This window comes from Priestia megaterium (genome assembly GCF_046599315.1).
Taxonomy (GTDB): Bacteria; Bacillota; Bacilli; order Bacillales; family Bacillaceae_H; genus Priestia; species Priestia megaterium_F.
In genome coordinates, this window is the sequence record NZ_JBKIKC010000012.1 from 57672 (window position 1) to 115342 (window position 57671).

The window sequence follows — 57671 nt, forward strand, 5'->3', positions numbered from 1 at the left end:
AACACCTGATCGGATACAAGCTTCCCTGTGAGAGACATAACAATTGGTATTGACTTGTTATATCCTACATGAAGCTCGGCAATTCCTTGTGCAAACATATTTTTGATACTCTTAACCGATTTAGCCCCCTTATCACCAAATGCCTCCAAATAAAGAGGACTCGAGTTCTGCCAAAGTTCATCGTCCCATGTGCAAATTGTTCTAATTTTCACAATGTTTTCTCCTATCTAACTTATTGTTCTAATTTTAAACCAGATAAATTGCACCTGATCCTTATACCTTCTATTTTGCCAATGAAGTATCTTTTTATCTCTCGTCTAATTTATGAAAAAGGTAAACAACTGGACAAGCTCCAGCATATAAAAACCATCACTTCTTACGTAACCATCTACCCCTTACCTACTGCAGTAAGGGTTCTTTGTTATTTTGGGAGTGGACAGGCAAGCTTACTGCAGTAGCTACATAGTATCTAAATAAATATAACCCCATTCCTTAATCAGTATCTAGCTCAGTATCACTACCGCGTTAATACAAGCTGTATACGCCTCGTGAAGCCCTTCATGGAATCTGTAAGGGAGCTGAGCCGAAGAGGCGAAGGGGGCGACCGGATGCGTTGAGCTGAAATAACAGGTACATAAAAGACAAAAAAATAAAAAGAATGAAGGCAGGTATTAACATGAGAAAAACACAAAGGTTTCTTTTTCGAAAGATCTTTTCTCCACCTCTCAAACCATGTCTCACGAGACGTCGTCCCTTCAGGGCTTATTCCTTTGTTCCGTTTAGTCCACTCGCCATGCTTGACCCCACTATTTTGACCCTGGGAGGCATTGTCTTAGGAATTGCCATCATCGAACGAATTTTAGATCGATGGGGTGTGATTGATCTTGTGGATCAGTTTGCGAAAGTCATGCGCTTTATCTTACCTGTCACCTTCTATAGCGCCTTACTTTACTTTTTTGCGACCTTTATGTTTTGAGGAGGAATGTTGATGTTTGAAAAATTAAAACTGCGTGGCCAATTGATTAAAGCGTTTCGTACAGCAGAGATTTACCGGGTAGTGAAACGAGGAGACCGTACCTCCTATCTGTTTCCGAAAATCCATCAAATCGATAACCATCATACGTACACTCGGTACGCCTTTTCCTTACTAAATGGGATCGATCCTGAGCTTTTAACGAAAAAAAGGTGGGCCTTACGACAAGTATTAGGCAGCAACATCGAAATAAATGGCAGTTTGAAGAATTTTAGTATCACCGTTCATCATAAAAGCTTACCTAAGATGCTTGAATACAAGTATGAAGCAATTCATCCTTATATTGAGAAAATGGAGCTTCCCGTATGCATTGGTCAAGATATCTATAGAAACCCCGTTTCATGGGATTTTGCAGATTTGGAAACCTTACTGATATCGGGTGAAATTGGAGCCGGAAAAAGCAGTTTAATGCGTGTAATTCTGACTACATGGGTGAAATATGCCTCCCCTGAAGACTTGCGCTTAGTCTTAGTGGACCTTAAACGAGCCGATTTAGGGTTATTTCATGGGATTGAGCATGTAGATGCGCTTTGTTTTGAAGCAAAAGACATGAGAAAACCTTTTGCCTTACTTCGAGCTGAAATGTATCGACGAGGTGATTTACTGTTAGAGCATGGTGTGACTCATATCAGCAGGCTTCCCTTTAAATTACCTCGCATTGTCGTGGTGGTTGATGAAATGAGCATCATCAAGCGAGAAACGGATCTCGTAGAGATGATTCAACAGTTCGCAAGTCAAGGTCGTGCGCTGGGCGTTCATACCATTATTGCCATGCAACGTCCGGATGCGGATTTATTAAACTCTGCGCTAAAAGCCAACTTACGAGTAAGGATATCTGGGAGGCAGGCAGATGCGACAAATGCAAAAGTTGCCGGAGTCATTGGAGCAGAAGAAATTGATGCAGCAGCTAGAGGACGTATGAAAATTAAAATTGATGATGTGAAAGAGTTTCAAGCTTTTTTCTTAGATGAAGAAGCGTGTAAGGAAATGCTTTCACCTTATAAAACGCGCGTAAAAGATCCTGAACCGCACCTAGAGGTTGTGCTCCAGTCAATCTTTGGTTTATTAGAGAAGGAGGAACAGCGATGAGCTTTCGGTTATCTCAGCGTGATAAAGACATCATTGGATTTATCAATCAGTTTCGAGCTGTGGATCGCGACTCATTAGTGGAACTGTTCTTTAAACAGCTGAAATCGCCTGTGAATGCGTGTAATAGTGTCATGGTACGTTTATATCGATTAGGGTTGATTGAACGCACACAGCAGTATTCCCCGACGGTCTATTTGCCTGTAGATGCGAAGATCAAAAAGAACTCTCAAAAAATATTACATTTCCTTTCAATTCTAGATATCTATAAACAAATGTGTACGTATAGTGCGCCTAAACAGGTTATTGTCGAAGATAAGCCCACTGGACAAAAAGGAGGCATTGAACCCGATCTCTTTTGTATCTTTAAAGGATCTCCGTTTTGGATTGAAATGCAACGCAATCAGTATTCTGAGCAGAAGATGCAGGCGAAGGTCAACCTCTATGAGGAGTTTTTCTTTTCGGATGAGTGGAAAGCATTGCAGTGGCAGCCAGAAGATCGAGCAGCCCTCTTCCCTTCGGTTATTCTGATTACGCCTGTTCGGTATGCAGTGTCTTCAGAGCATATACGGATTATTCAAGTAGCAAGTATTCATGAACTTATGGAGAAATATAAGAGTTCTACTAAACAACAGAGGAAAGCAAAACCGATAACACAGTCCTCTTCTGGTGGAATTAGAATCAACTTAACCTAGAGTGCTAAAAATTCAGCCTACAAAAAAAAGATCCTATCTAATTTTGAGCAAATGGAATAAGAAATCAGATAGGAGAAAGAAAAAGACACATATAAAAATATGCGCAAACAAAAGCTAGATTCTAACATCTATGAAAGTAAACCTCTAAGTTATGTTTGCATGTAGATTGGTATGGATAGATAGTGAGTAAATTTGATAAATGTAAAAAGATTTCTCCTTCCTCCTAACAAGGAAAGAAGAATCCTTTTACGAGCTGAAATGCATGATGAAACATGCCATACCGACCTAATGAATCGTAACATACCTTTATAACAATAATGAGGCAGTAGTGTTTCTTTTTATAACGATACTAATTCAGGTAAGTTACAGCATTTATTATAACGTGCACTTTTTATACATCTTCTTTCCACTTGGGTATCGAATAAATGCAGTCATATCAAGGATGTATAAAAAGCTGTATATAATAGAAAAGAGAATTCTTACTCCCAAAGGGTTCTCTTTTTGTATGTGTATCGGAAAGAGACATTATGCTAACTAACTTTGTATATGATATACAGCTTAAAAACAGAAAAAACTCCCCAGGCGGGAGAAGTTTTTTCTAGTCGTAAAATATAGATGTTAGCTGATACCTCGCGGCGTCTTGGGTAGTTTGCTTAATACATGTAAATCTATTCGTTTATATAAAAGAGAAAAAACATCTTCATAGGACTTTTACGTTTTTGCATAGAATATTTTTATGAATTCAAAAGAAAAGGGAGATGATTTAGTGTATCAGCGAATAGAAACCAGAAAAGAAATAAAACTCTTGGATTCCGAAATTGATTTGTGTAATCAGATTAGAAAATTGTTGCACGAAAGAGGTCAGAGATATTTAGAATCCAAACAAGAGTATACGGAATATGAAGTTTTACAAATTGCTTTAAATAGACTAATGAATGAACTAACTTTTAGGTATTAAAAGACTAAAAAAACCACCTGAAAATATATAGAATATTAAGGATATGAATATTGTGTGGAATGTTACATAATAAATTTATCTAAGATAGAAAAAAGAGAAGGTCAGGAATGTGATCTTCTCTTTTAGTTTATAGTTTCCGATAAAATCCATTATGTTAACTAAACATGTATACCATATACAGCTTAAAAACAGAAAAAAACTACCCTGATGTGTGGTGGTATGCTCCCCTTATAGTGGACAAGTAAAGGAAAGCAACCTATTCTGTCTACTAACGTATAAAATAGGATTTTTTTCGCGTTTATTTAGCTAATGGAGGATTCTTGATATGCAAGATAAAATAAAGCTTATTAAAGCCAAAAAGAAGGCTCTAGAAATTCAATTAAAATCAATAAGTAAGAATTATGTAGAAGATCCTTAGCAGGTCGCATAACTTGAACTCGCGATCCGTATTTATCAGGATGTTCTTGATATTCTAAGTATGCCTTTAGAAAAAGGGGGAAATTGGATGGAAGCTTTGGATGCTCCTAGTTTAAAAGAAAACGATATCGCCAATTTAAAGAGGTTTAAAAAGGTAAGAAACGGATTTATTTCCTTTCAATTTGAAATTCGCGGAGAGGTATATGAGGCAACTGCAACGTATGAAGAACATGTACTAAACTTGTGTACTCTTTCAAAGGTTGGTGAAGAAGATGTGATTTTTCTGTCATCTGACATAGGTCCTATTCGTAACATCCTACATACTGAATTAATTCTAAATCGCATCATTGGTACACAGTATACTTTTCCAACCGAAACATAACCCCATGTTATAACTAAACACCATGGGGTTTATATGTCAAAAAAGTCATGAAAATCTTTACGATGATCAATTTTAATGACGGCACGCATAACTTTTCTCAAAACCACAGGTGTTGGAATATATCCCTTTACATTACATAGACGCCATACTGTATTTCTGCTCACACCACTGCGATCCGCAAAATCCATCTGCGTAATACCTTCTTTATCTAAGAATTTACCAAACTTTGTTCTTTTGGGATTCTTCCACCAGGACATTCATCTCACACTCCTCTTTTACTACTAGCCTGTCCATTTTTCACCTTTTTGAACCTAAGAAAAGAAAAAAAGTAGGCATAAGGAGTCAAATTTCGAATAGAATAGAAGAAAATAAGCCAATCCGTGTATCCTGTCGACTTTTTTGGAATAATCATATAGCATACATACAGTTAAGACCGCCTTATAAACTAATAAGTAATGGGCGGTCTTTGCTATAGGTATGAATAGATTTTGAGTATAATGGAAAATAAAAACAGACTGCCTCAGAGAACGTAAGAAAATCTCTAACAACAGCCATTCATAAATTATCAGGGTAAAAAACAATTTAATCAGTGAAAGAAAAAAGAGAACTTCATATATCATTATAGAGTCCTCTCTTTTATGGAATAAAACAATATACAGTATTAAAGTGTAAAAAAGTAATTAGTTTATAACATTTTCAAACATAACATAAATTTCTATGCTTCTATAGAGCTACCTTTCTTATAAAAAAGGCTGTTTCACAAAATTAATGTGCAATGGAAAGGACTAATATGTGAGACCAGTAAAAACGATCACAAAAAGGTAGGATTTATTGAGGTAACTTCTTTTTCCGTAGTCGGCGTAATCTCCGTTGAATTCCATGGGCTGATCTACCGATTAGTTGGCCAATTTCTTGTTGAGTACGACCTTCTTGATAAAACATGTACCATAGACGGGAATCTTCCTCTTCAGTCCACTTTTTATTTTCATATTTAGGTCGATTAAAATAATCATATGTTCTTTGTTCCTTTACCCAGTCGGGTTCTGGAATAAGAGTATTTAGGGATACTTTAGAAAAATTAATAAATTCCTTATTCTGCTGTGCCCATTTCCAAAAGGCTGCTACGTCAATTCCTAAAAATGTTCGTGTGTTTGCTCTCAAGATGTTATAGGGCAATTCTTTTTTCTGAATCCAGTTATAAATGGTATGAACATCAACTTGCAGACACTCTGCTAGTTCATATACTGTAATATTTCCCAGATGAGCTCTTACGCCATCTATACCTAAACGATATAATCTAGACTCTAATGCTTGTATACTTCGCTGTAAGCGTCTAGATATTTGGTCAAGGGACTTGACTCCATACCATTTTAACAAGTATACATCCTCTTTCTTTGTCCATCTACGTAATGACGTTTTTCGTACTAATTTTAACAGTCTAATTCGAGTCGCAACAGAAGAAGGACTCTTGCCTAAATGTTTTCCAATTTCTCGGTTGTTCATCCTATTAATATTTACTTTTAAGAAAGTATCTTGGTCAGGGGTCCATTTTTTGCGTATGCCATTCTGTTCGTCACGAAGGTGTAGTCGTGAGACCCGTTTATTAACCGATTCTTTACTACGATTTAAACATTCACCAATTTTTTGGAGTGTCATCCGCCCATATTGTTCTTTTAGAAATAAATCTTCTTCCTTGGTCCACAGTTTTTGATTTTTAGTCACTATATCTCCCTCCAATTCGCGACTTAGATGTATAGAAAGCTAAGTATAGAGAATAGTAATGAAGATGTTCATCTTACCTCAACAGAGATTAAATCCTGTTTCATTTCCCTTTTTATATATTGGACATAGGTTATCACTTTGTTTAGTCTGTTTTTGTCTAAATTGTCAGTGAAACTATAAACAATAGTTACATTTTCTTTGAGTTCTTACTTTTGAAACTCATATACAACAGGCACCTTATCTAATTTCACAGTTTTTGCCACGATATAACGACGGTAGCCATCTTTTAAAAGCTTGGTTCCTTTTTCAATGGTTAACGGTTCATCTAAGCGACCTGTACGCTTTACAAAATCAATAACTTTTTGTGTTTTCTCAGGATTTGGGCGTGTCTTTAAAAACGCTTCAGGAACGATAATTTCATCAAAGTCCAATAAATCGTGGGTTCCTCTTGGCTGATTTGTTAGTTTCTTCTTTTGTGCATCAGCTTTTTTCTTTTCTATTGGTTGTTGTTGTGGTTCTGACTGCAAAGCCTTTGCTTCTTGCTCCCCTTCTTTTGCGACAGACGGAGAAGTAGATACCGGTTTTTCGCCCGGTTTAGTGAGTGCTACTTTTTCTTGTGCTTTATAAGCCTCAGAAATCTGTGATTTCGTTTCTTTTTTCTCTTTCGATTCACTATCCTTTTTATCATTTTTATTAGGGAGAACGGTAATCTGGAAACAGATGACCCCTACTTCACCAGGACATTCATTAATCGGAATGTCCAACGTCGGTTCCCCTTGAATTAAGATTTTCTCATGCATAATACTTTTCTTGGTGAGACCTGTTTTATTAAAAGCTTTCTTCGCAACAAACACCGTATACGAAATAAAGGTACTCTTCTTTAATCCTTTAGGCGCAGACGGAGACCCTTTTTCACGCATATCAAAGGCAACGTAGCGATCATATTCTCGTAAAGATCCTGTGGCTGATCCGGTTAAGGTAATTTTGTGTGGCATAATAGTCTCCTCCTACGTAGATTTTTAGTTATTGTTTATTTAGAACACAGATCTAAATAAACATATTCTATTAAAACATCAGCTTCTAAGAGATTTCTACTTGTTTTGATTAGGAAGCTGTGTCTTTTAACTGGTTGTGTTGACGTAAACATTTTTGTTCCTCTGGCGTTAAAGCTTGTCCTAAGTCTTGTTTTACCTGAGCTATCTCCAACAAACTATACGTGGAGCTGTGCTCCACCAACAAGTTCTCTTCTTCTGGTGTTAGCTCTTGTCCTAAATCTTGCTTTAATTGAATCATTTCAAGCTGTTGATCCAAAGAAATCTCTGTTTCTTTTGTAGCTTCTTCTTGCTGCTGCTGTTCAGCTTTCAACCAATTTGGAACGAGTTCCTTACGGATAATCCGTTTTGGTGTAGCCAATGTTGTTGTTGGACTTTCGGTATGTATAACTTCTTGTTGATGTGCGTATACTGATGAATAATCCTGCTCTTTAGGGTTTACCAACTCATAGAATTGATTTTTCGCAATTTGATAGATTAATCGACACATATCCCGTAGGGATAAAGGAGTGCCTTGTTGATTGGCTTCATGGACATATTTATCTAATCCCACAATGGTTGAATACGCAATTTCATGTATTTGCTCTTTTTTAATCTCAATCTCTGTATCTCGTTTGACAGCTTTTGCAGCATTTTGAATACGAGCATAGAAGTCTTGTAGTTGATGTCCATACTTACCTGCATAGACTTGATTGACTTTCTTAGGCACACCTTTGATGTACGTGAAGGCCTGTGAAACAGACATTAAATGATTATTTATATGATTTACAGGTAAATCAAGGTTAATAAAGGCATCAGGTGATTTATCGGCCTCTAAGCTTGGTGTATCAACGTTTTCAGTGCTTTCTGGATGCGTCACAGGACGTGTCACAGGAGTGGTCATTTCTTCTTGCTGAAGCGTTTGTACACCTGTTGTATCATGAGCAAAAAAGATTTCGTCGCAAATGTGATGAAAGTTTTTATGGCTTTTAAGGATAAATACATAACTATCAGGATGAGTACCTGTTGCATCTTCTTTAATGTATCGTGCTACAAGTATAAAGGGTGTCGCTTTTAACGAGCGCACAAAACGAGAAACGGTACTTTTCGAGACATTAAATTTCTTCATGAGCGTTTCAGAACGAATCGCTTGAATGCCCGTAGCCACTAGGTTATAGATGACATGATCGAGCATTTCCATTCTTTTTTTAGGAAATTCTTTATGTATGGCTGATTGTTGTTGTTTAAAGTGGGTACGAAGACTTTCTAAAAACTCTTCTTTTCTTTTACGAAGTGTGGACTTGTGGGTCCATAACCATTTGAACCGTCCATTGAAGGTATCTACATCTTTTAAATAGCAGGTCAAAATCTTTGTCATTTGTTCATCGTCTCCTTTAAGGAACACAAAAAAGACACTGTTTCCCTGGAAAAAGGAAAACAATGCCTTGATTTTGATGAACTAAGCCCTTGAAATAGATGTCAATTTCATATAAAATAAAAACATAAGTTTTATCTTATAGAAAAACTAACTCTATTAACAAGAGACTTCGACAAGTGTTTTCCCTACTGTGGTTAGGGTGAACGGTTTAAGAGTGTTGACAGCACTTCTTAAACAGTTGAAGTCTTTTTTCTATTCCGGTCATTTTTGTTAGTTTCATTATAGCGTTAAGTAGTCTCATAATTCAATAAAAAATTAGTAAAATATATCAAAACAAGTATTTTGGGCTAATCTTTTTTATTTAGATAATAAATAATTAAACAAATATTTATTATCTAAATAAAAATCTTTCTCTCCACTCTCAATCAGTATAAAAAAGTGCAATTTTTAGTTTCACTATAAGTGGTCTTCTAAACTAGCATTATTTAAAAGAGGCATTGCCCTTAGTTAATTCAGCTTAACTAAGGACAATGCCTCTTTCGTTTTTTCCATTTTATATTTAATTAAAATAGATTAATCACTAGTTTTATTGAATATCATACTCTCTTTCAAGTCGATCGACTAGATGTTCACTTATATAATCTTCAATGAAAGCTCGCTTTTTGTTATGATTTTCTTCCTTTTTGAAACTAAACAGACCAGTTTTCACAGTTATATTCCGTTCTTCTTCAGGTAACATAACCCATTTTTCAATTGCTTCTTTTTTTAATTTGTTTCTAATTTTCAATTCGTTTAGACGTTGCTCTTTTTCTAAGATTCTTTGGTTGTTTGTAGTTGCAGATGTTTCTGGGAGTGCCTTTAGTACATCTTGAAATTGAGATAAAATCTCTTGATTGGTTTCTCCACTTTGTTTCATAAATGTTGTTAAGACCTGAGCCATAGAATCAATTTTCTCAGTTGCCTCTGCTAATTGTTCCTCTAAATTCACTATTTTCTTCTCAAAAACTGTTTTCATGGGCTCATTCTTTTCTAACATCTCAGATGTTGTTTCTCCATTAAAATGTGAACGAATTTGCTTAATAGAGTAACCGTTTTCTTCTTTTAATCTCTTAGCCTCAAGTAACATATCAATCTCTTCTCTTTTAAAGCGACGATGACCACCTTGAGTACGGATCCCTTGAATATTAAAATCCTCTTGATATCTTCGAATGGTTTGGTCAGAAAGCCCAGTAAGTTTTATTACTTCACTTAACTTAAATTCTTCCTCAGTTCGTTTCAAAATTAACCCCTCCTCTTCTCAAATAATAATAACGACAAATTTGTTTCTATTATAATATAACTGACACTGAATGTTGAGAGATTTATTGATGGATTTTGTGTTAGATTTACAGTATTTTTGCTATTTTCGATAGAATAAACAATCCAAAGTTCTAATTCATAATAACAAAGTTCTTAAATGGACTAAAGGGATAGAATCTAACTGTAAATCTATAATAAGTGACTGTTAAGTTTAGGTTGGAATGGACTAAAGGGATAGAATCTAACTGTAAATCTATAATAAGTGACTGTTAAGTTTAGGTTGGAATGGACTAAAGGGATAGAATCTAACTGTAAATCTATAATAAGTGACTGTTAAGTTTAGGTTGGAATGGACTAAAGGGATAGAATCTAACTGTAAATCTATAATAAGTGACTGTTAAGTTTAGATTGGAATGGACTAAAGGGATAGAATCTAACTGTAAATCTATAATAAGTGACTGTTAAGTTTAGGTTGGAATGGACTAAAGGGACAGAATCTAACTGTAAATCTATAATAAGTGACTGTTAAGTTTAGGTTGGAATGGACTAAAGGGACAGAATCTAACTGTAAATCTATAATAAGTGACTGTTAAGTTTAGGTTGGAATGGACTAAAGGGACAGAATCTAACTGTAAATCTATAATAAGTGACTGTTAAGTTTAGGTTGGAATGGACTAAAGGGACAGAATCTAACTGTAAATCTATAATAAGTGACTGTTAAGTTTAGGTTGGAATGGACTAAAGGGACAGAATCTAACTGTAAATCTATAATAAGTGACTGTTAAGTTTAGGTTGGAATGGACTAAAGGGACAGAATCTAACTGTAAATCTATAATAAGTGACTGTTAAGTTTAGATTGGAATGAACTAAAGGGATAGAATCTAACTGTAAATCTATAATAAGTGACTGTTAAGTTTAGATTGGAATGAACTAAAGGGATAGAATCTAACTGTAAATGGATTTGAGTCAATAATTTGGACACAAAAAAGTTAAGTCTTAAGCTATTTTTCTCATTTGATCCTCAATTGCTTGAGGGGTTTGATAGCCGAGGCTACTATGGATTCTGTTTCGGTTATACCATCCTTCTATAAACTGAAATATGGCTAATTTTGCAGCTGAATAGTCTGTGTATTGCGTATGATACACTTCTTCTTTCTTTAATATGGCATGAAATGACTCTATGCAGGCATTATCATAAGGGCAGCCTTTCTGGCTGAAAGACTGCTTCATCTCGTATTCGTGGACATGCTGAGTAAACTCACTACTGGTGTATTGTGAGCCAAGATCCGTATGAAGAAGTAAGCCCTTTTCGGGCTTTTGAGCAGTGTAAGCGTTCCTAAGTGCTTCTATAACCAGTTCGGATGTCATGGAACGGGAAAAAGAATAGCCAACGATTTTTTTAGAATGCAAATCTAATACAGATGCCAAATAGCACCAACCGTCTCTTACTGTAGGGATATACGTAATATCTGCCACCCATTTCTCGTTAATGGTCTGTGTAGAGAAATCTCGTTTTAACAGATTATCTAGCTGTATAACCTTTTCTTTTGACGGATAAGGAGGGTATTTTTTCTTTGTGATCGAACGAATTCCTGCCTTTTTCATTAAGCGTTGAACGCGTTTTAGGCTTAGGTAACACCCATTATTTACTAAGGTCTGATGAATTTTTGGGGCACCATAACGTGCTCTACTTTTCACATGAATTCGTTGGATTTCTTTCGTCAGCTTCTGGTTTTCCTGTTCGCGGTTTGATACCGTCTTCTTGAACGAGTGGTAGTAGCTACTTCTTGGAATCGTTAACACTTCGCACATTTTCTGAACGCTGTATTGCCCTTTATATTTCTTGATAAAATGGTTGAGCTCTGCTTCTGTCACTTTTTCGCGAATATGGCCATAGCCTTTTTTAGAATATCTAGTTCTTGTTTTAACCGAAGGTTTTCCTTCTGAATTTCAGCTAATTCTTTGGGTGTTAGAGAGCCTTCCTCTGAGTTGATAGGTGTAAAGGCCTTCACCCATTTATAGATTGTTACTTCTGATACGCCATATTCGCTGCTTAAATCTTTAACCGAGTTTCCTGCATGATATAAATCCACAATCGTTTTCTTAAACTCATCATTGTATGTTTTGCCTGCATGTTTACGTTCCATTTCGGACACATCCTCTCAAAAGTCATTGTAAGGACTTAATTAAATGGTGTCCATGAAACTATACTAACTCCAAAATCTATAATAAGTGACTGTTAAGTTTAGGTTGGAATGAACTAAAGGGATAGAATCTAACTGTAAATCTATAATAAGTGACTGTTAAGTTTAGGTTGGAATGAACTAAAGGGATAGAATCTAACTGTAAATCTATAATAAGTGACTGTTAAGTTTAGGTTGGAATAGACTAAAGGGATAGAATCTAACTGTAAATCTATAGTAAGTGACTGTTAAGTTTAGGTTGGAATAGACTAAAGGGATAGAATCTAACTGTAAATCTATAGTAAGTGACTGTTAAGTTTAGGTTGGAATAGACTAAAGGGATAGAATCTAACTGTAAATCTATAGTAAGTGACTGTTAAGTTAGACTTGAGTTGAACCTAACAAATGAAATCTTACTGCAAATCTGCAAATGGCTACTTTAGGTTCAACTTAGGTTGAACTATAAGGGTTCTGTGACTAAAAATCTATAGTTGGGGAACATTTAATTCAATTTAGGCTCAACTAATAGGATAAATCTTAACTGTAAATCTATAGTAGATGATTATTAAATATAAAATTAATTCAGATCATAATATTTTTTAATTATTAGAACGACAACCTTTATTTTTAAATATAAAATATGGCTTTAGAGATTTCTATTTTGTGAAAATAATGAATTATAGCAATCATACGTTAATATTCTATATCTGTTTTTGTTCTTCCAAATATAGAAGTTTTACTAACAAACAGAGGATCTGTTGTACCATCTTGCTTCTCATTCAATCGATATGGTCATTAAATTGGATCAAACAGATGAAGAGAAGGCAAGCTTCCTCGCCCAAGAAAAAGCGAATCTAAATGTGAAATTACTTGTTCACTTATTGTATAAAGATGATGGCTACTATGCGGTAAGGATCAACGATTTATCTCCAAATTGGGAGGCACTAGCCGTTGATCTATACCAAGTAAATGAGGAAAAAGAAACGGTTAACGTGCACGCAATGACAAGTAATTCCGAAACAGATTCAACAGAAGAAATAAATGCTCATTCGTTAATTGCAACACTCTATTCTGACCAACGAAAAATGAGGAAGAAAAAGGAACAAAAAAAAAACAAGAATATGCGCTTTTGGTCAATGAGTTAGAAAAAGATTTTATTAAAAAGAAAATGAAAAACTATAAACAGGCATTCATGGTAGAAGCCAAACATAAACGTCAAACACAACAAGAAATGAACAAGTTACAACGTGACATGAAGTATCAAGTGAATGAGGAAAAAGCTGATACAGAATCAAAAATTGCGATGTAAAAGGATACGATTCAATCGAGTGATGAAAGCATTCAGCTCTATGAAGATGAACAAAAAGGCTTACAAGAAAAGCTCCAAAAATTAAATGAAAAGCAACAAGATTTAGCCATGAAGTGAAAAAACACAGGGGGACATAAAGGGGACATTGGGATTTTAAAAGGGGACGTAAAAGGGACGTACACCAAAAAAAGGGGAGGCAACGGGGACATTTAGCAATTTTCTTTGTACCCACGGTTTTGCTAGGCTTTGCCTAGCCCCACACCTATGGTGGGGGCAAAAACCCCTTATGCTCTTCTCTCTTTTATAGTGGGGAACCACAATTTAAAGGAAAGGAACGAATGTCATGGATCTGTTTTTACAAAATATCGATCCGATTGCCATTAAAAAATAGATGAAATTGCGAAAGAAAAGAATATTTCTTCCCAAGAATTTTTAAAAGTCGGCTTAAAAAGGAGGGATGTACTGAGAGGGATAAAGGATTAGGACAAAGGGAGAAAAGAGAAATCATAAAATGGATTTACGAAACTTTTTGCACGGAATAATGGAGCACAAGAGATAGAACATTAAAAAAAGCAAAGGTTTAAAGGCGAAGTGAAGACTGAAGAGTATTCTTGTTTTACACTGGGAAAGTAGCAAGCAAAACAAGGTGAAGCTCCTTTAGTTATGGAGGATCCATATTTATAAATTTATAGTCAATCAATCGAATCTTATAAAGACTTTTTCTCTTTCCATCTTGCGAGCAATGCACATAATCATTATAGAAACCACAATAGGTTAGAGCATCCTTCCTAATTGGTGGATTAACAATACTCTCACAATAAAGACAAGTTGGTGTAGTCACTATAAATCCCTCTTACGTTTTAAAAAAAGGAGCATTAATGCTCTCTCTTAAAACTCACGATTCATACTCCTTTTCTTCATCAATCCATCTATCTTCGGTCAATAGCCCACACTTAGGGCATTTATATTTTGGATCTATTTGAGTTGTTATTTCCTCAACTTTACAAGTTTCACATAAATGAATTAAAAACAAGTATTATCACACTCCAAATAAATAGAAACCATATCATTGTTATTAATATGGTTTACATAAGTGATAATATCACCTTTTTCATATTTTAAAAGGTTACATAATATTAAATTAGCTTCTTCTTAAAAAAAGAGCAGTATTAGAAAGTATATGAGTCAAGGATGAAGGAGAGTGCTCCTTTTTATTTTGTCTTCTTGCCGTATAATCCTTATCATGGAAGTGGATGAGAATTATGGTAAAGGGGTATGCGATTATGCGAGCAAAAATCGAAAAAGCTAAACATGTGTTACTGTTTAAAGATACAGGGGAGTTTTATACGCATGAGGTCAATCAAGATAAAATAAAAATGGGCTTTTTTATCTGTCCTTCTTGTGAAGTCAGAGTGCATTATAAACACGATCATTTCTTTTCCCGTGAACATAAACGAAATTGCACCTATGTGAAGGAACAATTTAAGAAAAAAGCCTACTAGGTAAATGAAGATTCAACAATCTTATATGAGACTACGGAGAAAAGGGGGAAAGGAGCATGCTTTACAATAAGAAAAGGAGAAATGGAAAATCTATTTCTCCTTTAATATACATTCAATTAGAAGGATCTGATTATCGAATATTTTTGCCACCAAGTTGTTGTTCTGCCATTTGCACAAGACGTTTTGTAATCTCTCCACCTACTGATCCATTTGCACGGGCAGTTGTATCAGGACCAAGATTTACACCAAACTCACTAGCGATCTCATATTTCATTTGGTCAATTGCTTGTTGAGCACCATATACTAACAGTTCATTTGTGTTGCTATTTTTATTGTTTGCCATTGTATGCAACTCCTTTACATTTTATAAAGTTAAAATGTGTAAAAGAAGGATAGTTTATTCATAAGATGAGAAATTAATTTTAAAAAGCAGTTTAGTTCATAAAAATCATGGGTTTTATCCTTTGTACTTATTGACGACAAATGGTTATTTTTCCTTTTCTATCTCCTTACTATTTAAATCATAAATCGTTTTAATGATAAAATCATGTTCGAACATTTTAATGCCCCCTATCCTTTTATAAATACTATAGAAGTTTATTAAAGAAAGTTATTCTTAATGCAAAATGTTATCATTCCATATGAGTAAAAATCCTAGTATTTCCTACAACTATAGGCTGATGAGCTTTTTACGTAATTTCTCAAAGATAAACCTAATGATAAAAACACATAAAACAAACAAATAATGTTTTATTTATTATTTATTTGTTTTATGTGTTTATTATTCTCTTTTTACCTCTGTGCTTAGTACATGGTTACTATCCATCTGATTTAAAGGGTTTTTTCTCTCAAGTGTCGAACGTAGCAAGTTATCGGGAAGGGGCTGTAAATATGAATTTAAAAGATCAATTTGATGAAAATGAAAAAAGAATAGCAATTACTAGAAAATTAATGGAGAATGCTAGGGAAAGGATTAAGTTATCTTCGGAATTAGAGAAAGAATTGGAGAATTTAGAACTTCAAAGAAGAATGAGGCAATTAGAAATGGAAAGTAAGTTACTAAAACAGCAAGAAAAAGAATTAGGGTAATTACTATAGAGTATCCAATGGGGTACTTTTTTTATTGATATATCGGCTGGAAATCGGGGCAAAACAACCATTCATTGCAAATTTGGGCACTTCTAGTAGCTCTATAAAAATCGAGGAGGTATTTTTTATGGATAGTGCTTCTTGGTTTTTTATGATAGGTATTTTAGCAGCTTTCTTGCTTTTTGGTTATCAACTTGTAATCTCTAAAAAAATTGATTTACCTAAAGGATGGCCAGCTTTTAGTACAGTTTTTGGTGGTACGGCTTTGATGCTTCTATTTTACCATGGACAGGGAGGAACAGAATTTTATTCTATGTTTGGTGACAATAGTCAAGCAAATCTTGTTATAGCAGTACTTTGGTTTTTTGTTTTTTATCCAATACTTTCACTTTTTGTATATTTTCTTTCTTATTCAATCATACGATTTTTCTTATTCGTATTTGCTAATGGAAAAACCATAGGGGAATCAAAAATATTAGACTATTTTGTAGGGCCAATTATTTTTATTGTTGTGGATGGAATTTTTTATCTAGATTACTTTATCAGGAGTACACCTTAATGAAAAAAGAACAAAAGGATGTTTAAATGCCAAATTACGTTATTATATCTCTTATCGTAACCCTAGTAATCATTATTGTATTTCGGGGAATTAGTAAGATGAATAAAAAAATAGAAAGGGACTATATTGCCAAGAATCCAGCAAAGGTTAAAGAGTATATAAAGAGAAATGAAGGGCTTCTAGAAAGAACAAATAAATTAAATAAGCAAATGCTTAATTTTTTAACCTTCACTATTATTGCAGTAATTGCTGTATTTATTTTTGTTCCGGTTTTTATACCTATATTTTTCATAGCATTTTTATTCGCATTTACCCTGCTAATTTTAAATACTATCTTAAGAAGTAGCTTAGAGGACAGGTTAAAAACTTTTAAAAATTTATCCTTTGAAATTAAAAATAAAAATAGCAATCTAAACGGTTGAAAGAACAAGAGGTAATTAGAAAATGAAGACTACGGGCATTGTTCGAAAAGTAGATGAATTAGGACGTATTGTTATCCCTTAATGGAAGAACTATAGTAGGCTTATGGTATGTTTATCTAGTTATTATGCTGATAAATCAACGATGTATAAAATTACGTATAAATGATAAATTTTAATATAGCGCAATTCCTTGTCGCCCAAGGGATTGCGCTTTTTGTTTGGGTCCGCGAAGAGGTATTATGTTAACTAAATTTGTATACGGTATACATAAATGTTTGTAGCTTTAATCGCTTTTCTTTTTTTAAACACTTCCACCAATACACCTGTTTAATTCTTTAGCTTAAAAAATCTTTTTTATATCTAATAGCAAGATATATACCTGAAGCTATGAATGCAAGGGAATATTTGAATAAGAAGAAAATTTGCCACATATATTCTTTTGGGAAAATGAAGTCGCACAAAATGACTCCATACAACACAACGAGGGCACTTTTTAAATTTATTTGGTTTGTTCTTTCGTCACCTGCACCCATTTTTTTGTGAAACACGTATATCAGAATCATTCCAACTATAAGCGACAAAATTCCAATACCAATAAGCATATTCCAGTTACTATTTGATTGTTCTGTCCAGGTTTTCAAAGGAGTAAAAATGGCATTTTCTATTTTGTCAGTTATCATTTCAATCACGTCCTCTCACATAATTAAAAATATCGTTAACATCTACATCAAAAAAATCAGCTATTCGAAAAGCTAAAACGAGAGAAGGAGAATAATTATTCTTCTCCATCACATATATGGTTTGTTTGGATACTCCTACAGCGTCAGCCAATTCTTTTTGGGACAACCTTTTTAAAACACGGTGCTCATACACTTTATTTTCAACGTAGTCACCATTTTTTTCTTTCAATGTAATCACCTTCCTTTTTTGACTACAAGTACATCATATAATAAACTTATATAAAGGTAAAGTAAACTTATACAAATGATAATTATTATTATGCAAATTTAATAATAAATAACAAGATATCACCTAGAACATCTGCTATGTTAACTTAAATTCCATATAATTGAAATATGTTATAAATATGGAACTTTTATAAAGGTGGGTCGTATAAGTATTTAGGAGGAGATTGAAATGCTTGGTTTATTTTAGAAAAAGAAAATGTCATTAATTTTGAAGAAAAATACTATAATTTAACCTATTTAAAAGAATTGCAGATACCTAGATATTTCTACATATGGTATTTGTCATTAAATCTATTGGAGGTGTACGTCTTACCTAGGTAAGACAACTAATTGGACATAATTAACTTGTTATTGGTAGCAGTATTAATTGGATTGACTGGTTTCTTTGTAGCCACAGAATTTGCGATTGTAAAAGTACGAAGCTCTAAGATTGATCAACTGGTAGCTGAAGGTAAAAAGGGCGCTGTATCTGCTAAAAAGGTGATTACGCACTTAGACGAATATTTATCTGCATGTCAACTAGGTATTACAGTAACAGCCATGGGATTAGGTGTTCTTGGTGAGCCTACAGTAGAAAGGCTGCTAAGTCCTATTTTTATGAGATTCGATTTAAATGAGTCAATTACTCACCTTTTATCATTTGGTATTGCTTTTATTGTGATGACCTACCTTCATGTTGTGGTAGGTGAATTAGCACCTAAGACGTTTTCCATACAGAAAGCAGAAGCTGTCACATTGTTATTTTCAGCTCCCATCATCTGGTTTTATAAAATAATGTATCCCTTTATATGGATCTTAAATGGTTCTGCTCGAATATTGGTTGGAATGTTTGGATTAAAACCTGCATCAGAGCACGAATTAGCCCATTCAGAAGAAGAACTTCGTCTCCTTCTATCTGAGAGTTATAAGAGTGGTGCTATTAATCAGAGCGAGCTAAAGTACGTAAACAATATCTTTGAATTTGATGAACGTCTGGCGAAAGAAATCATGATTCCACGAACAGAGATTATAACGATCTCTGAGCATGACACGATTGGTGCGTTTCTAGAAATGGCTTCATTAGAGCAATATACTCGTTACCCAATAACAATTGATGGAGATAAAGATCAAATCATAGGAATTGTGAATATAAAAGAAATCTTAAGTGATGTAGCATTTGATGACACATTACGAGATAAATTAATTAGCCCCTACGTTAAACCAGTGATTCAAGTCATCGAATCATACTCTATTAATAAGCTATTAAGAAAAATGCAAAAGGAACGTATACACATGACAATCTTACTTGATGAATACGGAGGAACAGCTGGGTTAGTAACAGTTGAAGATATTTTGGAGGAGATTGTAGGAGAAATTCATGATGAATTTGATTCCGATGAAGTACTCGATAGACAAAAAATTGGTGAAAGTCACTACATTTTTAATGGAAAAGTATTAGTAGAAGACGTAAATACGCTAATGGGAACTAATATTGAGAATGATGGGATTGATACGGTTGGTGGATGGATATTATCTCAGAAGATAGACGTTAAATTAAATGAAGTCCTTGTTTATAATGAATTTGAGTTTACTGTGAAAGAACTTGATGGGCGACACATTCAAACCATTGAGGTAGTGAATAAACCACATTCTTTAAGTCTAGCTAAATAATATTTTCAAAGGCCTTTATAAATTATAAAGGCCTTTTGGTTCCTACAATCCACATTATGGTAACTAAACATGTATAGGGTATTCATCATCAAAATAGAAAAAACCACTAGCGTATGGGGCTTTTTTTAGTTACATAAAGAATTTTATTTTTGTATTCATATATAATTAATTATTAAATGAAGTTTTTAGGAGATTATCTATATTGGAAAGTAAAACAGGCACAGTAAAATATTTTGATGATGAAAAAGGTTTTGGATTTATTGCACCTGATAATGGTGGTGAAGACCTATTTGTTTATTTTAGTTCTATTCATAACACCAACTCTTTAAAAGTAGGACAGAATGTTTCTTATGTAGAATATATGGGTCAAAAAGGGCCGCAAGCAGAATATGTAGTAATACTCTAAAGGTACATTATGGTAACTAATATAATGCTCAGGATAGGGGCAATTACTAGAGAAAAATAATCAATAAAAACACCGTTTCGAATAAACGGTGTAATAAAAATTTGTCCTAAAATAATTTAGCTTGGATCATTTTCATCTAAAGAGAGAGTCGTTACGTTAGTATATTCTCCTTTAGAAATTTCCTCTGGGGTTGCATCTTTTTGCAATTCATCTTCAGTATTCATTCCTTCTGCAATTGTGGGTTTATCAGTTGAGGTTTTTTGTTTTTTCATCTATTACACTCCTTTCAGGTTTATTTTCCCCAACAATAAACCTTTCATCCTCTGGTTATAAATGAAAAAACTTTTAAACGCGCTACTTAGCATATGATTTCCGACAGTCTCTGTTATGTAAATTAGAAACAAACATTCTATACATCATTCTTTTCAACAACCTATTTCCTACATAAAAAAATCGAGATTTACTCTTTATTATACGTAAGAGTGATGTTTGCTTTACGATTGGCCACGAACAATTTTCTCTTCTAGTTTACATATCCATTTATAGTATCCCAATAAAATCATAAGAAGGATAGGATTGATAGCTGCTGAATACCACCACTCCCACCATCCATATCTAAAGTATCCGCAAGGTTCAGGAAGCAATGTAAGAACTTCATAAAGGACTAATGCTATATCCCAATAGATGAAGTATATTATTTTTTTACTGAGTAAATTTCTATAAGGAAACCAATTCAAAAATATTATATTTACAGGGGGAATTAATATAGCATGGGCGGGAAATGCCTTCCAATCCACACCTTTTGTAAAGTACCAATAACCATGATATTTAAAATTCACATAAAGATCAAAAGTTAATTGAAATGCAGTTGTAAATATCCAAATATGGACTATTTGATTTGCTGTTAGTCTTTTATTTACGATAAAAGCAATAAGATTAAAGACAATAATTGCAATAATAAGTCCTATCATCACTAACTTCCTTTTTTTATTAATTTCCCCCATACATATCAGTGTAATACCTCAATGTGAAATTCAGGTTCCTCATTGGGGATGTTTTTTTAGGTAATAAAGAGCTACATAAAACAATAAGATGCTCAAATAATAAAATGGAAATTAAAGTGTTGTATATCATTATAAAGGGGATAAATCCGTGGATAAAAGAATAGAGAATTTCTGGAAAGTCAGGTCCTTACAAGATAAAATAGCAGAATTAGATATAAAGTATTGGTTACACGATGAATTTTTAACGAGAAGCTGGTGGTTGCTTCTTGTTTTTCTTATTCTTCCTTGGATCATTTGGAGTATCTTTTTAAACCGTAAACAAATCCTTGAAACCTTATTGTTTGGTACCTTCATTATCATCATTACATTTCTTCTAGATCTTATTGGAATTACGTTTCGTTTCTGGGGATACATTACGCAATTCCTGCCCATTTATCCTGGCGCTTTACCTTTTGATTTCAGCATGGTTCCAGTTACGTTCATGTTATTGTATCAATATTTTAGAACCTGGAAATCCTTTATTGTTTCACTTATATGTATGGCTAGTGCATTTTCTTTTATAGGTGAACCTTTTTCTATATGGGCGCATCTTGTCATCTATATAAAATGGAAATATATATACTCTTTTATTTATTATATTGTAATTGGAATTATAGTAAGAGCTTGTGTTGAAAAATTAGTTGCTATCTCTAAGTCCCATCTATCATTACAGTAGTGATTACTACCTTTAAAACATTCTTAAAGGTAGTATCTTCATTCCTATTAGTATCGAAATTAGGATATTATCTCTTAAATAAAAAAGATTAGCTGTAAGAAGCTAATCTTTTTTATTTAACTACCTAGAAAGCACATTATGGTGCGACAAGAAGTCGCTTTCTTACAGTGTAGCTAACGCTACTCATCTAGACGCGAAGAGGATCTCCATCCGAAACGGCATTCTTGGTAACGAGTCTGTCGGTTGCATGAGGAAATGTGGAAACAGAGGACAAATGCATGGTCCAGAATACTGCTAGGAGAAGATAGGTATGGTAAACGAAAGTGAAGGTTTGTAAGCTTCGTCAACTTTAGCCCAAGATAATGCAAAGCTTTGCTTGGGTCTTGGCAAGAGGAAAAGTAGAATCATAATGCTGCTCTGATGCGTCCCGCATCTTGCCCGGAGTAAAGAATCTGCCTACCCCTATTGCATCTGTAGAAAGTGGAACTTGGTAAGCCCTATGTCATCTGCATAAGCAGTAGGATGACTGCAAAGTCAAACGATGTGGCAGAGGGTATGGGATATGAGAAAAAGCGAAAGCCGTTACCCTGAAAAGGGACAGGAAAACAGAAAACACTGTATAACTGGACGGATACTGTCGTCTTTATAGACAATGATAGGCTCGAAAGAGCGCCTACTTCTCATGGGTCTTCAACACGAAAATAAATTTGTGGCTATCTTCTAACGAAAAGGAACGTGCTGTTATGAATACCTCTCTACGAGCGTCGGCGCACGTCTCGCATAAAGATTGGTACTCTATTGATTGGAGTATTATACAAAAATATGTAACGAAGTTACGACAAAGAATTTATCGTGCCGAACAACAAAAACAACGAAGGAAAGTAAGGAAACTTCAACGTTTACTCCTCCGGAGTAAAGCAAATCTACTGCTTTCTATTCGCAGAGTAACACAACAAAATAACGGTAAGCGTACACCTGGTGTAGATGGCTACACGGCCTCAAAACCAAACGAACGTATAAAATTTTATCAACAGCTAGTTAAATGCAATGTCTTTCGACATCGTCCAAAGCCAGCCAAAAGAAAGTTTATTCCGAAGAAAAATGGAAAAATGAGACCTCTCGGTATCCCCACGATACGAGATCGAGTCTATCAAAACGTAGTAAAAAACGCACTCGAACCTCAATGGGAGGTTAAGTTTGAGCCTACTTCCTACGGTTTTCGCCCTAAACGAAGCACACATGATGCGATAAGTAATCTTTTTAATAAGCTCAACACGAATAGTAAGAAAAAATGGGTGTTTGAGGGAGACTTTCTAGGATGCTTTGACCATCTTAATCATAAGTGGATAACGAAACAGACGTCTATATTTCCAGGAAACACTCTCATTAAAAGATGGCTTGAAATGGGATACATAGAACATGATATGCTTCGGACGACAACAGAAGGAACTCCTCAAGGTGGTTTGGTGTCTCCCCTTCTAGCTAATATCGCCTTATGCGGTATGGAAGAAGAAATTGGTATTGTCTATAAAAAGACATACAAACCAAATGGAGGATACGCAATCGACCCAAAATGTAAGATAGGACGTGTTCTCTATGCCGATGACTTTGTCATCGTAACGGAAACAAAGGAACAAGCTAAAAACATGTATGGGAAACTCACTCCTTACTTACAAAAGCGAGGAATTAATCTTAGTCAAGAGAAAACTAGAGTTACACACATTGATGACGGGTTTGATTTTCTGGGCTTTTCGCTGCGTCAATACAAGACAGGACAAGGAAAAAAATTATTTATTAAACCTAGCAGAGACAGCATTAAAAAAGCGAAAAGTAAGATAAAAGATACGTTCATAGTGATGAGAGGACGACCAATAAAAGAACTGATACGTGTTTTAAACCCAATTATTCGTGGTTACGGACAATATTGGAAACATGTTGTTTCGAAAAAGACGTTTGGATACATGGATAGTTACTTATTCCTCAAAATTAAAAAACACCTTAAACGACTACATCAAAAGAAGTCGTGGAAGTGGATTACCAAACGTTATTTTAAAAAATCCAACCACGGTGGAAATGACAAATGGACTCTCACATGTCCACTTACTAATATTCAGTTGTTAAAGATGTCCTGGATTAAGATAGAACGACATGTCATGGTAGCCTATAAAAACAGCCCGGATGATCCTAGTCTAAGAGATTATTGGGAAAAGCGAGACCGTAAGGTCTTTAACAGTGAAAATACATTCGATAGGATGAAACTCGCAAGAAAACAAGGATATCGTTGTGCATTGTGTCAGCAGACTCTACAAAATGGAGAGAAAGTTACAGTGCGAAACCTAGAGGTTTCTACAGGTAAATTGGCTAAATTAGTACATGTACCATGTATTAAATAAGTTGTTCGGATAAAAAGAAGGCTTGAGCCGTATGACGGGAAATCTGTCACGTACGGTTCTTAGGGGGGCGGGCGCTTGTGAGGGTGCCTGCCTACCCGACTTAACTGTCTTTACATATTGTATACATCCTAAAAACAGAAAAAGACTACCTCTTCCGAGTCAAAAGAAGTAGTCTTTTTCTGTTACGTAATTAGGTTTCATGAGTGATGCCTCACTGCCTCTTGAAAAGTTTACTCAGGGCATAAAAACTTATTCATACCATCAATTTCCATTCCTCAATAAAAAAATCGAAGAATAACATGGGAAAAGGTATTACAGTGATAAAGCTATTCTAAAGATATTGCACTTATAGCAACATCATTAAGAATGGGGGCATCAATCACTCATGTAGTATCAAAAGATAATCACGCTCAAAAATTTTTAGCAAAAGCAAGAACACACCTACGCTGCTTAAAGGTTCTAATTATATGAAAGATTTACAATAAATCCTTCAGGATATCAATTTGTAAAATAGCATATATAAAACAAAGTAAAGCCCATTCTTTATAAGAGTGGGCTTTACTTTGTTTTAAAAAAGAGTATCGATAATTGATGTTACGCTAAATAGGTAATAAGTAACTATTATAGATTATTTTTACATGGTAATTAATTATAAAGTTGGATACATCATCCATAATTAAGTGTTATCATAACATTTGTACGTATACTACTATAGGAGTGATGAGTTTGAAACGTGTTGTAGGTGTACTTTCTACTGCTCTTTTAGCTGGAACCATGATTTTCGGTGTATCAAATACGGCGGTCCAGGCAGATTCTTCTTCTCAGCCTTATAAAGTTGTAATACCGAGTGAATTGGACAAAAGTCCTAAAACAATTGGATTTAATGACAAAGCAGAATTTAAAGCGTACTTAAAGGCGCATCCAGTGGCTCCAAATCTTTCGAAATCTCTACAATCTTCATCGCAAATTTATTCTACTTTTTATTATGATACGGATTTACAGGGGGCTCGTTTTACTGTGAACTCGAGTAGAGATCCCGTTATTCTTGCTAATTTTGGGGGATCAAGCAATGATGCGGTTTCATCTGTACTTACGCATCCATTTGGAGACTATACAACGATTTATGAACATAGCAATGCACAAGGACGCGCACTTGCTATTGCGAATAATGGGAAGTATCTGAATTTGACAACGGTTAGTATGGGCGATGGAGCAAGAACATGGAATGATCAAGCATCTTCTGCAATTGTAAAAGCAAATTAATCTAATAAACAGGCAGACAATTCATTTGTCTGTCTTTTATATGTAAGTATCAATTATAATTGTTGAAACCCTGCGATTAAAACACATCTATCAACTTAAAAGTACTTTTATACAAGGTACGGTCGTTCCATATAGTTTTTATAGATGGTCTGGTCTATGGAAAAGGAGGGAATTTAGTATGAACAAGCTGTTAACTTTGACAATAGCTTCAGAAATGTTTCTTTTGCTATCCTTTATGTCCATTTACTTAACAACCAGAAAGACGAAAAAAAGTATTCTCTTGATACCCTTGCTCATTATCGGAGGTGCGCCACTTCTCTATCTAGCCATAGATGATATGAACAGCCATTATATGGATGCCAATATCGGATTGGGCTTGGCTTTTATGTTTACCTGGATATATAGTGCAATTGCTTTTGTCATCGCCATCATTCTCATAGTAAAAAGGAAAAGAAATAATAATAATTCAAAAGAACAGTAATCTTGGTTCTGGTGTAAGAAATTCAATATAAATGGAGGAATATAAATGAAACACCTTGTTGTATATGCCCACCCACATCCAGAAAGTTTTAATCATTCTATAATGGAAACCATTGTTCAAGCCTTAGAGAACAATGGTCATGAGGTTGTTGTGAGAGACTTGTATGCATTGGATTTTCAGCCTGTACTGAAACCTGAAGATACGGACGCTATGAAATCTGGCCATATCCCAGATGATATTAAAACGGAACAAGAATTCATTACACAATCAGATGTAATAACATTTATATATCCAATTTGGTGGGCTGGTCTTCCTGCCATTATCAAAGGTTATGTAGATCGTGTATTTTCTTATGGTTATGCGTATGCTTATGGTGAGGAAGGAATTATTCAGTTACTCAAAGGCAAGAAAGGTTTGATAATTAATACTCACGGTGCTCCAAAAGAGATGTATGACAAAATTGGAATGACAGCTGGGTTAAAAATTACGTCAGATGTTGAAATATTTGAGTTTACAGGGATTGAACCTATAGATCATTTATTGTTTGGAAATGTCTCAGAACACCTTGAAGATTCCGAGCTGAAGGAAATGCTAAAACAAATTGAAGAGACGATCAATTCTATTTTTTAGAAGAATAAAAAATGACTACAAATAAAAAGAAAGCCTTGTTTTATTTTAAGGCTCTCTTTTTTATTTACTACTGATAATTTACATTATGTTAACTTTCTGGTATGTACACTTTAGTAATTACTGATAGACGTTTAATTTTAGAAGTTCTTCTAAGTAATTAGATAATGATTTTAAATGGTTTCCAACGTAAGCACCTGTTTTTAATTCAATAATTTCTGTTGCAGGCACCATTGATAATTGCGCTGCTGAAACGATTTTATCAGGATGATTATTTATAAGACTATTCAATCCACTTGATACAGATTCTATATATTCTTCTTTCTTACCTTCCATAACAAGATTGAATGTGTTTTCTAAGAGATAAGATTCAACTTGAATGTTTTTCTTCTGTTTAGTTGCAAAGTTAATTAGTTGATTCATTGTTCCTTCTACGGTGTTTGGATTAGTGAAGACTAAAATTTGGGGTTCACCTTTCTCACAGATTGAATGAAATAAAGGGTCATCAATTTTAATAATAGGAATTGAGTATGCAAGTTTATCTTGTTCGATATTAGCTGTAAAAAAGGTACATGTAACCAAAATAGCGTCTACGTGACAACTTGATATCCATTCTAACGTATCTTTAATTTTCTTTTGTGCTGCTTCTTTTGTAAAGTTAGAATCCATTTTAATACGATCTAAGCCAGGATCTACGAAATGAATTAATTCAATGTTGTAGGGTTTTAGAGCTTTTTCAATATGTTCAATATTAGAGTGATGAGCATGGAAACAACCTAATCTTTTTTTCATTAAATAACCACCTTAAGGATTTTAAATAACACAAATTAAATTTAACACAAAATGGTATTTTTATATTGTTTAATTACAAGAATCTTACCAGTAAATGCTGTGATTTTGGTTCTTATAATCCGTTTTATGTAAACTAGCGATATATATCTTATACATAATATTTAAAAGTAAAATAAGACGTTTTATGTTAAAATATAACTAAATTTACTTTTTTTATTAGTGGTGGTGAAAGAGATGGATAATCGAAGCTTAGGATTACTTCTAGTAAGTACAGGAACAATCTTTTTAACTTTAACTTTAACATTACATATAGATGGATTATTATATGGTGTTATCTTAGGTAGCAGCATATTATTAAATGTATTAGGTTCAGGTATTCTTATGAAATTTATAGCTGACCAAAAGCTTGCTAACTTGTAAAGATCTTATAAATCAAGGTGTTTTTTATTTGTCTCACTATAGGAAAGAAATTCAGTATAAGAAGCCCAATCTCAAAAAGTGAGCTTCTTATACTGGTTACTTAAAAGTAATAATACCGATTTTTACTAATTTCCTTGCATTACTTGGGCTATTTCAGTAAAGATCACGCTTAAACCATGTGCACCGGCGTCTGGATAACCCAAACTTCTTTCTCCAACCGTACCGGCGCGCCCCATACGTGCAACAATCTGTTCCGTTGATTTTGCTCCTTCTACAGCAGCTTCTGCTGCTTTGACAAGAGCATGTTTAAAACTTTCATCTTTAGCAGCACTTGACGTTAACGTATCTGCATAAGGTACTAAGGCATCAATTAAAGTTTTATCTCCCACAACGGCTCCACGTCCAAAAGAACGTTCTCCTGTTACTTGAATTCCTTTTACAGATGCTTGGATCATTTCAGCAAATTCCGTTAAAGTGAGTTCTGTTTTAGATCGGGCGTTCTTTCCAGCTGCGCGGAATGCTGATCCCCAAATAGGACCTGATGCCCCACCACAATGCTCCATGATGACTATGGAACAAGCCTCTAAGAAGTTGCCAATATCATTTGATTTATTTTCTAGAATTTCGTTCCATTCAGCTTTCAACTGTTTGAACCCTTTAGCGACACTCATTCCAAAGTCCCCATCACCGGCATGGGAATCCAATTCACAGAATGGTATTTCATTTCGAATAATACATTCACTCATTTGGTCAACCATGAAAATAATATTATTTAACGTCAATAGATTTCCCTTCACTACGGAATATTCTTTATTAGTTTGCACCTCATAAGAGACTTTGTTGAACTCTGCGGCACCCACGATTTCATCATAAGTGACAGATGGTACTTCACCACTGATTTTTAGCGCAGGAGTATCGCACTCTTCACATAGGAGACTCTTTAAGTGCTCATTTAATTTCATAATTGAAATAGAAGCACCGGCCATATCGATGGCTGTCATGTAGTTTCCGACAAACGTTCTTGCAATCGTTACGTTTCTACGTGACAATTCACGAATGACAGAATGATTTAATAAATATAGTTCTTGAAGAGGTGTGCTTCCAAATCCATTAATTAGAACAGCCACTTCTCTATTTCCATCTTCTATCCCTACTTCTTTTAATAATGACGTTACCGTGCGCTCTGCAAGTTCGTCTGCTGAAATAATTTTTTCACGACGGATACCAGGTTCTCCATGAATGCCAACGCCAAACTCCATCTCATCTTCTGCAATCTCGAAAGTAGGAGTTCCTTTAGCAGGAACTGTGCAGGAAGTTAGTCCAAAGCCAATGCTTTTAACATTCGCAATAGCATTTTCTGCTGCCTCTTTCACTTTTGGTAGATCATATCCGCGTTCTGCTGCAGCACCTGCTATTTTATGGACAAGAACAGTACCAGCCACTCCACGTCTTCCAACGGTATATAAACTGTCCTGTACAGCAATATCATCATCTACTTTTACATAATCCACTTGAATTCCATCTTCTTCTGCTAGATAAGCAGCATTCTTGAAATTCATCATGTCACCACTGTAGTTCTTAATTACTAGTAAAGTTCCCTTATCGCTGGCTGTTTCTTTAATAGCTTGATAAATCTGTATTTGAGAAGGTGAGGCAAATACATCACCACAAACTGCTGCATCTAACATACCCTTCCCAACATATCCAGCGTGAGCAGGTTCATGTCCACTGCCGCCCCCACTAATTATACTTACTTTACTTTTATTAATTTGCTCTTTTTTAATGACTTTATATTTTTCAATTAAATTTAGTTCAGGATGTGCTAGAACCATTCCTTTACACATCTCAAGTACAACATCTTCTGGTTTATTAATAATTTTTTTCATCTTATATTAACCTCTTCTTATAATCATTTCCAATTTGATCTGCTGCAAGGATAGCTGCAGCTACTGACTCTGGAGTAACAGGGAATGGCATAGAATAGATAGATTCCTCTGGAATACAAGCTTTATTGGCTACTTCTATTAACTCTTCTTGTGTAATTTGTTCCACTCCAATATCAGCAAGACAAACTGGGAGTCCTACTGCTAAACAGAAATCTAACACTTCTTCTATTTCCTCAGTTGGCGCATTTTCCAATACCAATTGTGCTAATGTACCAAAAGCTACTTTTTCACCATGGAAGTAGTGGTGTGCACTTTCTAAAAGAGTAAGTCCATCATGAATCGCATGTGCTCCAGCTAATCCACCACTTTCAAATCCTAATCCTGATAATAAGATATTGGCTTCAATAATGTTTTCTAAGGATGGAGTAACAACATTATGATCGCTTGCAGCTTTTGCTTTAACTCCATCCTCTAATAGAGTGTTGTAACAATGTTTTGCTAAAACTAATGCTGCATTTGTACCTTTCGCTGGTGAACATAAGTCCTCACGTACTCCACAAGGTAATCCAGCATTTACATTAGAGAAAGAACGTGCTGTTGCTCTTGCTTCGAAATAAGTGGATAACGCATCCCCCATACCAGATACTAAGAATCTAGTAGGTGCATTAGCAATGACTGTTGTATCAATTAATACAACACTTGGGCTTTGCTTAAAGTATGCGTAATCATCAAAAGCACCCTCTGGTGTATATATAACTGCGGAATGACTTGTAGGTGCGTCTGTAGCAGCGATTGTTGGGACGATAATTAATCCCTCTCCCTCTGCCACACATTTTGCTGTATCAATTGCCTTACCACCACCTAAACCAATTGTACAATCACAGTTGTTTTCTTTTGCTATTTCCTGCAATCTAGAAATTTCTGGTCTTGAACATTCGCCATTGAATCCGCCTTCAAAAAATGTAATACCATATTTTTCTGCTGTTGCATCTAATTTGTCTTGTACACGTTTAATATCTTCAGGATGTGCTATTAAAAGTGCAGAAGTACCAAATGTTTTCACGAAATAACCTAGGTTTAAAATCTCATTTTCACCTTGAATGTATTTTGAAGGACTAATAAATGCTTTTCTCATAAGTAAAACCTCCTAATTGACTTTGTAATCCCTTACAATTGGAATTTTACTATCTTTTGTCCAAGATTACATTAGTCTTAAATGACGAGTTTTCACAACCTTTTATCGTATTTTTTTGCTCTCTTCATTTAATATGGTATTATTATGACATTATTTCAGGTGAAAATACTACCAAGTTCATGTTGAGCAGAGATGACCTTTATCGCTAAAAACTCTTTTATTTCATGAACTAAGGAATAAAGAAAAAGTATTCTCAAATAGTTGATTTAAACTACCACAAGGTAAGTAAGGGAGATAAAAACATCATTGAAAACTACTTACATGAATTTAGATAAAATACTAGATTTAAAAAAGTGGCGAAATCTTCAAGATTCGCTTGCGCTTGTTACAAAATTAGCGATTGTCACAGTTAACTATAAAGGAGTGCCCATTTCTCAACACAGTGGTGTACGTCCATTTTGTGAGGCTATGCGTAAAAATCCTGATACAGCAAAACTTTGTGAAAAATGTGATGCGAGGGGAGGGTTAGAGGCAGTCAGAACCAATGCTCCTTATATCTATTTATGCCACTGGAATATTATTGATATTGCCATTCCCATTATAATTGATGATAAATATGTAGGTGCCATCATGGCGGGAGAAGTGAAAATTAAGGATGGTGAAAAACATCCTCCCTTGGAACAAATGCTTACTGTTCCATCTAAGGGATTTGAACAGAATTTAAATAATGAGGAAATACAGCGTCTATATGATTCTATTCCTACTCTCTCCTATACAGAAATTAACGACGCTGCTCAAATGTTATATAGGCTTTGTAACTACATTGTAGAGGAAGCGATGAATAAAAACTTGATTTTAGAAGTATATGAAAAGATGGCTCCAGTAAAAGAGGACCTCTCTACTGAAGATATTTCTTACGGTTATTCTCTAGATAATATTCAAAGTATAAAAAAGGAACTAGCCAATACGGTTACTAATGCTTATGTAAAAACGTCTATTAACGATCATTTAGTTTGTAAAAACAAAGTATTACAGCCAGCCTTTGACTACATTTATAAACATAAAAGGGAAAAAATATCTCAACAAAAGATGGCTGATTTATGTCACATTAGTACAGGTTATTTCAGCCGTATATTTGTCAAAGAAACGGGTATGAATTTTTCTGTTTTTATTTCGCTCAAAAAAATAGAATGGTCCAAACAATTATTAGAAAAAACGGATTTGTCTATCGCTCAGATTAGCGATGAATTGGGTTTTAACGATCCTGGGTATTACATCAAGATATTTAAAAAATATGAAAATATAACTCCTAACGTCTATCGGAAATACTGTCAAGAAAAGTTATAAAATTTTTGGTTCTGGTGCAAAAACTTCAAGAAAATTGCAAGTAATCTCAAAAACTTGGACATACTGATACTAGTACTCTAAAAAAAGGACAGACTCTTCAAAAGAAGAAGTCCGTCCAAAATCAAAAAGAATTCATCCATCAACTGTTTGGACTAGTTGCTTAAGACCAGGGTCACTAGAAATCTTTTGCTTTTTTATATTTTCTTCAAGTATTTGCATCAGAACCGAAATATTTATATATACAAAAAGAATCCTTTGCCCATATTTAAGCAAAGGATTTTTAAATTTGTTGGAATAGGGGGAATACATTATTAGTGTAGCCAGATTTGTAGATTCATATACATATATCTTTAAAAATAAATGTTGTGATTGACTCTTTTCTTAAAAATAACTTTATTTAAGTGCTGTTGTTAGTTAAGTAAACACTAGAGTATTTATTGTATTATAAATGTTTCATTATTTACTCTAACTGACGACAAATACAACGTCTGTCGTTACTAACTATAAATAGTAAAACTAGTTCAGTAATATAAAATTTATTGCCACACGAACTAATAAAATTGGCTGCCTATAAGGTAACATCACCTATTGTTACTTATTTAATTTAACTTATATAAAAGTAGAAGTATAAACCTTACTTTTTATAAATATAAGATATTTTTTTATCTAGTTTGTAGAAAACTTTCTCCTTTACAACTAAATGTGTTTACTGTATGATTACACAATAGGAACATTCGTTCGATATCGAGAGTTTAGAGATGAATAAAGGAACAACGGAACAAACCAAGAAAGTTAAACACAAAATTTTCTAGCACGGAGCAAAAACATATGGGCCAACTCTTATTATTTATCGAAATACCTTATCGTTTATTGTAAACGTAATAACAATCGGAGGCTTCAAATTATGAATGATAAACAAGCAGCACTAGATATGGCTCTAAAACAAATTGAAAAACAATTCGGTACAGGATCAATTATTAGGATGGGGGAAGGCACACATACAAAAGTTGAGGCCTCTAGCTCAGGATCATTAGCTTTAGATATAGCTCTTGGAATTAATGGTTATCCCAAAGGAAGAATTATGGAAGTGTACGGACCCGAAAGTTCAGGTAAAACAACAGTTTCCTTACACGCAATTGCAGAAGTACAAAAAAATGGAGGTCGAGCTGCCTTTATTGATGCTGAGCACGCACTTGATCCAATTTACGCAAGAAAACTAGGTGTAGATATCGATGAGTTACTGTTATCGCAACCAGATACTGGTGAACAGGCACTTGAAATTGCTGAAGCATTAGTTAGAAGTGGTGCTGTCGATATAATTGTTGTTGACTCAGTAGCAGCATTAGTTCCACAAAAAGAAATTGAAGGTGAAATGGGAGATTCTCACGTAGGTCTACAAGCTCGTTTGATGTCTCAAGCTCTTCGTAAACTATCTGGAGCAATCAATAAGTCTAAAACCATTGCTATCTTCATCAACCAAATCAGGGAGAAGGTAGGCGTTATGTTTGGAAATCCGGAAACGACGCCAGGTGGAAGAGCACTAAAATTCTATTCTTCCGTTCGTCTTGAAGTTCGCCGCGCTGAACAACTTAAACTAGGAAATGACATAGTTGGTAATAAAACAAGAATTAAAGTAGTCAAAAATAAGATGGCACCTCCTTTCCGCATTGCTGAAGTAGATATTATGTATGGAGAAGGTATCTCGAAAGAAGGGGAAATCTTAGATATTGGTTCTGAAGTAGATATTGTTCAAAAGTCCGGATCTTGGTTTTCATATAATGAGGAGCGTTTAGGACAGGGACGAGAAAACGCTAAGGTTTTCTTAAAAGAAAACCCTGAAATCAGAGAAGAAATTAGAAAAAGCATTATTGATTTCAAATATAATAATAATATTAACAATAGCGAAAACGAAAACCAATAAAAGCACAAAACACCTTTCTCACTACTTGAACTGCACCCAATTGTTAGATATAGAAGCTCTAATGATTGGGGTGTTTTTATGTCAAGGCTATTGATTTGGGCCTAAATAAGCGCAACTCATATAGAGAAACAGAATAAATCTTCTTGTAATTCATTGGCATATTTACAACGCATCTTTTTCTATATTTCCTATGATAAATATAGAAATTTATTAATAGACGGATTATAAACAAGTTAATTATTTATAATAAATTGAATCATTGTTATTTAGAATTCCTCTTCTTTCCACATCAATCCAATTTTTTATTTTCACTGCAGAACCTTTTTCGGATATTGCTCGGTTGTTTTCCAGTCACTATGGACAAGCTCTTTTTGAATTAAGAAGATATCTGCTCCCTACTATAAACCACATCAAAATGACGAAAATAATGAGGCGTAATCCTGTCAGTCCGTTTTTTCACAAAAGGTAACTCTGTTCATTCAATAATACGTACTATCTAGCATCAACGAAATGATTTTGTGGAAATCCCCTTTTATCTCCCTTACTTTTGTTCTTATATTCATTAAAGAGAAACTTTGCATAGAACCTCTCTTTTCACGAATTAAGTCTTCTTATTCATACTTCTTTCTGTTATTAAGATAGTTTCTTCTATTCTAAATTTATGTCTATATTCATATGTATATAGACAGCAAAGAGTCTCTAACTACTACTAATGATAGCCATCAAAATTTTAAAATCATAAAAGGTATTAATTAAGCCTCAAATATTTCTATGATTAAGTATGTATTTAACTTTATTCTATATATAGAATACTTTTTTATTTTATATATAAGTAAAAATATAATCTTATTTTCTATAAATATAAAATAGCTTTTATATTACTTATAGAAAAACCCACAATTTGTCGTCAATAAGTGTAAATGGTAAAACTAATGATTTTTATAAAATGTTTTATAATTTACTTATATGATAAAGTTAGTTTTATATAGGTTGCAAATAAATTGAATAAGTTATATTTCTAATCACTACATCAGGTTAAACTAAAAATGCTGAGTGATTTAACAATTTCCATTATAATCCTTCCATGCAGCCTTTCTTCCTAACCGTATGATACTGAAATATCTTCCTCCATCTAAAATGTAATATATTACTAATGAAAACAATAAAAAGCATATTGTACACTTAATGGGTATGTAAGTAATATTTTATGGAGGTTTTAAATTGAAAGCTACTGGCATCGTTAGGAAAATTGACAACTTGGGAAGAGTAGTCTTACCCATTGAACTAAGGAGAACATTAAATATTAAGAATGACGAACCTGTTGAAATTTTTGTAGATAATGAGAACATTGTGTTGAAAAAATATTCACCCAATTTAGCCTGTAAAGTGACAGGTGAAGTTTCCGAAGATAATCTAATCTTGGCAAAAGGAAAAGTAATTCTAAGCCGTGAGGGAGTAAAGCAACTGCTTAGAGAGTTAGAAGTAAAGTTATAACTCAAATATGAAGAATGAGAGCAGACTCTTTTCGACTTTTATACCTTGTCTTTTAATTAAAATGTCTGTCCAATCTGCATAAAGACAGCACCTAATTATTTAGGTGCTGTCTTTATGCAAAAAGGATTTCTAAGTCTTCAATCAACTAACTTTATATTACCGGAAACTGATATAAGCAAGCTATAACTTTGTTATGATGTCTGACACAAATAATCTAATGTTATTTTTCTTTTTTTAGTTAACATAAAACGGATTCTAGGTAGTAAAACTCACTTAAAAAGGTTCTTTATTATACATATCGAGATCTTTAAACTCTTTAAACTTATTTCTAAAATTAGTAGATATTTCTTCATCCTTACTCAAAAGTAATACTAAAGATGAGTCCCACAAAACCAATTCTGTTATTGCTTTTGGATGCTGAATAGTTGGCTTTTCAACCCAGAAATTTGGATTTCCATCAGCATAAGGTTCTTCCTTAAGCATATCTAAATCTATATGTTCGTTCTTATTGAAGGCAGAAAAAACTCCCCATGCAAAATATATTTCCTCTTTATTGGCGAGCTCTGTGAGTTTTTCACCTGTAATCCAATAAGTACTTTCTCTCGTCCCATTAGTGTAAATTCTATAATCAATAAAGTGATCAAGATACTTGTCTGGTAAAGATCCATCTAAATCTGTTAACAACCAATTGTATTTCTTCTGAAGAGTGTTAAAAGAACTTAGTATTTCTTTTAACTCGTAAAAGTCCTCTAAAATAGTATTCATTCATTTCTTCTCCAAGCTTTTTAATTTTATTTTAACATTTCTCTAAACGAATTCTTTGTATACCATATACAAACGTAGTTCACATAATGTGCGTTCTAGGCACAAAGATAAGTAACACCTTGCTATAAGGCGTTACTTATGGTAAGTGACAAAAAAGTCGTTTGGAAAATAATAAAGTTGTTAAAAAACGCGGATTATTCTATTCAACAATCGGGCCATATAAAGAAATAAAGATTATTGAACTAACTGGCAGGGTAATAAAATGCTTTTGGAGAAATATGATTTGGTAAAGTATCACTAAAAAGGAAGGATGATTCTACATGATAGGAATAGAGAGTAAAAAACAGGAAATTTTAAAAGCTTACCAGTTCAGACATGCTTGCAAGGAATTTGATACCAACAAAAAGATTTCGGATGAAGATTTTCGCTTTATTTTGGAGACAGGTAGATTGTCTCCAAGTTCAGTTGGTTTAGAGCCGTGGAAGTTTGTCGTGATCCAGGATGCAGCGCTTCGTGAAAAATTAAAACCTGTATCCGGCGGTGCCCAGGGACAACTTCCTACTGCCAGCCATTTTGTAGCTATATTGGCCAGAGGAAAAGAAGGCTTAAGACATGATTCCGTTCACGTAATCAAAATGATGAAAGACATTCATCATATGCCTGAAGAAGTTGTACAAAATCTTTCCGGTTTCTACAAATCCTTCGTCGAGACAGAACTCGAAGATAATGACCGTCTCATTTTTGAATGGGCAAGCAAACAAACGTATATAGCATTAGGAAACATGATGACAGCTGCGGCTCAGATCGGTATTGATTCCTGTCCAATAGAAGGTTTTGATAAAAAGCAGGTAACCACTATTTTGCAAAATGAGGGTATCATTGAAGGCAACGATTTCGGTGTAGCCTGTATGGTCGCTTTCGGATATCGGAAAGCGAATCCGAAACGTCCAAAAACAAGGCAAAATCTTGATGAAATTGTTGAGTGGCGATAAAACTGTAGATGATGCTTCTCAACATCAGGGGGCATGTTCAGAAGGCATGTCTCTTTTAATGTTATTTTAAAATAAGTTGAAAAATATCCATAAAATAGAAATTAGAACAGAGGGCGAAAATATCCTACGCATTTTAAAGATACGCATCTAAATCGTGTTTAATAAATTGTTCCTTATTATATATATGCCTTAAAGGCTATAAGACCAGGCTTAAGCCTGCTTTTTCTTTTATTCATGAAACAAAATGTTTCAAATTTTAAACATAAACGTTTCATAAGTTATGAAATATTAGAGAACACCATGTTCATTTTTTTGAACCTAATGTTCTCTAAATATAAACATACATGTTCACTTCTACTTAACATAATTCATGTTACAGGAAGTAATTATTTTAAGTATTACTATATTTTAGGGATCAAAAAAACCAGCTATATAAAACAGCTGGTTTTTTCGGTTAATGAAAACCCTCTACAAGGGTACTATCATTATAACATAAAAAATGTAATCATGACCTATTTATTTACCATTATTTTCTCAAGTTCATCTAACATTTGATTAGCTGCAATTACACCGCCAGCAGTATTCCAAACTGCATCACTAACTTTATGCACATTTCCAGCTTTAGAAACTTTTAAATTTTTCCAAAGTGGATCCTTAGTCCATTCTTTTTCCATCGTTACACCTTCATTTTCACCTTTGGGAGCATATGTAAAGTAGAACATAATATCTCCATCCATTTTAGGTATAACTTCTTTTCCAACATCTACAGCAAGATTACCTAGTTTACTATTATCTTTGAACATTTTTTCTTGCTCCGGAGTACGTTTAAATCCTAATTGTTTAAAAATTACACCTGAGAAAGAATCAGTATAATAGATACGAGCTGTTCCTGGCATAAAGCGAACAACAGATACTTCTTGATTCACTTTATCACCAAGCTTTTCTTTAACATCATTAACATGTTGATCAAAGTCAGCTAATACTTCTTTTCCTTTTGCTTCTTTGTTTGTAGCCTTAGCATATAATTCAAAGTTTTCTTTCCAATCTCCTCTTAATGTCTCTGAGAAGACAGTTGGTGCAATTTGACTTAATTGATCGTAAACAGCTTCTTGACGCATTTTATTCCCGATAATTAAATCCGGTTTTAATGCTGCAATCTTTTCAATACTTACTTCACTTTCTGTACCGACAACTTGAACACCCTTCATATCATCTTTAATATGATCATACCAAGGATCACCTAACCAAGATTGCACTGCCCCAACAGGTTTGACACCCATTGCTAGCAAAGCCTCTGTCCCTTCATTTGTTAAAACGACAACACGCTTAGGTGTTTTAGGAATCTCTGTTTTTCCCATTGCATGCTTAACTGTGTAAGCTTTTTCTCCCTTTGAATCTGATCCTGACTCTTCCTTTGAAGCTCCATTACTGCCACAAGCAGCCATGAAAACTAAAAAGAGAGCAGTTACCAAAGCAAGTGCAGCTTTTGAATATGTACGCATATTTTATCCCCCAGTAAATATGATAATGATTTTCATTCTTACTTATAATGCTACATTCCTACACAAACTGTCAATAAGATTATGAAATAATTTATAGTTTTAATAGAATTGCCTATAGCTTAACGAAATTGATCAAGTGGATTCCTCTGTTTTTAAGCTGTATAAGATATACAAAGCTATTTAACATAATGAGTATCATAGGAAATCGTTTCATAAATTTTTTATTTCCTTCATATATTTAACCCATATAAATTCATCTAGAGAGGAGGAAACTAATATGAGAACAAAACAAATGCGGTTACGGAGAATCCAACATCTGGCTCATGAAATTATGGATAAAATGAATAAAGATAATGAATACACAGACTGCTCTACATCAAAAATAGTCATAGATAACCTCTCACGAGCACTAGGTAACTTAGCAGATCCATTCGGCAACTATTCACTTGAATATCTAGAAGAAAAGGTAGAGAAAGCACATTACTTATTATTTAAAAATGAAAAAAAGCTAAAAATAAAATAATTATGAATGAAAACGATTATTATTATCAATACTATTAATAAATAAGGGTAACCATCTTCCTTATGGTTACTCTTATTTATTAAGCTTCTGGTATAAATGTTTTACAATCTGTATCCTCACTATTCGATGCTTGTTTGCCTTTGTGGCTGACAACGTAAATCTCGTCTGCCGTACATTTGTTTCCAGGATGCCAATACTTACAGGTATTTACCTCACACAATACACCAGTTGCCATAATATTTACCTCCCTTCAAATCTCATATAATTTGTTTATTAGAAATTATTTCTACTTACCCAACAAAAAACCTTTTTAATATAAGAGCTTTATTTATATAAATGAATACCCTGTTGTCTTTTGAGCAAACTACTCAAGATGTTGCGAGGCATCAACTCCGGGTTTATTAATGCAAACAGAAAAACTCCTAAACAGGTCACAGGAGTTTTTCTATTTTTAAGCTGTATATCGTATACGTGTTTAGTTAACATAAGGAAGTCTTTCTTATTACCTTTCTTGGAAAATACTATATTTTTTAAGAAGGCTGTCGAAGTTTTTACATATCTTTTAAAAATGATAATGATATTCATTTTCAATTGTGCTATTCTATTTTAGAACTTATATTTTGTATATTGGAGGAAACAACATGTTTATTGAGGTTTTAAGACAAAACAAGAAGGTCTCTATACTTTTAGCTGTATTACGTGTGTATCTTGGATATACATGGTTAATGGCTGGCTGGGGGAAAATAACAGGTGGACAGTTTGATGCTTCTGGTTTCTTGAAAGGAGCATTAGCCCAAGCAGCAGGGGATCATCCAGCAGTTCAAGGATGGTGGGTGGTTTTTTTAGAAAACCTAGCCATTCCTCATGTAGAACTATTTAATACATTAGTACCTTGGGGAGAATTGCTAGTCGGAATAGGTTTATTGATCGGTTGCTTTACTAAAACCGCCGTATTCTTTGGCCTTGTTATGAATTTTTCTTATTTGTTTAGTGGTTCAACAAGTACCAATGTACAACTTGTTTTATTATCTATGTTTATCCTTATTTCGGCTTTAAATGCAGGTAGATATGGAGTGGATGGTCTGTTGATGTCATCTCTTAAAGACAAACTATTTGTTAATAAAACGAAAGCAATGAAAGATGTCGCTTAGTTTCTTAGGCAAATTCAAAAGATCGCTGTATAGGCGATCTTTTTTGTCATTGCTCTGAGATTTTTGGGCATAAGAGATGTACTAGCTGGTTATTTAGTGAGTGTTTTCTGGCTTACAATTATTATTTGGCTTTATCAGCGATACCAGAAAAACGTTATAAAGGAGCTCAATGACCATCAATGATGAAATAGATCGGTTTTTAAGGGATATAAATTACCTTCAGAAGGATATTTAGAAATGAAAAACATATGGATATTGAGTCTTGTAAGCTTCTTTACAGATATGGGCACCTATATGGTGACTCCCTTAATCCCCATTCTACTTGCTTCATCAGGGCCTTTTATTATTGGAGTTATTGATGGATTATCAGAAAGCTTAGCAAGTGTTTTAAAATTTTTCTCCGGTCGACGTTCTGATCTTGTGAAAAATAGAAAAGGTCTTGCAATATTTGGGTATGGTTTATTCGGATTAGGAAGGGTATTTTTAATCATTTCTAGTTCTTGGATCGGTGCCTTTATATGGAAACTTATAGATCGTACTGGAAAAGGTATTCGAACGGCTCCAAGAGATGCACTTATATCTGAGTCTGGAGGGAAGAAAAGCCAAGGAAAAGTTTTTGGGTTCCATCAAATGATGGATATGCTAGGTGCTTCTATTGGAATCGGAATTGCTTATTTAATATTACAAGCAAATGGAAATCAAAGTTTTAATGAGGTTTTTCTCTACTCTTTAATCCCAGTAATTATTGGTTGGATACTACTATGGAGGGTAAAAGAAAATATGAATCGATATCAAAGGAAGTTCCAACAGACCAATACCTAAACTTGATTGGAAACTTTTAAATCCAAAAGTAAAAAAATTAATCCTAATTGTATTTCTTTTCACCATTGTTAATTCATCAAATTCGTTTCTTTTACTAAGAGCAACAGATTTAGGAGTCTCTACTGAGAATGTTTTATTATTATATCTACTCTTTCATCTTACTGTATCTTCTTTTTCATATATTTCTGGAGTGTTTTCAGACCGATTTGGTCGAAGAGGTGTACTGACTGTTGGTTATGTGTTATACGGAGTTGTATATATGGGTTTTGCGGAAGTAAATACAACAATTGGTCTAATTATTCTCTTTATCTTTTATGGGCTGTATTCAGCTTTTACTAAAGGCGTTGAAAAAGCGCTGGTAACTGATTTAGCCAATCCAGAAAATAAAGGAACCGCACTTGGATTCTATGCTATGATTACAGGAATTGGTCTATTTCCGGCCTCATTGCTTACGGGGTGGTTATGGCAAATATTTGGTGCTGAAATTTCATTCTTTATAAACGGGATCATCGCTATTATTGCATCTATTTTGTTATTTGGAATGCTCTCTTCCTAGGTTTTGTTTATTTTGGATATAAATTTACATCGTTTAAATATACAGGGGAGATATAAGTTTTATGAAACCCTACTAAGTCATTTAATAAGGTAATATAAGAAACGTTCAATAAACCTTATAGGTGAAGGTTCATTGAACGTTCTTATATTTCTAGAAATTTCATTATAGTAACTAAATCTGTATATTGTGCCGATAAAAAAAGAGGGATAAAAACAACTCTATTTTTCTTATCTGCAGCACAACATTTAAGAGAACAGAACTTACTTGTCGCTCGTATAGGTTTGTATTTTTTTCTACAGATTTTACACTTTTTAATTGAATGTTTAATATAGGCATGGCCTTTACATGATTGAGAGCAGTATTTTGCATTCTTATTATAGCTTTTAAACTCGGAATTACATATCTGACAAATAAATTGAGCCAAGATTAAATTCACTCCTATCGTGTTATGTACCTAAAAGCTGAACTACATAACTTTTTTAATGGGAATTTATTTATTTTTTCCTTTAAATTTTGTTTGACAAGTTATTATATTCTAACGATAATTAAGAAGTCAATGATAATGATTTTCATTACTATATAGGAGTGTTAGGCATGATAAAACAAATCTTCATTAGTTTAATAGTTGTAGGGCTGATAGTCATTTCCGGAACTACTACTAATTCCTTTGCAAAAGAAAATAATTCCAAAGAAACAGCAAAGGAATCTATTCAATATATAGATAAGGCTATTTCCGATATGAAAAAGGAAGATTTAGACGGAGCTAATCAATCGTTTCAGTTATTTAAACAAGAATGGACGCAAATGAAGGCAGGCATTCAAAAAGATTCTTTATATGCTCATGGTAAAATTGAAAGAGAAATAGCTGCCATATCTATAGCCCTATTAAATGAAGATAAACAAAAGGCTGAAGAATCTCTAGAATCACTTAAGAGTTTCTTAAATCAATATAGCAAGGGCCAATTGACAGCTAAACCACAATCAGATAAAGAAATAAGTCTAGCGTCATATGTAAAACTTTTAGAAAACACTAAAAAAACTTTAGAAATCAAAGATGTAGCAAAAGGAAAGGCTCAAGTACAAGAGTTAACATCCCAATGGCTAAGTGTAGAAGGGAATGTGGTAGGGAAATCTCAGGCTGTCTACAATAATTCAGAAAGAAGATTAGTAGAGTTGGATTCATCTTTAAGTAATCCTAAAGAGGTTAACAAAAGTATTGAAATTATAGATAAAATGATTATCGATTTAAAACCATTAGTTAACACCTCGTATAGCATGTGGGATGCGGCTCTTATTCCAATTAGAGAGGGAGTCGAAGCTTTATTAGTTATTGGAGCGCTTCTGACAATTACCAAAAAAGGGCCTTCAAATAAAGGAAACCGTTGGGTTTGGGGAGGAGCTTCATTAGGTATTCTTTGCAGTCTAGTCATTGGTTTTTTAGTTACTTATGTTTTAAACTCTGCCACTTTCGGACAAAACAATTTCCTAATCAATGGTTTTTCCGGAGTAGTTGCCAGCCTCATGCTTTTATATGTTAGCTATTGGCTACACAGCAACTCAAATGTTGAAAAATGGAACAAGTTTATCAATGGAAAAACAGCCCAAGCCCTTAGCAATGGAAAGATGTTTTCATTCGCAATACTAGCATTTTTAGCAATTTTAAGAGAAGGGATTGAAACAGTTCTCTTTTTAATTGGTATGGCTAGTCAAATGCCTTCCTCACAATTAATTTTGGGAGTAGCAATTGGTTTTGGAGTTCTGATTGCTATTGGAATTTTCATGTTGAAGATTGGTATCAAATTGCCATTAAAACCATTTTTCTTTATTTCTAGTATTATCGTGTTTTATATGTGTCTCAAATTTATGGGGTCAGGTGTACATAGTTTGCAGTTATCAGGAATAGTTCCTTCATTAAGTACAAACGTCATTCCAACCATTGATGTGTTAAGTATATATCCTTCTTGGTATAGTACACTGCCACAACTTCTTATAATTGGATTTGCCTTATCAATACTTATAGTTCAGAAAAAGAAACAAAACAATAAAAACAATACAAATCAAAAAAACCAGGGGGTTATTTGATATGTTCCTATCAAAAAAAATTACTTACACTGCACTTACTCTATCTTTACTAACTGTACCAGCTTTAGGTGCATGCAGTAATTCGACAACTTCTAGTGCTCAGAATGATACGAAACAAACAGCTAGTCAAGAGAAGGAAAGCAAACAAGATACTTTAAAAAATAATGTAAAGAAGATGCAAACTACGCTTAACAACCTGCAGAGTGGTTTAGAAAAACAGGATCAAAAACAAATTAAGAAATATGGGAAAGAGCTCTATAATCAGTGGTTATCCTATGAGAATAACATTCGTGAGAAATACCCACTTTTATACACAGATACAGAAAAATATATCCTTCCATTATCTACTGAAATAGAAAAAAGCTCAATTGACCAGAAAAAGGTGCAAGAACTAAGTGTTCAGCTAGATCGTTCGTTGGAAAATCTAAAAAATGCGAAAGAAACAGCGACAAAAACATCAGAAGCATTGAAAAAAGCTGTTAATAATTACAAAACATATGTAAATGACCAAACAGAACAGTTAGTAAAAACGACTACTACTTTTACAAATGCTGTGAATGCAGGTGATCTAGAGAAGGCGAAAACTTCTTATGCAGAAGCTCGTGTATATTATGAACGTATTGAACCAATTGCTGAAAGTTTTGGTGACCTAGATCCAAAAATTGATGCCCGTGAAGGTGACGTTGATAATTCAGAATGGGGAGGATTCCATCGCATTGAAAAAGCAATTTGGAAAGACTCTTCTTTAGAAGGAATGAACCAATATGCAACTCAACTAAATAAGGATGTACAGGATCTACAGCAAAGAGTAAAAGAAGTTAAATTAGAACCTACACAAGTAGTCGCTGGTTCAATGGAACTATTAAATGAAGCTGCTATTTCCAAAGTGACAGGGGAAGAGGAAAGATATTCTCATATTGATTTAGTAGATTTAGCTTCAAATGTGGAAGGTTCTCTAGCTGTTTATCATGCTGTTTTACCAATTCTAAATGAAAAAAGTCCAGGTCTTTCAGAGCAATTAGATAAAGAATTTACTCAACTAACAGCTACCTTAGGGAAATATCAAAAGGATGGAACGTATCTCCCATATACAGAGTTAACCAAGGGTCAGATTCGAGAATTAAGTCAACAGTTAAATACCTTATCAGAATCCATGGCCCAAACAGCTGAGATATTTCAATAAAAAAGGAGAATGAACGTGAAAGAATCAAAGAGGCCTAAACAATACACGCGTCGTGATATGTTAAAAATGTCAGTATTAACGGGTGTAGGTGTTGCGGTAAGTACAAGTGGCATTGGCGTTCTAGCTAATATGGCTAATGGGTTAGGCAATACAAGCAATCAAGCCTCAAGCAATTCTGTAGAGGATTCTATTATTTCTTTTAATGGAAAAAACCAGTCAGGAATTGTAACACCTCAGCAAACATATGCTTATGTAGCTGCTTTTGATTTACTAACAAATCAAAAGGATAAGGTTATAGATCTTTTCAAAAAATGGACGGTGTTAAGTCAATCTATGACTCAGGGAGAAGTTAGTAAAGATAATAATAATGATTGGCTTCCACCAAAAGATACAGGAGAAGCACAAGATTTAACTCCTTCCAGATTAACCTTAACATTCGGCTTTGGTCCTTCATTCTTTTCTAAGAACGGAGAAGATCGTTTTGGCTTGGCTGATAAGAGGCCCAAACACCTTAAGGATATTCCAGCAATGCCAAGAGATGATTTGCAAGAGCCTTTTATAGGGGGAGACATTTCTGTACAAGTTTGTGCAGATGATCAACAAGTGGCATTTCATGCTGTACGAAATCTTATCAAATCAGCAGTAGGCATAGCAGAGGTAAAATGGATGCAATCTGGTTTTATTAGTGCTCCAGATGAGAAAACGCCACGGAATTTATTTGGTTTCAAAGATGGCACGGCAAATGTTTCTTCTACTGATTCTGAATCTCATAACCGAATTATTTGGGCGAATAATTCAGAACCAGCATGGATGCAGGGTGGAACTTATATGGCTTTCAGAAAAATTCAGATGTTTTTAGAGGTGTGGGATCGATCGTCTCTTAAAGACCAAGAGGATACGTTCGGTCGAAAAAAGGCTAGTGGGGCTCCTTACGGAAAAGTAAAAGAACACGATAAAGTAAGTCTTATGCAAATGCCTCCTACTTCTCATACAGCTTTGGCAAAAGGAACAAAGCAAGAGATTTATAGAAGAGCGTATTCCTATACAGATGGAGTAGATCCCAAAACAGGGAATATAAATGCAGGACTTATGTTCATTAGTTACCAAAAGAATCCTGACACGCAATTTATACCAATGCTTAAGGTGTTATCTCAGCAGGATAAATTAAATGAGTATACAAAACATATAGGTAGTGCAATGTTTGCTTGTGCTCGTGGAATCCGTAAAGGGGAGTACATTGCTCAGTCTTTGTTAGAATAGGCTCATAAGAATTTTATTGGGATAGATGCTAATGTTTAAGTACTAATATAGATGAGAAATGAGGTGAATATAATGGTAGGACCTGGAAGTGCGATTTTAATAGGTGTGACAGCTTTAATTATATTTGGTCCCAAAAGGCTTCCCGAGTTAGGGCGTTCTGCCGGCAAAACACTTCGTGAATTTAAAAATGCAACCCAAGGAATTATGGAGGACCATGATAAAGAAGATAAAAAATTATTAAAAAACGAAGAGAAAGATGATAAAACATCCCTTTAATAAATACAGAAGCCAAGTTCTCTACATGTAGAGAACTTGGCTTTTTACAATATCTAGTTTGATGGCCAAGATTGTATATACACTTCTTTTTTGTTTTAACAGACGTTTATATATGTAATAAGTATCTCTTAAAATAAAAAGCCCTATGGTAACGTACATTCATATTTAGTTACCATAATGTGGTTTATCAGAACCAAAAGCTACGGAAATCAAAGGGTTTATAAGCACTTTGATATAAGACTATGGTGGATATTATTGGAAATAAAAGCACACCCTATGAAAGAAATAGGAGGTGTAAGATGCCATTAAAAAAGCAATGGTTAATTAATATAGCTATGATATTTCTGACATGGTCGTCACTACCTTTTTTAGGGAAACGCAACATAAAAAGATTTCTTTCAGCCTCAATCCTCATTGTTCTTATAGAAGGCATAAATGTTCAATTTCATTGGGAAATCTCTGCTTGAATAAAACATACACCATGAATAATTTTTATTCATATTTGACGGTTAGTTAAGAATACAATTGCATTCTTTTGAAAGAAGGAGTAAACTTTGAATGAAAAATAGATTTTACCGGGAGTCTGTGGAATCAGGCTGAGAGTACGACTAATCTGTCGTAGACCGTTGAACCTGTTGGATCATGCCAGCGTAGGGAAAGTGATAATAGCGATAGTCTAAGCACTTTACTTATGTAGAGTGCTTTTTTATTTTTTTAGGAAAGGGTTGAAAGCAGATGAAACAGCAACAAGAAATTATTGAAAGTACGCTTCAATTTATACAAAATCAACTTTCTTCAGAAGATGATTTCAATGAACAGGCCTTACAATTATTTTCATATCAATATCAACATAATCTTCCATATCGTACATTTTGTATGCAAAAAGGAAAAACACCAAGAATGGTCAAAACATGGAGGGATATTCCGGCAGTTCCCATTAATGCTTTTAAAGAAGTTACATTGAGTTGTGCTGATTCTAATGAAGCAGCAGCCGTTTTTATGACAAGTGGTACCACGAAAGGAATTAAGGGTAAGCACTACCATCCAACCTTACATATATATGATCGATCAATGACTTTAAATTTCAAACAAAGATTTATGAAGGACACAGAGAAAATACGTATGGGAGTTCTTTTTCCCACAGAAAAAGAACTGCCGAATTCTTCATTAGCTCACTATTTAGCTTTAGGAATGAAGGAGTTTGGTACTGAAGATAGTCACTATCTAATAAATGATAACGGGGTTGACATGGATCGTTTGCTAGAAGAATTAAGGCACTCTGAAGAAACTGGGGAGCCGTATGCTCTTGTAGGAGCAAGCTTTAGCTTCGTGCACATGTTAGAAAAACTAGAAAGTATGGGAAAAACATTTTCTCTGCCAAAAGGAAGTAAGATCCTAGATACGGGAGGCTTTAAAAATCAATCAAAGGAATTGGATTTGGATGAGTTCTATCAATTACTCTTCTCCACTTTAGGAGTAGACCGTGCTGAGTGTATTAATATGTACGGAATTACCGAATTAAGCACACAATTTTACGACAATGGAAATGCAAATGTTCCATCTGTTAAATCAGGACCACATTGGATACGAACAAGAGTTATAAATCCATTAACAGGTGAGGAGGTATCCAAGGGTGAGCGTGGAGTATTCGTACATTGTGACCTTGCAAACTTTAACTCAGTAACGACAATTTTGACAGAAGATGTGGGAATTGAGGTCGACTGTGGTTTCCTTTTATTAGGGAGAGTGGAAGGCACTCAAGCTAAAGGATGCTCAATTGCTGTAGAGGAATTTCTAAAGGCAACAAAGGATATTCCAAAATGAGAGAAACTGCAGGATACCTTCCAGATATAGGAGAAGAATTTGAGAAAAAAGTTTTGCTGTTCAGAGACAAAGAAGAGGTATTAGAGGTGGAAGTTCCACTTCTCACAGAAGAACAGATGAACAAGGTTATCCAAAAAGTCAAGAAGGCGAGTGCTGAGACGTTAAAATCCTTCTCGGTTATGGAGCTTGTGAAAATCATAGACCAAGCTATTGATAGATTACTTGATCGAAATACACCTTGTCGTCAAAAGGCGGAAAAACTTTTACCTATTGTAACCGGCTATAGTGAGGAGCTAATTCGACTCGGTCTTACTTCTTACTTAAAAAACTTTCGAAAACACGAACTGCAACGTTTTCTTATTGAAGATTTAGGAAATCTTTCTTTACTCGATGAATTTCAACCTCGAGTAAAAGGAGGTTTTTCAAAAGCAATTGGACCGGATCTTATTACTCATATTTGGTCAGGAAATGTCCCAGGATTACCATTATGGAGTTTCATCTCTGGCTTATTGGTTAAATCGGGAAATATTGGAAAAGTCCCAAGTGCTGAGCCTTTATTTGCTGGCTGGTTTGCTAGATTATTAGTGGAAATAGAACCGCGTTTATCAGACTGTTTTGCGGTGGTTTGGTGGAAAGGTGGCAACGAAGAGCGAGAATGTTCTTTATTTAAACAAACAGACGTTGTAGTTGGTTATGGGGGGAATGAATCATTGCAATCTATTCAAAGTCGTATTCCCATTACTACTCGTTTCTTGCCATTTGGACATAAAATCAGTTTTGGAGTCGTTTCTAGATCTTCCCTCGATTCTCACAAAGCTTGGCGTTCCGCACGTCAAGCAGCTCTAGATTTGATTCGTTATGATCAGCAAGGTTGTTATTCTCCCCATCTCTTTTATGTACAAAACGGGGGAAATATCTCTCCGAGAGAGTTTGCAAGGTATATGGCTCATGAACTAGATAACTTTGAAAAAAGGTTTCCACGCCGTAGTCTTTCAATGGAAGAGTCTGCATCATTAGCATCATGGCGCCAAAGAGAAGAGATGGATATTTATTCTAACCCTTATAAAGAGGTATTAGGGAATGCTACAAATGATTGGACAGTTGTTTATGAAGAGAATGACATAAGTTTTAGTCCCAGCTGTTTAAATCGTATGATAAGAGTGATTGCATTTGAAAGAATAGAAGATATTATTCCTTCTATTGCACCTAATCGGCCTTTTCTACAAACGGTTGGTATAGCAACAAACCCGAAAGAACTTTTTCATTGGGCAGAATTATTAGGAAAAATAGGACTTACACGTATTACAGCATTAGGCCATATGACATCTCCAGAAGCTGGCTGGCATCATGATGGTCGATTTAATTTACTAGATTTGATTCATATGGTAGATATAGAATCTTCTGCCGAAGAGGAAAGTGAGAGATTTGCTCCTTATGTGGATTAGGAGGTAAAACATGAGTTTTTTAACAATCAAAGATGTGACATATAGTTATCAAGGAATAAATTTAGTTATTGATAGGGTGAACTGGAGTATTGAAAAAGGCGAGTTTCATTGTTTGCTGGGCAAAAGTGGTTGTGGGAAAACAACATTACTAAAGCTTGCTGCAGGCTTATTGCAGTCCAATGGTGGGAGTATTCAATTAAATGGGAGAGAAGTTATGAAACCTTCCACGGAATGCGGATTTGTTTTTCAATCACCGACATTATTGGAATGGAAAACAGTGATAGAAAATGTGCTGCTTCCTATTTCTCTTCTACGAAAGATAACCGATGAAGATCGAAAAAATGCAACAAATTTATTGGATCTTGTTGGATTAACTTCCTATGTTAATCAATATCCTATGCAATTATCGGGAGGGCAACAGAGCCGTGTTGCTATTGCCAGAGCCCTTATTCAAAAGCCATCTATGTTGTTTCTAGATGAACCATTTGCAGCATTAGATGCAATTACAAGAGAAGAACTACAGGATGATCTTCTAAAGGTTTGTAAGTTGCATAACACAACTGTTCTTTTTATTACTCACGATATCTCGGAAGCTGTCTATTTATCAGATCGATTAGCTGTCATGGCAGAGGGAAAGATTGCGTATGAATCGGCGGTTGATCTTCCGAGACCCCGAGGCATGAAAATGAGATATGAACCTTATTTTAATGAGTTTTGCCTAAACATACGTCATGTAATGAGTAGGGAACAATTATGAAGAAGATGCCGTTATATTCTTTTCTCTTATTTATTGTCTTGCTTATTGTGTGGGAAATGGCAGCAAAAAATATGTCAGAACTCATATTGCCTGCTCCCTCTATTATTTTTTCTACTCTTTTGGAGGGTATAAAGAGTGGATATTTCATGCCTCATATTATGCGGACTATGGCAGAGGTATTACTCGGCCTATTATTTGGAGGTATATTTGGATTTCTGGCTGCGATTCTTATGGGAGAAATTCAAATCATAAGGAAGCTTTTTTTTCCTTATGTTATTGCAAGTCAAGCTGTTCCAAAACTCGCTTTAGCTCCATTATTCATTCTCTGGTTCGGTTTTGGGATGACATCCAAAGTAGTAATCACAGCATTGATTTGTTTTTTTCCTTTGCTTGAGAATACGGTTACAGCTATCCAGTATACCGATAAACAAAAACAAGAATTGTTTCGTATGTTAGGAGCTAGCCGGTGGAAAACATTACTGCATTTAAAAATACCTGCAGGCATGCCAGGAATAATTGCGGGACTTCGTGTCGCCGTGGTATTAGCAATAGTAGGAGCTGTCGTCGGTGAATTTATTGGTGGTAGTGAAGGATTGGGATCCGTAATTGTAGCCTCTCAGGGGATGATGGATACACCTTTAATGTTTGCGTCTTTAATTTTGCTAACTATCATAGGGATGCTTCTCTATCAACTCGTTAACGTAATGGAAAAGAAATGGATAAGACGATATACGAAGGAGATAAAAAAATGAGAACAAAAACATTATTAACAGCAATTGTCTTGTTATGTATTACAGTGTTTTCTGCAGCATGCGGGACACAAGAAAAAGCAAGTACGACATCAGAAAAAAAAGAAATAGAAAAAATTCGAGTTGCAAATTGGAGTAAGCCAATTACAGAACAAACAAATCTATTAGTGGATGAGAAAAAAGAATTTTTCAAAGATAATGGATTAGATGTAACCGTCCTTCCTGGTGCTGGAGGAGGAGATGCTGTAAAAAATATTCTTTCTGGAAAAGCTGATATTGCCTTTACAGATCCTGGATCAGTTTTCTTTGCATTAGATAAGGGAGAAAAGTTGAAAGTAATTTATAATATTTATCCGCAAAATGTATTCAATATCGTTTCATTAAAAGAAAAAAATATTACGAAACCCGAAGATTTAAAAGGAAAAACGATTGGTGTTTATAGTTTAACGAGTGGAACTCGTCAAAACCTTTTAGTACTTTTACACGAAGCTGGTCTTACTGAAAAAGATGTAAAAATTGTGGAGACAGGTATTTCGAACTTTGCCCCTTTAATGCAGGGACAAGTAGACGCCACGGCCGCAACAGACACAGGATTAGCTGCAGGTAAACAAAAAGGTTTAGGTGCAGTAAATGTAATGGAAGTAAAAGACTTTTTAAATGTGCCGAGTGATGTATTTGTTGTAACAGAAAAAACGTATCAAGAGAAGAAGGAAGAACTTAAACAGTTTTTAGCAGCTTATCAAGACAGTGCTGAGTGGATGATTGGAAGCCCAGAAGAGGCAGCTTCTTTAGCGAAGAAATATGCAATTGATGGAACCGACGAGGAACAAAATTTAGAGATTATCAAATTAAGAAACACTTCCAGTGTTTCCTCCTTAACAGATGAAAAGGGATTAGGAGCTCTTGATACCAATGTTTTGCAACAAGCTGCTGACACGTATCAAAAATTAGGTTTAATTAAGAATAAATTAAATATGGAAGAGGTTGTAAATCAGGAACTTCTTCCTAAGAGGTAACGGAGGAAGGATAATGGGGAAATTTTCAGGGAAAGTAGTACTTGTTACAGGGGCGAGCCGGGGAATAGGTGCTGCGATTGCTCGTGCATTTGGCGAAGAAAAAGCCTTTGTTATTGTAAATTACCTCCAAAATGAGAAAGCTGCTGAAAAAGTTGTATCATCTTGTATTGAACTCGGGGGTGATGGATGGGCTATTCAAGCAGACGTAACTTCCGAATCAGATATTAACCGAATGGTAGAGCAGATTTTAATGGAAGTAGGAAAAATTGATATTGTAATAAACAATGCCTTTAAATCATATAAATTTGATCCGGAACAACGTAAAATGGCTTGGGATTTGAAGTGGGAGGACTATCAAGCACAAATTGATGGAGCAGTACGCTCTGCGCATTATATGTGTCAAGCAGTTCTTCCTATTATGAAAAAACAAAGCCAAGGAAGTATCGTAAATATTATTAGTAATTTAGTTGAAAGGGCAATTGTTCCTTATCATGATTACAATACAGCTAAAACAGCTCTAATGGGCTATAGCCGTAATTTAGCCGCAGAGTTAGGGTCTTTTGGTATAAGAGTTAATTGTGTTGCCCCGGGGCTTGTATACCCTACAGATGCTAGTAAGAATACAAAGGAAGAAGTAAAGGAAATGATTATTGCCCAAACACCTCTCCGTAGAATTGCTACTCCTGAAGATATAGCTGGGCCAGTACTATTTCTGGCTTCAGACTGGAGTGAATTTATGACAGGGCAAACTTTATTTGTTGATGGAGGATTTGTAATGTAATGGAAGGAGTCGGTATTTATATTAAAATGCTGACTCCTTCTTTTTTGCCTTTGTAGATTCGTCAATTTAAAAACTGAAATGAGTTAATGAAATTCCTATCAAGGTAAAGGCAAGTATTCTCAAGTATTCTATGGTCTCATCGTTTAAGATCTCCTGCTCTATTCTATGGATGGAATTATTATGACGTTATTGATAATGCCTATCCAGGATGCTTCAAACCATGGGAATTTTGCCAAGTTCCACATAAATATTGGTACGGACAAGAAGGGAGAAATCGAGCAATTAAGGCAGTTAAGCATGTAATTGAGAATAAACTGAATCTATTTCTAGAAGAAATCCCCTAGCACATGAATCATTATTTTTTTAAAAATCATGATTTAAATAGTGCGTTTAAAATTTTTGACCACTCTCCTTTTCGAGGCTGTTTATCCTGGTTTATTTAAACATTGGCAATTTGCCAATGTTCCCCTGAACTGTTGGAAAGATGATGAATTTATTCAAGAGAACATGGAGGTTCTAATTTTTCAGCAGCTCCGTTTTTCCTCTTATGAAGAAGCATTGCTTAAAGTAAGAAAACAACATTTTTTTGATTATCAATTGACAGGTCTATTCCAAATGGCTTTGGCTCTCGCCTAAAAAAAGTATTGGAATGGATACAACTTAGAATCAAGGAAAAGAATCATTTTCTCCCTGTAAGTAAGTGATAAGAAGGAAAAGAGAAGAATTAAATAGATAAAACTAAACACTTCAGTAAGCCGCATGTCATTTTTAGATACTTAAAATTTTAGAGATAAAGATGAATATAACGTTAAATTATGGAAAAAAATATAAAGCGACTATAGAAAAGCATTAATCTTTTTATTCAAGAATACTTGGAGGGATATGGAAATATGAACAGCGCATGGAATCGCTTAATAAGAAAAGCCAGAAAACCCAAAAAAATGGTCCCTCAGTATGAAGAAAAAGAAATGACTACAAATAAGGAAACCCTTAGTTCATCCTTAGTTGAAAATCTAACAAAAGTGAAAGATTCTTTAGGCAATAGTGGAGATTTGGTGGTTCGGGATTTTAAGATGGGAAAACCATTTTTATGTAAAGTAGCGTCTGTTTATATAAATGGATTAACAGATAAAGAAATTCTGGGAACCTCGATCATAGAAAGAATGATGAATGATGTGGACATCGTCGAAAAGGATGCTCCTTATTTACCTAGTCAATTAGGTACATACATAAAAGAACACATGTTAACCATTACAAATGTGGGAGAAGTAACAAATTTTGATAAACTTTTTCTTCATCTTTTATCGGGAGAAACAATCGTACTAGTAGATGGATGGGATCAAGCATTAGCCTGTTCCGCGCAAGGAGGAGACCTTAGAGCCATTTCGGAACCTGTGACAGAATCGTCTGTCCGAGGCCCCCGAGATAGCTTTACAGAGTCTCTTATTAGTAATACAGCCATGATTCGTAGGCGAATTAAAAGTCCTAATCTTTGGTTGGAAACGACAGAAATGGGAGCAATCACGCAAACAGGCGTTGGTTTGATGTATGTAAAAGGAGTTGTCAATGATAAGCTTCTTACAGAAATAAAAGAGAGGCTCAGTAAAATAGAAGTAGATGAAGTCCAAGGTTCGAATACGATTGAAGAATGGATTACAGATGAAACCTGGACCCCTTGGCCGACTGTTTTTATAACGGAACGTCCCGATGTAGTGGCAGGAAATCTATTGGAAGGAAAAGTCGTAATTTTTGTAAATGAAACACCTACGCCTCTTATTGTCCCTGCGACATGGAATCAATTTTTCCAGACCGCGGAGGATTATTATTTACGCTGGACGATGGCTAGCTTCCTGCGAGTATTAAGAATTATTTCTTTTTTAATCACTCTTCTTGGTCCATCGTTATTTATTGCGTTTCTTTCATTCCATCCGGAATTAATTCCGACACCGTTATTAATTAATTTGGCAGCACAGCGTCAAAGTATTCCTTTTCCTATTATCATAGAAGCATTATTGATGGAGTTCACGTTCGAGGTGTTGCGAGAAGCCGGTGTTCGAATGCCGCGTCCCGTTGGTCAGGCTGTTTCTATTGTAGGGGCCCTTGTATTGGGAGAAGCAGCTGTTTCGGCTGGAATTGTTTCTAGCGCGATGGTTATTGTTGTGGCCGCCACAGCCATTGCCAGTTTCACTATTCCTCATTATGCGATGACAGATGCTACCCGTCTACTTCGATTTGGCATGATGATTTTGGCCAGTTTTTTTGGACTATATGGAATTGGCCTAGGTGTAATTATGTTAGTAGCCCATACTTGCAGTTTGCGTTCTTTTGGTATTCCGTATTTAGCACCTTTTGCACCCATTATTATAGCTGATCAAAAAGATTCTATTTTCCGATTTCCCTTACCTTTTATGTCTAAACGTCCTCGTTTAATTAGTCAGGTAAAAACGAAGAGATCAGATGATAACTACAATCGTGAACCTTCACCAAGAGAAGGTGGCATGAAACAACATGAGTCAAAGAGGGATTCCAATGAGACATAAACCGTTGATGCTTATTGTAGTTTGTGTGTTTGTAGTTTTATTATCAGGATGCTGGGACCGCGAAGAGTTACAGCAATTGAGTATCGTATCAGGAATGGCCATTGATAAAGGCAGTGACAAAGTAAAGAACAGATATAAAGTTACGGTTCAAATTATCAACCCTTCACAAGTCGCTGGTGGACAACAAGGAGGAAAAGTCCAAGCTTCTCCTGTAACCACTTTTACCGAAACAGGCAGTACGCTTTCGGAAACGCTTCGGAAAATTTCAACAAAGTCACCTGGAGAGCTGTTCTTTCCTCATCTTCAAGTTTTAGTAATTGGAGAAAAAGTAGCAAAAGAAGGAATTGAGGATTTGTTTGATATGATCGAACGCGATGCCCAGTTCCGAGTACTCTTTCCAGTCTTAATCGCAAGAGGGAATGCTACAGCAAAAGAAACGCTCGAAGTCACAACATCTTTAGAAGCCATCCCTTCTGCGAAGATTGGGGATGCATTAAAGTCTTCTGAAGAAGACTGGGGAGCCTATAAAAGTACACGTGCGGATCAAGTGATTCAAGGTCTAAAAGAAGGTAGTTTAGTGGTCACAGGTGTTGAGATTGATGGAGAGACGAAGAGTGGAAATGCCACAACAAATACGCAAGAAATTTCCCCAAGCGCACAGATTGAGATCAAAGGAATGGCTCTTTTTAAAAATGGAAAGCTGGAAAATTGGCTGGAGGGACATGCCGCGCGAGGAGTGACATGGATTACGAATGAAATGAAACGAACCGTGATGAATCTTAACTGTGGAAAGAAAAAGGAAGCCACTGCAATTGAAATTTCACGTGCCAAGTCAGCTACTCATGTAAAAATCAAACATCAGAAACCAGTTATCTATATCATTGTTCATGCTGAAGGCGCTGTCTTAGAAAATAATTGTTCTAAGGATCTTGGTAAATCAAAAGTTCTTGGTCAACTAGATGAACAATTAGAAGAAGAGATTAAACAGGAAGTACTACTAACAATAAAAAAAGCGCAAAAGCAAAAAAGTGATATCTTCAATTTTGGTGAAAAGGTTAATATGGCAGACAAACATGTATGGCAAAATATAGGGACGTCATGGGAAAAAGATATCTTTCCTGAAACAGAAGTCCACGTGAATGTTCAGGCAATTATTCGCCGAACAGGTATGACAACCAAATCCTATATAAACAAATAACAAGTCTAGTCATAAAGGGCAAAGAAAGGAGTTGTTTGATCAATGGAAAAAGCGAAAATAAGTGTCATTCAACTGTTTGCCCTTATGTTTATCTTTGAGTTGGGGACAGCGCTAGTCGTTAGTTATGGGACATCTGCTGGAAAGGACGCTTGGCTGTCTATTCTTTTTGCAATATGTGGTGGTATTATTTTATCTTTTGTCTATTTTATTTTATTTCGTCAATATCCAAATTTGCTCTTCACTAGATATATAAGAGAGATATTTGGCAAATACATCGGATGGATTATTGGTTTGTTATACTGTCTCGCCTTTTTGTACATTTGCGGGAGAAATGTACGTGAGTTTGGAGATCTATTGGTTTCATCCACTTTATCAGAAACCCCATTATTGGTGATTAATATTACACTTGTGCTTGTGATGTGCTATGTCATTCATCTCGGAGTGGAAGTATTAGGGAGAACAGCAGAAGTATTTATTGTTATTTTGATCTTACTTGGATCAGCCGGGAATTTTTTTGTTCTTGTATCTGGAGATGTTGATTTTCATCAGATACGTCCATTTCTTGAACATGGATGGAAGCCTATTTTTACAACAGCTTTTCCTCACCTAATTATTTTTCCATTTGGTGAAATGGTAGTCTTTACGATGCTATTACCGTATTTAAATCGACCTCAATTAGCAA

General features: G+C 34.7%; 58 protein-coding genes and 1 riboswitch (2 of these 59 cut by a window edge). Of the genes, 40 read left to right on the forward strand and 18 right to left on the reverse strand.

Going from position 1 to position 57671, the window contains the following annotated elements; all coding sequences use genetic code 11:
* A protein-coding gene (locus ACLHDF_RS24365) for a GNAT family N-acetyltransferase (RefSeq protein WP_413921161.1) crosses the window boundary here: on the reverse strand, nucleotides 1–212 show its start. It extends 349 nt beyond the left edge of the window; only the first 212 of its 561 coding nucleotides appear in the window; the start codon lies at nucleotides 210–212; its stop codon lies off the left edge, out of view.
* A 464-nt stretch (nucleotides 213–676) separates the two neighbouring features.
* Here ACLHDF_RS24365 and ACLHDF_RS24370 point away from each other — a divergent pair, with 464 nt between their 5' ends.
* The 4 genes from ACLHDF_RS24370 (at nucleotide 677) to ACLHDF_RS24385 (ending at nucleotide 4571) form a co-directional block, all read left to right on the forward strand.
* Complete coding sequence (locus tag ACLHDF_RS24370) at nucleotides 677–976, forward strand: hypothetical protein (protein ID WP_413921162.1); 300 nt, start codon at nucleotides 677–679, stop codon at nucleotides 974–976.
* 12 nt (nucleotides 977–988) lie between these two features.
* Nucleotides 989–2122: an FtsK/SpoIIIE domain-containing protein gene (locus ACLHDF_RS24375; RefSeq protein ID WP_413921163.1), complete on the forward strand. Its 1134-nt coding sequence runs from the start codon at nucleotides 989–991 to the stop codon at nucleotides 2120–2122.
* On the forward strand, nucleotides 2119–2814 hold the full coding sequence (locus ACLHDF_RS24380) for a hypothetical protein (protein WP_413921164.1): 696 nt from the start codon (nucleotides 2119–2121) through the stop codon (nucleotides 2812–2814). Before ACLHDF_RS24375 ends, ACLHDF_RS24380 begins: the two co-directional genes overlap by 4 nt.
* 1463 nt (nucleotides 2815–4277) lie before the next feature.
* On the forward strand, nucleotides 4278–4571 hold the full coding sequence (locus ACLHDF_RS24385; protein WP_413921165.1) for a hypothetical protein: 294 nt from the start codon (nucleotides 4278–4280) through the stop codon (nucleotides 4569–4571).
* A gap of 29 nt (nucleotides 4572–4600) precedes the next feature.
* Here ACLHDF_RS24385 and ACLHDF_RS24390 read toward each other — a convergent pair whose 3' ends face one another.
* The 6 genes from ACLHDF_RS24390 to ACLHDF_RS24415 form a co-directional block, all read right to left on the reverse strand.
* Entirely contained in the window at nucleotides 4601–4828 is a 228-nt protein-coding gene (locus ACLHDF_RS24390) for a helix-turn-helix domain-containing protein (protein ID WP_043978001.1), read from the reverse strand.
* Nucleotides 4829–5399: 571 nt separating this feature from the next.
* Nucleotides 5400–6293: a sigma-70 family RNA polymerase sigma factor gene (locus ACLHDF_RS24395; RefSeq protein ID WP_413921166.1), complete on the reverse strand. Its 894-nt coding sequence runs from the start codon at nucleotides 6291–6293 to the stop codon at nucleotides 5400–5402.
* 206 nt (nucleotides 6294–6499) lie between these two features.
* Entirely contained in the window at nucleotides 6500–7288 is a 789-nt protein-coding gene (locus tag ACLHDF_RS24400) for a plasmid stabilization protein (RefSeq protein WP_413921167.1), read from the reverse strand.
* Nucleotides 7289–7397: 109 nt separating this feature from the next.
* Complete coding sequence (locus ACLHDF_RS24405; protein ID WP_413921168.1) at nucleotides 7398–8702, reverse strand: replication protein; 1305 nt, start codon at nucleotides 8700–8702, stop codon at nucleotides 7398–7400.
* Nucleotides 8703–9288: 586 nt separating this feature from the next.
* Nucleotides 9289–9981, reverse strand: a complete 693-nt coding sequence (locus tag ACLHDF_RS24410; RefSeq protein WP_413921169.1) for a MerR family transcriptional regulator — start codon at nucleotides 9979–9981, stop codon at nucleotides 9289–9291.
* A gap of 1016 nt (nucleotides 9982–10997) precedes the next feature.
* Nucleotides 10998–12148, reverse strand: a protein-coding gene (locus ACLHDF_RS24415; RefSeq protein WP_413921170.1) for an IS3 family transposase whose coding sequence is annotated in 2 segments (ribosomal slippage) — nucleotides 10998–11908 and nucleotides 11908–12148 — 1152 coding nt in all. Because the reading frame shifts where the segments join, the coding sequence is not laid out codon by codon here.
* A gap of 794 nt (nucleotides 12149–12942) precedes the next feature.
* Here ACLHDF_RS24415 and ACLHDF_RS24420 point away from each other — a divergent pair.
* From ACLHDF_RS24420 to ACLHDF_RS24430, 3 genes are all read left to right on the forward strand, one after another.
* Entirely contained in the window at nucleotides 12943–13329 is a 387-nt protein-coding gene (locus tag ACLHDF_RS24420) for a hypothetical protein (protein WP_413921171.1), read from the forward strand.
* Complete coding sequence (locus tag ACLHDF_RS24425) at nucleotides 13314–13493, forward strand: hypothetical protein (protein WP_413921172.1); 180 nt, start codon at nucleotides 13314–13316, stop codon at nucleotides 13491–13493. The genes ACLHDF_RS24420 and ACLHDF_RS24425 overlap by 16 nt, the downstream gene beginning before the upstream one ends.
* Before the next feature lie 1283 nt (nucleotides 13494–14776).
* On the forward strand, nucleotides 14777–14995 hold the full coding sequence (locus ACLHDF_RS24430) for a hypothetical protein (protein WP_413921173.1): 219 nt from the start codon (nucleotides 14777–14779) through the stop codon (nucleotides 14993–14995).
* Nucleotides 14996–15125: 130 nt separating this feature from the next.
* Here the strand turns inward: ACLHDF_RS24430 and ACLHDF_RS24435 are convergent, their stop codons facing one another.
* Nucleotides 15126–15338: an alpha/beta-type small acid-soluble spore protein gene (locus ACLHDF_RS24435; protein ID WP_034656103.1), complete on the reverse strand. Its 213-nt coding sequence runs from the start codon at nucleotides 15336–15338 to the stop codon at nucleotides 15126–15128.
* A gap of 548 nt (nucleotides 15339–15886) precedes the next feature.
* Between ACLHDF_RS24435 and ACLHDF_RS24440 the strand changes: the two genes are divergently transcribed.
* The 3 genes from ACLHDF_RS24440 (at nucleotide 15887) to ACLHDF_RS24450 (ending at nucleotide 17065) form a co-directional block, all read left to right on the forward strand.
* The gene (locus ACLHDF_RS24440; protein ID WP_413921174.1) at nucleotides 15887–16084 is read left to right on the forward strand and encodes a hypothetical protein; all 198 of its coding nucleotides are present in this window, start codon (nucleotides 15887–15889) and stop codon (nucleotides 16082–16084) included.
* 127 nt (nucleotides 16085–16211) lie between these two features.
* The gene (locus ACLHDF_RS24445) at nucleotides 16212–16643 is read left to right on the forward strand and encodes a hypothetical protein (protein WP_413921175.1); all 432 of its coding nucleotides are present in this window, start codon (nucleotides 16212–16214) and stop codon (nucleotides 16641–16643) included.
* 98 nt (nucleotides 16644–16741) lie between these two features.
* Nucleotides 16742–17065, forward strand: a complete 324-nt coding sequence (locus tag ACLHDF_RS24450; RefSeq protein WP_413921176.1) for a hypothetical protein — start codon at nucleotides 16742–16744, stop codon at nucleotides 17063–17065.
* Nucleotides 17066–17400: 335 nt separating this feature from the next.
* Here ACLHDF_RS24450 and ACLHDF_RS24455 read toward each other — a convergent pair whose 3' ends face one another.
* Entirely contained in the window at nucleotides 17401–17745 is a 345-nt protein-coding gene (locus ACLHDF_RS24455; protein WP_413921177.1) for a DUF2178 domain-containing protein, read from the reverse strand.
* 1 nt (nucleotide 17746) lies between these two features.
* Nucleotides 17747–17974: a helix-turn-helix transcriptional regulator gene (locus tag ACLHDF_RS24460; RefSeq protein WP_251442996.1), complete on the reverse strand. Its 228-nt coding sequence runs from the start codon at nucleotides 17972–17974 to the stop codon at nucleotides 17747–17749.
* 389 nt (nucleotides 17975–18363) lie between these two features.
* On the opposite strand from ACLHDF_RS24460, the gene ACLHDF_RS24465 reads away from it, so the two are divergent.
* Together ACLHDF_RS24465 and ACLHDF_RS24470 are read left to right on the forward strand one after the other, a co-directional pair.
* Complete coding sequence (locus tag ACLHDF_RS24465) at nucleotides 18364–19683, forward strand: hemolysin family protein (RefSeq protein WP_413921178.1); 1320 nt, start codon at nucleotides 18364–18366, stop codon at nucleotides 19681–19683.
* A gap of 199 nt (nucleotides 19684–19882) precedes the next feature.
* Nucleotides 19883–20089 carry a cold-shock protein gene (locus ACLHDF_RS24470; RefSeq protein WP_413921225.1) on the forward strand — a complete coding sequence of 69 codons (207 nt, stop codon included), beginning with the start codon at nucleotides 19883–19885 and terminating at the stop codon, nucleotides 20087–20089.
* Nucleotides 20090–20205: 116 nt separating this feature from the next.
* Here ACLHDF_RS24470 and ACLHDF_RS24475 read toward each other — a convergent pair whose 3' ends face one another.
* Together ACLHDF_RS24475 and ACLHDF_RS24480 are read right to left on the reverse strand one after the other, a co-directional pair.
* The gene (locus ACLHDF_RS24475) at nucleotides 20206–20361 is read right to left on the reverse strand and encodes a hypothetical protein (protein WP_182007189.1); all 156 of its coding nucleotides are present in this window, start codon (nucleotides 20359–20361) and stop codon (nucleotides 20206–20208) included.
* Nucleotides 20362–20583: 222 nt separating this feature from the next.
* Nucleotides 20584–21060, reverse strand: coding sequence for a hypothetical protein (locus ACLHDF_RS24480; protein WP_413921179.1), 477 nt, complete (start codon nucleotides 21058–21060; stop codon nucleotides 20584–20586).
* 181 nt (nucleotides 21061–21241) lie between these two features.
* On the opposite strand from ACLHDF_RS24480, the gene ACLHDF_RS24485 reads away from it, so the two are divergent.
* The 5 genes from ACLHDF_RS24485 (at nucleotide 21242) to ACLHDF_RS24505 (ending at nucleotide 26575) form a co-directional block, all read left to right on the forward strand.
* Complete coding sequence (locus tag ACLHDF_RS24485; RefSeq protein WP_413921180.1) at nucleotides 21242–21808, forward strand: CBO0543 family protein; 567 nt, start codon at nucleotides 21242–21244, stop codon at nucleotides 21806–21808.
* Between the two features lie 743 nt (nucleotides 21809–22551).
* Complete coding sequence (gene ltrA / locus ACLHDF_RS24490; protein ID WP_413921181.1) at nucleotides 22552–24201, forward strand: group II intron reverse transcriptase/maturase; 1650 nt, start codon at nucleotides 22552–22554, stop codon at nucleotides 24199–24201.
* 726 nt (nucleotides 24202–24927) lie between these two features.
* On the forward strand, nucleotides 24928–25464 hold the full coding sequence (locus tag ACLHDF_RS24495) for a hypothetical protein (protein WP_413921182.1): 537 nt from the start codon (nucleotides 24928–24930) through the stop codon (nucleotides 25462–25464).
* Between the two features lie 178 nt (nucleotides 25465–25642).
* A complete protein-coding gene (locus ACLHDF_RS24500) occupies nucleotides 25643–25945 on the forward strand; it encodes a hypothetical protein (RefSeq protein ID WP_413921183.1) in 303 nt (100 codons plus the stop codon).
* Between the two features lie 45 nt (nucleotides 25946–25990).
* The gene (locus tag ACLHDF_RS24505; protein WP_413921184.1) at nucleotides 25991–26575 is read left to right on the forward strand and encodes an NAD(P)H-dependent oxidoreductase; all 585 of its coding nucleotides are present in this window, start codon (nucleotides 25991–25993) and stop codon (nucleotides 26573–26575) included.
* A gap of 117 nt (nucleotides 26576–26692) precedes the next feature.
* Here ACLHDF_RS24505 and ACLHDF_RS24510 read toward each other — a convergent pair whose 3' ends face one another.
* Nucleotides 26693–27364 carry a hypothetical protein gene (locus tag ACLHDF_RS24510; protein WP_413921185.1) on the reverse strand — a complete coding sequence of 224 codons (672 nt, stop codon included), beginning with the start codon at nucleotides 27362–27364 and terminating at the stop codon, nucleotides 26693–26695.
* Nucleotides 27365–27598: 234 nt separating this feature from the next.
* Here ACLHDF_RS24510 and ACLHDF_RS24515 point away from each other — a divergent pair, with 234 nt between their 5' ends.
* Nucleotides 27599–27784 (forward strand): hypothetical protein, encoded by a 186-nt coding sequence (locus tag ACLHDF_RS24515; protein WP_413921186.1) that lies wholly within the window; start codon nucleotides 27599–27601, stop codon nucleotides 27782–27784.
* Between the two features lie 125 nt (nucleotides 27785–27909).
* Here ACLHDF_RS24515 and dhaK read toward each other — a convergent pair whose 3' ends face one another.
* Nucleotides 27910–29670 (reverse strand): dihydroxyacetone kinase subunit DhaK, encoded by a 1761-nt coding sequence (dhaK, locus tag ACLHDF_RS24520; RefSeq protein WP_413921187.1) that lies wholly within the window; start codon nucleotides 29668–29670, stop codon nucleotides 27910–27912.
* 1 nt (nucleotide 29671) lies between these two features.
* On the reverse strand, nucleotides 29672–30805 hold the full coding sequence (locus ACLHDF_RS24525; protein WP_413921188.1) for a glycerol dehydrogenase: 1134 nt from the start codon (nucleotides 30803–30805) through the stop codon (nucleotides 29672–29674).
* Nucleotides 30806–31111: 306 nt separating this feature from the next.
* On the opposite strand from ACLHDF_RS24525, the gene ACLHDF_RS24530 reads away from it, so the two are divergent.
* From ACLHDF_RS24530 to ACLHDF_RS24540, 3 genes are all read left to right on the forward strand, one after another.
* The gene (locus ACLHDF_RS24530) at nucleotides 31112–32152 is read left to right on the forward strand and encodes a PocR ligand-binding domain-containing protein (RefSeq protein ID WP_413921189.1); all 1041 of its coding nucleotides are present in this window, start codon (nucleotides 31112–31114) and stop codon (nucleotides 32150–32152) included.
* A 904-nt stretch (nucleotides 32153–33056) separates the two neighbouring features.
* Nucleotides 33057–34073, forward strand: coding sequence for a recombinase RecA (gene recA, locus ACLHDF_RS24535; RefSeq protein WP_413921190.1), 1017 nt, complete (start codon nucleotides 33057–33059; stop codon nucleotides 34071–34073).
* Between the two features lie 1221 nt (nucleotides 34074–35294).
* Nucleotides 35295–35567 carry an AbrB/MazE/SpoVT family DNA-binding domain-containing protein gene (locus ACLHDF_RS24540; RefSeq protein WP_162213407.1) on the forward strand — a complete coding sequence of 91 codons (273 nt, stop codon included), beginning with the start codon at nucleotides 35295–35297 and terminating at the stop codon, nucleotides 35565–35567.
* 273 nt (nucleotides 35568–35840) lie between these two features.
* On the opposite strand, the gene ACLHDF_RS24545 is transcribed toward ACLHDF_RS24540, so the two are convergent.
* Nucleotides 35841–36332 (reverse strand): hypothetical protein, encoded by a 492-nt coding sequence (locus ACLHDF_RS24545; RefSeq protein WP_413921191.1) that lies wholly within the window; start codon nucleotides 36330–36332, stop codon nucleotides 35841–35843.
* A 320-nt stretch (nucleotides 36333–36652) separates the two neighbouring features.
* Here ACLHDF_RS24545 and ACLHDF_RS24550 point away from each other — a divergent pair, with 320 nt between their 5' ends.
* Complete coding sequence (locus ACLHDF_RS24550; protein WP_214986884.1) at nucleotides 36653–37324, forward strand: NAD(P)H-dependent oxidoreductase; 672 nt, start codon at nucleotides 36653–36655, stop codon at nucleotides 37322–37324.
* 512 nt (nucleotides 37325–37836) lie between these two features.
* Here the strand turns inward: ACLHDF_RS24550 and ACLHDF_RS24555 are convergent.
* A complete protein-coding gene (locus ACLHDF_RS24555) occupies nucleotides 37837–38826 on the reverse strand; it encodes an ABC transporter substrate-binding protein (protein WP_413921192.1) in 990 nt (329 codons plus the stop codon).
* 277 nt (nucleotides 38827–39103) lie between these two features.
* Here ACLHDF_RS24555 and ACLHDF_RS24560 point away from each other — a divergent pair, with 277 nt between their 5' ends.
* On the forward strand, nucleotides 39104–39349 hold the full coding sequence (locus tag ACLHDF_RS24560) for a hypothetical protein (protein ID WP_289522852.1): 246 nt from the start codon (nucleotides 39104–39106) through the stop codon (nucleotides 39347–39349).
* A gap of 79 nt (nucleotides 39350–39428) precedes the next feature.
* Here the strand turns inward: ACLHDF_RS24560 and ACLHDF_RS24565 are convergent, their stop codons facing one another.
* Complete coding sequence (locus ACLHDF_RS24565; protein WP_413921193.1) at nucleotides 39429–39584, reverse strand: DUF1540 domain-containing protein; 156 nt, start codon at nucleotides 39582–39584, stop codon at nucleotides 39429–39431.
* A gap of 406 nt (nucleotides 39585–39990) precedes the next feature.
* On the opposite strand from ACLHDF_RS24565, the gene ACLHDF_RS24570 reads away from it, so the two are divergent.
* The 17 genes from ACLHDF_RS24570 to ACLHDF_RS24650 all read left to right on the forward strand — a co-directional run.
* Nucleotides 39991–40500 carry a DoxX family protein gene (locus ACLHDF_RS24570; RefSeq protein ID WP_413921194.1) on the forward strand — a complete coding sequence of 170 codons (510 nt, stop codon included), beginning with the start codon at nucleotides 39991–39993 and terminating at the stop codon, nucleotides 40498–40500.
* A 237-nt stretch (nucleotides 40501–40737) separates the two neighbouring features.
* A complete protein-coding gene (locus ACLHDF_RS24575; protein WP_413921195.1) occupies nucleotides 40738–41322 on the forward strand; it encodes an MFS transporter in 585 nt (194 codons plus the stop codon).
* A gap of 64 nt (nucleotides 41323–41386) precedes the next feature.
* Nucleotides 41387–41878 (forward strand): MFS transporter, encoded by a 492-nt coding sequence (locus tag ACLHDF_RS24580; RefSeq protein ID WP_413921226.1) that lies wholly within the window; start codon nucleotides 41387–41389, stop codon nucleotides 41876–41878.
* 594 nt (nucleotides 41879–42472) lie between these two features.
* A complete protein-coding gene (locus ACLHDF_RS24585; protein WP_413921196.1) occupies nucleotides 42473–43960 on the forward strand; it encodes an FTR1 family iron permease in 1488 nt (495 codons plus the stop codon).
* A gap of 1 nt (nucleotide 43961) precedes the next feature.
* Nucleotides 43962–45143 carry an iron uptake system protein EfeO gene (gene efeO / locus ACLHDF_RS24590; protein WP_413921197.1) on the forward strand — a complete coding sequence of 394 codons (1182 nt, stop codon included), beginning with the start codon at nucleotides 43962–43964 and terminating at the stop codon, nucleotides 45141–45143.
* Nucleotides 45144–45158: 15 nt separating this feature from the next.
* Nucleotides 45159–46403, forward strand: coding sequence for an iron uptake transporter deferrochelatase/peroxidase subunit (gene efeB, locus ACLHDF_RS24595; protein WP_413921198.1), 1245 nt, complete (start codon nucleotides 45159–45161; stop codon nucleotides 46401–46403).
* A 72-nt stretch (nucleotides 46404–46475) separates the two neighbouring features.
* Nucleotides 46476–46679, forward strand: a complete 204-nt coding sequence (gene tatA, locus ACLHDF_RS24600) for a twin-arginine translocase TatA/TatE family subunit (RefSeq protein ID WP_413921199.1) — start codon at nucleotides 46476–46478, stop codon at nucleotides 46677–46679.
* A 565-nt stretch (nucleotides 46680–47244) separates the two neighbouring features.
* A riboswitch (TPP riboswitch) is annotated at nucleotides 47245–47353 on the forward strand.
* A gap of 61 nt (nucleotides 47354–47414) precedes the next feature.
* A complete protein-coding gene (locus tag ACLHDF_RS24605; RefSeq protein ID WP_413921200.1) occupies nucleotides 47415–48503 on the forward strand; it encodes a long-chain fatty acid--CoA ligase in 1089 nt (362 codons plus the stop codon).
* Nucleotides 48500–49948 carry an acyl-CoA reductase gene (locus ACLHDF_RS24610; RefSeq protein ID WP_413921201.1) on the forward strand — a complete coding sequence of 483 codons (1449 nt, stop codon included), beginning with the start codon at nucleotides 48500–48502 and terminating at the stop codon, nucleotides 49946–49948. The genes ACLHDF_RS24605 and ACLHDF_RS24610 overlap by 4 nt, the downstream gene beginning before the upstream one ends.
* A 10-nt stretch (nucleotides 49949–49958) precedes the next feature.
* Entirely contained in the window at nucleotides 49959–50705 is a 747-nt protein-coding gene (locus ACLHDF_RS24615; RefSeq protein WP_413921202.1) for an ABC transporter ATP-binding protein, read from the forward strand.
* Entirely contained in the window at nucleotides 50702–51457 is a 756-nt protein-coding gene (locus tag ACLHDF_RS24620; protein ID WP_411982576.1) for an ABC transporter permease, read from the forward strand. Before ACLHDF_RS24615 ends, ACLHDF_RS24620 begins: the two co-directional genes overlap by 4 nt.
* The gene (locus ACLHDF_RS24625) at nucleotides 51454–52470 is read left to right on the forward strand and encodes an ABC transporter substrate-binding protein (RefSeq protein WP_413921203.1); all 1017 of its coding nucleotides are present in this window, start codon (nucleotides 51454–51456) and stop codon (nucleotides 52468–52470) included. The genes ACLHDF_RS24620 and ACLHDF_RS24625 overlap by 4 nt, the downstream gene beginning before the upstream one ends.
* Nucleotides 52471–52483: 13 nt before the next feature.
* Nucleotides 52484–53251, forward strand: a complete 768-nt coding sequence (locus tag ACLHDF_RS24630) for a 3-oxoacyl-ACP reductase (protein ID WP_413921204.1) — start codon at nucleotides 52484–52486, stop codon at nucleotides 53249–53251.
* Between the two features lie 384 nt (nucleotides 53252–53635).
* Nucleotides 53636–53887: a hypothetical protein gene (locus ACLHDF_RS24635; protein WP_413921205.1), complete on the forward strand. Its 252-nt coding sequence runs from the start codon at nucleotides 53636–53638 to the stop codon at nucleotides 53885–53887.
* A 254-nt stretch (nucleotides 53888–54141) separates the two neighbouring features.
* A complete protein-coding gene (locus tag ACLHDF_RS24640) occupies nucleotides 54142–55791 on the forward strand; it encodes a spore germination protein (protein ID WP_413921206.1) in 1650 nt (549 codons plus the stop codon).
* Nucleotides 55760–56989: a Ger(x)C family spore germination protein gene (locus ACLHDF_RS24645; protein ID WP_413921207.1), complete on the forward strand. Its 1230-nt coding sequence runs from the start codon at nucleotides 55760–55762 to the stop codon at nucleotides 56987–56989. The genes ACLHDF_RS24640 and ACLHDF_RS24645 overlap by 32 nt, the downstream gene beginning before the upstream one ends.
* 42 nt (nucleotides 56990–57031) lie before the next feature.
* Nucleotides 57032–57671, forward strand: the 5' portion of a protein-coding gene (locus ACLHDF_RS24650) for a GerAB/ArcD/ProY family transporter (protein ID WP_413921208.1). 458 nt of this gene lie beyond the right edge of the window; only the first 640 of its 1098 coding nucleotides appear in the window; it begins with the start codon at nucleotides 57032–57034; its stop codon lies beyond the right edge, outside the window.

Bases quoted from the DNA above. Each gene is read 5' to 3' on its own strand.
- ACLHDF_RS24575 (WP_413921195.1), top strand. From the start codon at position 40,738: ATGAAAAACATATGGATATTGAGTCTTGTAAGCTTCTTTACAGATATG.
- ACLHDF_RS24560 (WP_289522852.1), top strand. From the start codon at position 39,104: ATGAGAACAAAACAAATGCGGTTACGGAGAATCCAACATCTGGCTCAT.
- dhaK (WP_413921187.1), bottom strand. From the start codon at position 29,670: ATGAAAAAAATTATTAATAAACCAGAAGATGTTGTACTTGAGATGTGT.
- ACLHDF_RS24645 (WP_413921207.1), top strand. From the start codon at position 55,760: ATGAGTCAAAGAGGGATTCCAATGAGACATAAACCGTTGATGCTTATT.
- recA (WP_413921190.1), top strand. From the start codon at position 33,057: ATGAATGATAAACAAGCAGCACTAGATATGGCTCTAAAACAAATTGAA.
- ACLHDF_RS24550 (WP_214986884.1), top strand. From the start codon at position 36,653: ATGATAGGAATAGAGAGTAAAAAACAGGAAATTTTAAAAGCTTACCAG.
- ACLHDF_RS24555 (WP_413921192.1), bottom strand. From the start codon at position 38,826: ATGCGTACATATTCAAAAGCTGCACTTGCTTTGGTAACTGCTCTCTTT.
- ACLHDF_RS24380 (WP_413921164.1), top strand. From the start codon at position 2,119: ATGAGCTTTCGGTTATCTCAGCGTGATAAAGACATCATTGGATTTATC.
- ACLHDF_RS24610 (WP_413921201.1), top strand. From the start codon at position 48,500: ATGAGAGAAACTGCAGGATACCTTCCAGATATAGGAGAAGAATTTGAG.
- ltrA (WP_413921181.1), top strand. From the start codon at position 22,552: ATGAATACCTCTCTACGAGCGTCGGCGCACGTCTCGCATAAAGATTGG.
- ACLHDF_RS24480 (WP_413921179.1), bottom strand. From the start codon at position 21,060: ATGATAGGACTTATTATTGCAATTATTGTCTTTAATCTTATTGCTTTT.
- ACLHDF_RS24630 (WP_413921204.1), top strand. From the start codon at position 52,484: ATGGGGAAATTTTCAGGGAAAGTAGTACTTGTTACAGGGGCGAGCCGG.
- tatA (WP_413921199.1), top strand. From the start codon at position 46,476: ATGGTAGGACCTGGAAGTGCGATTTTAATAGGTGTGACAGCTTTAATT.
- ACLHDF_RS24445 (WP_413921175.1), top strand. From the start codon at position 16,212: ATGGATAGTGCTTCTTGGTTTTTTATGATAGGTATTTTAGCAGCTTTC.
- ACLHDF_RS24525 (WP_413921188.1), bottom strand. From the start codon at position 30,805: ATGAGAAAAGCATTTATTAGTCCTTCAAAATACATTCAAGGTGAAAAT.
- ACLHDF_RS24545 (WP_413921191.1), bottom strand. From the start codon at position 36,332: ATGAATACTATTTTAGAGGACTTTTACGAGTTAAAAGAAATACTAAGT.
- ACLHDF_RS24375 (WP_413921163.1), top strand. From the start codon at position 989: ATGTTTGAAAAATTAAAACTGCGTGGCCAATTGATTAAAGCGTTTCGT.
- efeO (WP_413921197.1), top strand. From the start codon at position 43,962: ATGTTCCTATCAAAAAAAATTACTTACACTGCACTTACTCTATCTTTA.
- ACLHDF_RS24510 (WP_413921185.1), bottom strand. From the start codon at position 27,364: ATGAAAAAAAGATTAGGTTGTTTCCATGCTCATCACTCTAATATTGAA.
- ACLHDF_RS24515 (WP_413921186.1), top strand. From the start codon at position 27,599: ATGGATAATCGAAGCTTAGGATTACTTCTAGTAAGTACAGGAACAATC.
- ACLHDF_RS24405 (WP_413921168.1), bottom strand. From the start codon at position 8,702: ATGACAAAGATTTTGACCTGCTATTTAAAAGATGTAGATACCTTCAAT.
- ACLHDF_RS24430 (WP_413921173.1), top strand. From the start codon at position 14,777: ATGCGAGCAAAAATCGAAAAAGCTAAACATGTGTTACTGTTTAAAGAT.
- ACLHDF_RS24570 (WP_413921194.1), top strand. From the start codon at position 39,991: ATGTTTATTGAGGTTTTAAGACAAAACAAGAAGGTCTCTATACTTTTA.
- ACLHDF_RS24435 (WP_034656103.1), bottom strand. From the start codon at position 15,338: ATGGCAAACAATAAAAATAGCAACACAAATGAACTGTTAGTATATGGT.
- ACLHDF_RS24505 (WP_413921184.1), top strand. From the start codon at position 25,991: ATGAAACACCTTGTTGTATATGCCCACCCACATCCAGAAAGTTTTAAT.
- ACLHDF_RS24390 (WP_043978001.1), bottom strand. From the start codon at position 4,828: ATGTCCTGGTGGAAGAATCCCAAAAGAACAAAGTTTGGTAAATTCTTA.
- ACLHDF_RS24620 (WP_411982576.1), top strand. From the start codon at position 50,702: ATGAAGAAGATGCCGTTATATTCTTTTCTCTTATTTATTGTCTTGCTT.
- ACLHDF_RS24400 (WP_413921167.1), bottom strand. From the start codon at position 7,288: ATGCCACACAAAATTACCTTAACCGGATCAGCCACAGGATCTTTACGA.
- ACLHDF_RS24605 (WP_413921200.1), top strand. From the start codon at position 47,415: ATGAAACAGCAACAAGAAATTATTGAAAGTACGCTTCAATTTATACAA.
- ACLHDF_RS24385 (WP_413921165.1), top strand. From the start codon at position 4,278: ATGGAAGCTTTGGATGCTCCTAGTTTAAAAGAAAACGATATCGCCAAT.
- ACLHDF_RS24640 (WP_413921206.1), top strand. From the start codon at position 54,142: ATGAACAGCGCATGGAATCGCTTAATAAGAAAAGCCAGAAAACCCAAA.
- ACLHDF_RS24440 (WP_413921174.1), top strand. From the start codon at position 15,887: ATGAATTTAAAAGATCAATTTGATGAAAATGAAAAAAGAATAGCAATT.
- ACLHDF_RS24625 (WP_413921203.1), top strand. From the start codon at position 51,454: ATGAGAACAAAAACATTATTAACAGCAATTGTCTTGTTATGTATTACA.
- ACLHDF_RS24615 (WP_413921202.1), top strand. From the start codon at position 49,959: ATGAGTTTTTTAACAATCAAAGATGTGACATATAGTTATCAAGGAATA.
- ACLHDF_RS24450 (WP_413921176.1), top strand. From the start codon at position 16,742: ATGAATAAAAAAATAGAAAGGGACTATATTGCCAAGAATCCAGCAAAG.
- ACLHDF_RS24585 (WP_413921196.1), top strand. From the start codon at position 42,473: ATGATAAAACAAATCTTCATTAGTTTAATAGTTGTAGGGCTGATAGTC.
- ACLHDF_RS24500 (WP_413921183.1), top strand. From the start codon at position 25,643: ATGAACAAGCTGTTAACTTTGACAATAGCTTCAGAAATGTTTCTTTTG.
- ACLHDF_RS24370 (WP_413921162.1), top strand. From the start codon at position 677: ATGAGAAAAACACAAAGGTTTCTTTTTCGAAAGATCTTTTCTCCACCT.
- ACLHDF_RS24475 (WP_182007189.1), bottom strand. From the start codon at position 20,361: ATGAAAAAACAAAAAACCTCAACTGATAAACCCACAATTGCAGAAGGA.
- ACLHDF_RS24565 (WP_413921193.1), bottom strand. From the start codon at position 39,584: ATGGCAACTGGTGTATTGTGTGAGGTAAATACCTGTAAGTATTGGCAT.
- ACLHDF_RS24455 (WP_413921177.1), bottom strand. From the start codon at position 17,745: ATGATAACTGACAAAATAGAAAATGCCATTTTTACTCCTTTGAAAACC.